The organism is Saccharopolyspora sp. NPDC045941, assembly GCF_056431445.1.
Window position 1 is genome coordinate 115,343 of record NZ_JBWKKU010000001.1, and the last position, 56,002, is coordinate 171,344.

General features: G+C 70.5%; 54 protein-coding genes, 2 tRNA genes and 1 pseudogene (2 of these 57 cut by a window edge). 28 read left to right on the forward strand and 29 right to left on the reverse strand.

All coding sequences use genetic code 11. From position 1 onward, the window contains the following. The 3 genes from AC07FN_RS00495 to AC07FN_RS00505 all read left to right on the forward strand — a co-directional run. Nucleotides 1-1,893, forward strand: the final stretch of a protein-coding gene (locus AC07FN_RS00495) for an NAD-glutamate dehydrogenase (protein ID WP_478393693.1). 3,081 nt of this gene lie to the left of the window's left edge; 1,893 of the gene's 4,974 nt are visible here — the last part of the coding sequence; its start codon lies beyond the left edge, outside the window; its stop codon occupies nucleotides 1,891-1,893. 69 nt (nucleotides 1,894-1,962) lie between these two features. Then, entirely contained in the window at nucleotides 1,963-2,394 is a 432-nt protein-coding gene (locus AC07FN_RS00500; protein WP_452612153.1) for an acyl-CoA thioesterase, read from the forward strand. After that, nucleotides 2,387-3,028, forward strand: coding sequence for a DUF8010 domain-containing protein (locus tag AC07FN_RS00505; RefSeq protein WP_478393694.1), 642 nt, complete (start codon nucleotides 2,387-2,389; stop codon nucleotides 3,026-3,028). The genes AC07FN_RS00500 and AC07FN_RS00505 overlap by 8 nt, the downstream gene beginning before the upstream one ends. Nucleotides 3,029-3,739: 711 nt before the next feature. On the opposite strand, the gene AC07FN_RS00510 is transcribed toward AC07FN_RS00505, so the two are convergent. Next, nucleotides 3,740-4,402 (reverse strand): nitroreductase, encoded by a 663-nt coding sequence (locus tag AC07FN_RS00510; RefSeq protein ID WP_478393695.1) that lies wholly within the window; start codon nucleotides 4,400-4,402, stop codon nucleotides 3,740-3,742. Nucleotides 4,403-4,522: 120 nt separating this feature from the next. Here AC07FN_RS00510 and AC07FN_RS00515 point away from each other — a divergent pair, with 120 nt between their 5' ends. From AC07FN_RS00515 to AC07FN_RS00525, 3 genes are all read left to right on the forward strand, one after another. After that, nucleotides 4,523-5,740, forward strand: coding sequence for a hypothetical protein (locus tag AC07FN_RS00515; protein ID WP_478393696.1), 1,218 nt, complete (start codon nucleotides 4,523-4,525; stop codon nucleotides 5,738-5,740). Between the two features lie 75 nt (nucleotides 5,741-5,815). Further along, on the forward strand, nucleotides 5,816-6,703 hold the full coding sequence (locus AC07FN_RS00520) for a sigma-70 family RNA polymerase sigma factor (RefSeq protein WP_478393697.1): 888 nt from the start codon (nucleotides 5,816-5,818) through the stop codon (nucleotides 6,701-6,703). A 12-nt stretch (nucleotides 6,704-6,715) separates the two neighbouring features. Then, entirely contained in the window at nucleotides 6,716-7,066 is a 351-nt protein-coding gene (locus AC07FN_RS00525) for a DoxX family protein (protein ID WP_478393698.1), read from the forward strand. Between the two features lie 52 nt (nucleotides 7,067-7,118). Here AC07FN_RS00525 and AC07FN_RS00530 read toward each other — a convergent pair whose 3' ends face one another. Then, nucleotides 7,119-7,955, reverse strand: a complete 837-nt coding sequence (locus AC07FN_RS00530) for an EamA family transporter (protein ID WP_478393699.1) — start codon at nucleotides 7,953-7,955, stop codon at nucleotides 7,119-7,121. A 117-nt stretch (nucleotides 7,956-8,072) separates the two neighbouring features. Here AC07FN_RS00530 and AC07FN_RS00535 point away from each other — a divergent pair, with 117 nt between their 5' ends. Then, the gene (locus AC07FN_RS00535; protein WP_478393700.1) at nucleotides 8,073-8,648 is read left to right on the forward strand and encodes a helix-turn-helix domain-containing protein; all 576 of its coding nucleotides are present in this window, start codon (nucleotides 8,073-8,075) and stop codon (nucleotides 8,646-8,648) included. A gap of 109 nt (nucleotides 8,649-8,757) precedes the next feature. Here AC07FN_RS00535 and AC07FN_RS00540 read toward each other — a convergent pair whose 3' ends face one another. The 8 genes and pseudogenes from AC07FN_RS00540 to AC07FN_RS00575 form a co-directional block, all read right to left on the reverse strand. After that, nucleotides 8,758-9,726, reverse strand: a complete 969-nt coding sequence (locus AC07FN_RS00540; RefSeq protein ID WP_478393701.1) for an SGNH/GDSL hydrolase family protein — start codon at nucleotides 9,724-9,726, stop codon at nucleotides 8,758-8,760. 152 nt (nucleotides 9,727-9,878) lie between these two features. Then, nucleotides 9,879-10,871 carry a hypothetical protein gene (locus AC07FN_RS00545; protein ID WP_478393702.1) on the reverse strand — a complete coding sequence of 331 codons (993 nt, stop codon included), beginning with the start codon at nucleotides 10,869-10,871 and terminating at the stop codon, nucleotides 9,879-9,881. A gap of 3 nt (nucleotides 10,872-10,874) precedes the next feature. Continuing rightward, nucleotides 10,875-11,141 (reverse strand): hypothetical protein, encoded by a 267-nt coding sequence (locus AC07FN_RS00550; protein ID WP_132486913.1) that lies wholly within the window; start codon nucleotides 11,139-11,141, stop codon nucleotides 10,875-10,877. A gap of 99 nt (nucleotides 11,142-11,240) precedes the next feature. Next, on the reverse strand, nucleotides 11,241-12,533 hold the full coding sequence (locus AC07FN_RS00555; RefSeq protein WP_478393703.1) for a heparan-alpha-glucosaminide N-acetyltransferase domain-containing protein: 1,293 nt from the start codon (nucleotides 12,531-12,533) through the stop codon (nucleotides 11,241-11,243). Between the two features lie 92 nt (nucleotides 12,534-12,625). Next, nucleotides 12,626-13,084, reverse strand: a pseudogene (locus AC07FN_RS00560) (DUF3459 domain-containing protein); the annotation flags it as partial. A gap of 619 nt (nucleotides 13,085-13,703) precedes the next feature. Beyond that, a complete protein-coding gene (locus AC07FN_RS00565) occupies nucleotides 13,704-14,087 on the reverse strand; it encodes a globin (protein WP_132486907.1) in 384 nt (127 codons plus the stop codon). A gap of 132 nt (nucleotides 14,088-14,219) precedes the next feature. Beyond that, nucleotides 14,220-15,191: a mechanosensitive ion channel family protein gene (locus tag AC07FN_RS00570; protein WP_478393704.1), complete on the reverse strand. Its 972-nt coding sequence runs from the start codon at nucleotides 15,189-15,191 to the stop codon at nucleotides 14,220-14,222. Nucleotides 15,192-15,361: 170 nt separating this feature from the next. Continuing rightward, entirely contained in the window at nucleotides 15,362-17,476 is a 2,115-nt protein-coding gene (locus AC07FN_RS00575) for a prolyl oligopeptidase family serine peptidase (RefSeq protein WP_478393705.1), read from the reverse strand. A 221-nt stretch (nucleotides 17,477-17,697) separates the two neighbouring features. On the opposite strand from AC07FN_RS00575, the gene AC07FN_RS00580 reads away from it, so the two are divergent. Continuing rightward, nucleotides 17,698-18,348 carry an HNH endonuclease gene (locus AC07FN_RS00580; RefSeq protein ID WP_478393706.1) on the forward strand — a complete coding sequence of 217 codons (651 nt, stop codon included), beginning with the start codon at nucleotides 17,698-17,700 and terminating at the stop codon, nucleotides 18,346-18,348. A 71-nt stretch (nucleotides 18,349-18,419) separates the two neighbouring features. Here the strand turns inward: AC07FN_RS00580 and AC07FN_RS00585 are convergent, their stop codons facing one another. Continuing rightward, complete coding sequence (locus tag AC07FN_RS00585; protein WP_478393707.1) at nucleotides 18,420-18,929, reverse strand: hypothetical protein; 510 nt, start codon at nucleotides 18,927-18,929, stop codon at nucleotides 18,420-18,422. Nucleotides 18,930-19,320: 391 nt separating this feature from the next. Here AC07FN_RS00585 and ctaJ point away from each other — a divergent pair, with 391 nt between their 5' ends. Further along, nucleotides 19,321-19,581, forward strand: coding sequence for an aa3-type cytochrome oxidase subunit CtaJ (ctaJ, locus tag AC07FN_RS00590; protein ID WP_478393708.1), 261 nt, complete (start codon nucleotides 19,321-19,323; stop codon nucleotides 19,579-19,581). Beyond that, the gene (locus AC07FN_RS00595; RefSeq protein ID WP_478393709.1) at nucleotides 19,568-20,071 is read left to right on the forward strand and encodes a DUF5130 family protein; all 504 of its coding nucleotides are present in this window, start codon (nucleotides 19,568-19,570) and stop codon (nucleotides 20,069-20,071) included. Before ctaJ ends, AC07FN_RS00595 begins: the two co-directional genes overlap by 14 nt. Nucleotides 20,072-20,184: 113 nt before the next feature. Here AC07FN_RS00595 and AC07FN_RS00600 read toward each other — a convergent pair whose 3' ends face one another. Together AC07FN_RS00600 and pepN are read right to left on the reverse strand one after the other, a co-directional pair. Further along, complete coding sequence (locus AC07FN_RS00600) at nucleotides 20,185-20,919, reverse strand: response regulator (RefSeq protein WP_478393710.1); 735 nt, start codon at nucleotides 20,917-20,919, stop codon at nucleotides 20,185-20,187. Between the two features lie 150 nt (nucleotides 20,920-21,069). Next, nucleotides 21,070-23,643 (reverse strand): aminopeptidase N, encoded by a 2,574-nt coding sequence (pepN, locus tag AC07FN_RS00605; protein ID WP_452612134.1) that lies wholly within the window; start codon nucleotides 23,641-23,643, stop codon nucleotides 21,070-21,072. Nucleotides 23,644-23,864: 221 nt separating this feature from the next. Here pepN and AC07FN_RS00610 point away from each other — a divergent pair, with 221 nt between their 5' ends. From AC07FN_RS00610 to AC07FN_RS00620, 3 genes are all read left to right on the forward strand, one after another. Continuing rightward, a complete protein-coding gene (locus AC07FN_RS00610; protein ID WP_358576296.1) occupies nucleotides 23,865-24,479 on the forward strand; it encodes a mycothiol-dependent nitroreductase Rv2466c family protein in 615 nt (204 codons plus the stop codon). A gap of 54 nt (nucleotides 24,480-24,533) precedes the next feature. Continuing rightward, nucleotides 24,534-25,976 (forward strand): aldehyde dehydrogenase family protein, encoded by a 1,443-nt coding sequence (locus tag AC07FN_RS00615; protein WP_478393711.1) that lies wholly within the window; start codon nucleotides 24,534-24,536, stop codon nucleotides 25,974-25,976. 73 nt (nucleotides 25,977-26,049) lie between these two features. Further along, nucleotides 26,050-26,709, forward strand: a complete 660-nt coding sequence (locus tag AC07FN_RS00620; protein WP_478393871.1) for an endonuclease V — start codon at nucleotides 26,050-26,052, stop codon at nucleotides 26,707-26,709. A gap of 86 nt (nucleotides 26,710-26,795) precedes the next feature. Here the strand turns inward: AC07FN_RS00620 and AC07FN_RS00625 are convergent, their stop codons facing one another. The 5 genes from AC07FN_RS00625 to AC07FN_RS00645 all read right to left on the reverse strand — a co-directional run bounded on the left by AC07FN_RS00625 (nucleotide 26,796) and on the right by AC07FN_RS00645 (nucleotide 33,217). Beyond that, entirely contained in the window at nucleotides 26,796-27,359 is a 564-nt protein-coding gene (locus AC07FN_RS00625) for a suppressor of fused domain protein (RefSeq protein WP_478393712.1), read from the reverse strand. Nucleotides 27,360-27,415: 56 nt separating this feature from the next. Next, nucleotides 27,416-31,447, reverse strand: coding sequence for a GH-E family nuclease (locus AC07FN_RS00630; RefSeq protein WP_478393713.1), 4,032 nt, complete (start codon nucleotides 31,445-31,447; stop codon nucleotides 27,416-27,418). After that, a complete protein-coding gene (locus AC07FN_RS00635) occupies nucleotides 31,447-31,752 on the reverse strand; it encodes an ESX-1 secretion-associated protein (RefSeq protein WP_358576612.1) in 306 nt (101 codons plus the stop codon). Before AC07FN_RS00635 ends, AC07FN_RS00630 begins: the two co-directional genes overlap by 1 nt. Nucleotides 31,753-31,776: 24 nt before the next feature. Then, the gene (locus AC07FN_RS00640) at nucleotides 31,777-32,355 is read right to left on the reverse strand and encodes a YbaB/EbfC family nucleoid-associated protein (RefSeq protein ID WP_478393714.1); all 579 of its coding nucleotides are present in this window, start codon (nucleotides 32,353-32,355) and stop codon (nucleotides 31,777-31,779) included. 178 nt (nucleotides 32,356-32,533) lie between these two features. Beyond that, nucleotides 32,534-33,217, reverse strand: a complete 684-nt coding sequence (locus AC07FN_RS00645) for a 2-phosphosulfolactate phosphatase (protein WP_478393715.1) — start codon at nucleotides 33,215-33,217, stop codon at nucleotides 32,534-32,536. Between the two features lie 57 nt (nucleotides 33,218-33,274). Between AC07FN_RS00645 and AC07FN_RS00650 the strand changes: the two genes are divergently transcribed. Genes AC07FN_RS00650 through AC07FN_RS00660 form a run of 3 tightly spaced genes read left to right on the forward strand, consistent with a single transcriptional unit; the run spans nucleotide 33,275 to nucleotide 34,907 of the window. Then, a complete protein-coding gene (locus AC07FN_RS00650) occupies nucleotides 33,275-33,745 on the forward strand; it encodes a ribose-5-phosphate isomerase (protein WP_093275003.1) in 471 nt (156 codons plus the stop codon). Between the two features lie 4 nt (nucleotides 33,746-33,749). Then, entirely contained in the window at nucleotides 33,750-34,079 is a 330-nt protein-coding gene (locus AC07FN_RS00655; RefSeq protein ID WP_478393716.1) for a hypothetical protein, read from the forward strand. A gap of 18 nt (nucleotides 34,080-34,097) precedes the next feature. Continuing rightward, the gene (locus AC07FN_RS00660) at nucleotides 34,098-34,907 is read left to right on the forward strand and encodes an Fpg/Nei family DNA glycosylase (protein ID WP_478393717.1); all 810 of its coding nucleotides are present in this window, start codon (nucleotides 34,098-34,100) and stop codon (nucleotides 34,905-34,907) included. 166 nt (nucleotides 34,908-35,073) lie between these two features. Here the strand turns inward: AC07FN_RS00660 and AC07FN_RS00665 are convergent, their stop codons facing one another. The 5 genes from AC07FN_RS00665 to AC07FN_RS00685 form a co-directional block, all read right to left on the reverse strand. Further along, entirely contained in the window at nucleotides 35,074-35,835 is a 762-nt protein-coding gene (locus AC07FN_RS00665; protein ID WP_478393718.1) for a hypothetical protein, read from the reverse strand. A gap of 68 nt (nucleotides 35,836-35,903) precedes the next feature. Then, nucleotides 35,904-37,118, reverse strand: coding sequence for a GNAT family N-acetyltransferase (locus AC07FN_RS00670; RefSeq protein ID WP_478393719.1), 1,215 nt, complete (start codon nucleotides 37,116-37,118; stop codon nucleotides 35,904-35,906). A gap of 46 nt (nucleotides 37,119-37,164) precedes the next feature. Then, nucleotides 37,165-37,791: a 2'-5' RNA ligase family protein gene (locus AC07FN_RS00675; RefSeq protein WP_478393872.1), complete on the reverse strand. Its 627-nt coding sequence runs from the start codon at nucleotides 37,789-37,791 to the stop codon at nucleotides 37,165-37,167. Nucleotides 37,792-37,846: 55 nt separating this feature from the next. Further along, the gene (locus tag AC07FN_RS00680) at nucleotides 37,847-39,316 is read right to left on the reverse strand and encodes a DHA2 family efflux MFS transporter permease subunit (protein WP_478393720.1); all 1,470 of its coding nucleotides are present in this window, start codon (nucleotides 39,314-39,316) and stop codon (nucleotides 37,847-37,849) included. A 603-nt stretch (nucleotides 39,317-39,919) separates the two neighbouring features. Continuing rightward, nucleotides 39,920-39,990, reverse strand: a tRNA-Gly gene (locus tag AC07FN_RS00685). Nucleotides 39,991-40,104: 114 nt separating this feature from the next. Here AC07FN_RS00685 and AC07FN_RS00690 point away from each other — a divergent pair. Beyond that, nucleotides 40,105-40,178 (forward strand) — tRNA-Pro (locus AC07FN_RS00690). Between the two features lie 167 nt (nucleotides 40,179-40,345). On the opposite strand, the gene AC07FN_RS00695 is transcribed toward AC07FN_RS00690, so the two are convergent. After that, a complete protein-coding gene (locus AC07FN_RS00695) occupies nucleotides 40,346-40,486 on the reverse strand; it encodes a hypothetical protein (protein WP_452612121.1) in 141 nt (46 codons plus the stop codon). Continuing rightward, the gene (locus AC07FN_RS00700; protein ID WP_478393721.1) at nucleotides 40,465-41,421 is read right to left on the reverse strand and encodes a sucrase ferredoxin; all 957 of its coding nucleotides are present in this window, start codon (nucleotides 41,419-41,421) and stop codon (nucleotides 40,465-40,467) included. The genes AC07FN_RS00695 and AC07FN_RS00700 overlap by 22 nt, the downstream gene beginning before the upstream one ends. A gap of 191 nt (nucleotides 41,422-41,612) precedes the next feature. On the opposite strand from AC07FN_RS00700, the gene tig reads away from it, so the two are divergent. The 5 genes from tig to AC07FN_RS00725 all read left to right on the forward strand — a co-directional run bounded on the left by tig (nucleotide 41,613) and on the right by AC07FN_RS00725 (nucleotide 46,830). Continuing rightward, nucleotides 41,613-42,977: a trigger factor gene (gene tig / locus AC07FN_RS00705; RefSeq protein ID WP_478393722.1), complete on the forward strand. Its 1,365-nt coding sequence runs from the start codon at nucleotides 41,613-41,615 to the stop codon at nucleotides 42,975-42,977. A 242-nt stretch (nucleotides 42,978-43,219) separates the two neighbouring features. Next, entirely contained in the window at nucleotides 43,220-43,846 is a 627-nt protein-coding gene (locus tag AC07FN_RS00710) for an ATP-dependent Clp protease proteolytic subunit (RefSeq protein ID WP_452612118.1), read from the forward strand. Nucleotides 43,847-43,886: 40 nt separating this feature from the next. Further along, nucleotides 43,887-44,519 carry an ATP-dependent Clp protease proteolytic subunit gene (locus AC07FN_RS00715; RefSeq protein WP_452612117.1) on the forward strand — a complete coding sequence of 211 codons (633 nt, stop codon included), beginning with the start codon at nucleotides 43,887-43,889 and terminating at the stop codon, nucleotides 44,517-44,519. Between the two features lie 230 nt (nucleotides 44,520-44,749). Continuing rightward, nucleotides 44,750-46,030 (forward strand): ATP-dependent Clp protease ATP-binding subunit ClpX, encoded by a 1,281-nt coding sequence (gene clpX, locus AC07FN_RS00720; RefSeq protein WP_132489213.1) that lies wholly within the window; start codon nucleotides 44,750-44,752, stop codon nucleotides 46,028-46,030. Nucleotides 46,031-46,191: 161 nt separating this feature from the next. Then, nucleotides 46,192-46,830, forward strand: a complete 639-nt coding sequence (locus tag AC07FN_RS00725) for an RBBP9/YdeN family alpha/beta hydrolase (RefSeq protein WP_478393723.1) — start codon at nucleotides 46,192-46,194, stop codon at nucleotides 46,828-46,830. Between the two features lie 7 nt (nucleotides 46,831-46,837). Here the strand turns inward: AC07FN_RS00725 and AC07FN_RS00730 are convergent, their stop codons facing one another. After that, on the reverse strand, nucleotides 46,838-47,713 hold the full coding sequence (locus AC07FN_RS00730; RefSeq protein ID WP_478393724.1) for an alpha/beta hydrolase: 876 nt from the start codon (nucleotides 47,711-47,713) through the stop codon (nucleotides 46,838-46,840). 74 nt (nucleotides 47,714-47,787) lie between these two features. Further along, the gene (fdhD, locus tag AC07FN_RS00735; RefSeq protein ID WP_478393725.1) at nucleotides 47,788-48,624 is read right to left on the reverse strand and encodes a formate dehydrogenase accessory sulfurtransferase FdhD; all 837 of its coding nucleotides are present in this window, start codon (nucleotides 48,622-48,624) and stop codon (nucleotides 47,788-47,790) included. A gap of 104 nt (nucleotides 48,625-48,728) precedes the next feature. Between fdhD and AC07FN_RS00740 the strand changes: the two genes are divergently transcribed. Beyond that, nucleotides 48,729-50,066 carry an OFA family MFS transporter gene (locus AC07FN_RS00740; RefSeq protein ID WP_478393726.1) on the forward strand — a complete coding sequence of 446 codons (1,338 nt, stop codon included), beginning with the start codon at nucleotides 48,729-48,731 and terminating at the stop codon, nucleotides 50,064-50,066. Next, a complete protein-coding gene (locus tag AC07FN_RS00745) occupies nucleotides 50,063-50,170 on the forward strand; it encodes an MFS transporter small subunit (protein WP_478393727.1) in 108 nt (35 codons plus the stop codon). Before AC07FN_RS00740 ends, AC07FN_RS00745 begins: the two co-directional genes overlap by 4 nt. 15 nt (nucleotides 50,171-50,185) lie before the next feature. Here the strand turns inward: AC07FN_RS00745 and AC07FN_RS00750 are convergent, their stop codons facing one another. After that, entirely contained in the window at nucleotides 50,186-51,112 is a 927-nt protein-coding gene (locus AC07FN_RS00750) for a LysR family transcriptional regulator (RefSeq protein WP_478393728.1), read from the reverse strand. A 71-nt stretch (nucleotides 51,113-51,183) separates the two neighbouring features. On the opposite strand from AC07FN_RS00750, the gene AC07FN_RS00755 reads away from it, so the two are divergent. From AC07FN_RS00755 to AC07FN_RS00770, 4 genes are all read left to right on the forward strand, one after another. Further along, nucleotides 51,184-52,242, forward strand: a complete 1,059-nt coding sequence (locus tag AC07FN_RS00755; RefSeq protein ID WP_452612239.1) for an SDR family oxidoreductase — start codon at nucleotides 51,184-51,186, stop codon at nucleotides 52,240-52,242. 9 nt (nucleotides 52,243-52,251) lie between these two features. Further along, nucleotides 52,252-53,037, forward strand: a complete 786-nt coding sequence (locus tag AC07FN_RS00760; RefSeq protein WP_478393729.1) for an SDR family NAD(P)-dependent oxidoreductase — start codon at nucleotides 52,252-52,254, stop codon at nucleotides 53,035-53,037. 195 nt (nucleotides 53,038-53,232) lie between these two features. Then, nucleotides 53,233-53,442: a hypothetical protein gene (locus AC07FN_RS00765; RefSeq protein WP_478393730.1), complete on the forward strand. Its 210-nt coding sequence runs from the start codon at nucleotides 53,233-53,235 to the stop codon at nucleotides 53,440-53,442. 8 nt (nucleotides 53,443-53,450) lie between these two features. Then, complete coding sequence (locus tag AC07FN_RS00770; protein WP_478393731.1) at nucleotides 53,451-54,056, forward strand: YwqG family protein; 606 nt, start codon at nucleotides 53,451-53,453, stop codon at nucleotides 54,054-54,056. 45 nt (nucleotides 54,057-54,101) lie between these two features. Here the strand turns inward: AC07FN_RS00770 and AC07FN_RS00775 are convergent, their stop codons facing one another. Beyond that, nucleotides 54,102-56,002, reverse strand: the 3' portion of a protein-coding gene (locus tag AC07FN_RS00775) for an FdhF/YdeP family oxidoreductase (protein WP_478393873.1). It continues 397 nt past the right edge of the window; the window shows 1,901 of its 2,298 coding nt (coding positions 398-2,298); its start codon lies beyond the right edge, outside the window — the gene reads right to left on this strand; its stop codon occupies nucleotides 54,102-54,104.

The following is a 56,002-nucleotide window of genomic DNA, read 5'->3' on the forward strand; positions in this document are numbered from 1 at the left end:
GACGTGTTCGGCAACGGCATGCTGCTCTCCGAGCACATCAGGCTGGTGGCCGCGTTCAACCACATGCACGTGTTCATCGACCCCGATCCGGACCCGGCGGTGTCCTTCGCCGAGCGCCGCAGGCTGTTCGAGCTGCCGCGGTCGACCTGGGACGACTACGACCGCAGCAAGATCAGCGCCGGTGGCGGTGTGTGGTCGCGGTCGCTGAAGTCGATCCCGCTGAACCCGCAGATCCGGGAGGCGCTGGGCATCGACGAGTCGGTGCGCAAGCTGGCGCCGGCCGAGCTGATCAAGCGGATCCTGCTGGCGCCGACGGACCTGCTGTGGAACGGCGGCATCGGCACCTACGTCAAGGCCGCGACCGAGACGCACGCCGACGTCGGCGACAAGGCCAACGACGCGGTCCGCGTCAACGGCGCCGACCTGCGGGTGAAGGTCGTCGGCGAGGGCGGCAACCTCGGTCTGACGTCGCTGGGCCGCATCGAGTTCGCCCGCGCGGGCGGCAAGGTCAACACCGACGCGCTGGACAACTCCGCCGGGGTGGACTGCTCCGACCACGAGGTCAACATCAAGATCCTGCTCGACCACCTGGCGGCCGACGGGCGGTTGACCGGTGAGCAGCGCAACGAGCTGCTCGCGGACATGACCGACGAGGTCGGCGAGCTGGTGCTGGCCGACAACCACGCGCAGAACGCGGTGCTGGGCATCTCGCGGGCGCACGCCGCCCCGATGGTGTCGGTGCACGCCCGCCAGGTCCTGGCGCTGGAGAAGAACGCCGGCCTGGACCGCGCGCTGGAGGCGCTGCCGACGTCGAAGGAGTTCCGCGACCGGGAGAAGGCCGGCGAGGGCCTGAGCTCGCCGGAGCTGGCGACGCTGATGGCGCACGTCAAGCTGGCGTTGAAGCGCGACGTGCTGGCCAGCGGCCTGCCGGACACCGAGGCGTTCAGCAACCGGCTTCCGGAGTACTTCCCGAAGCCGCTGCGGGAGCGCTACGCCGACGCGATCGCGGCTCACCCGCTGCGCCGGGAGATCATCACGACGCTGCTGGTGAACGAGATGGTCGACGGCGGCGGCATCTCCTTCGCGTACCGGCTGTCCGAGGAGATCAGCGCTTCGACGACCGACGCGGTGCGGGCGTTCGCGGTGGTCGACGAGGTCTTCGGGCTGCAGGAGCTGTGGGCGCAGATCGATGCGCTGGGCGGCTCCGTGCCGAGTTCGGTGGCCGACGAGCTGGTGCTGGAAAGCCGCCGCCTGCTGGACCGGGCGGCGCGCTGGATGCTGACCAACCGGCCGCAGCCGCTGGCGATCGGCGCCGAGATCGCCCGCTTCCAGCCGGTGGTCGCGGAGCTGTCCGCTTCGGTGCGCGGCCTGCTGCGCGGCCGGGCGGCCGAGGGCGCCACCGAGATGATCGACCGCTGGACGGCGGCCGGCGTCCCGGAGGACGTGGCGGAACGCGTCGGTGTGCTGCTGGATTCGTTCGCGCTGCTGGACGTCCGGGAGATCGCCGAGCTCGCGGAGCGCGACGCCGGGGTCGCGGCCGAGCGCAGCCCGCGGGAGAGCGCCGACCTGTACTACTCGCTGGCCGAGCACCTCGACGTCGAGCGGATGCTGCTGGCGGTCAACGAGTTGGAGCGCGGGAACCGGTGGCACTCGCTGGCCCGGTTGGCGTTGCGGGATGATTTCTACGCGTTGCTGCGTGCGATCACCATCGACGTCCTGCGGACCAGCGATCCGGAGGACGACCCGGAGGAGAAGATCGCTCGTTGGGAATCCACCAACGAGTCGCGACTGGCGCGGGCCAACTCGTCGCTGGAGCAGATCAAGAACTCCGGTCGGCTGGATCTGGCCACGTTGTCGGTGGCGGCCCGCCAGCTGCGCAGCATGGTGCGGTGACGGCATGATCGGGTGGCTTGCGGTCGCACCGGCCGCAAGCCACCCGAACGGCAGAAAGGAAGCTCGCCGGTGGGCGCGTTCGTAGCCGAGGTGGCCCTGCGCTGGTCCGACATGGACGCGTTCGGTCACGTCAACCACGCCAGGACGATCACGCTGCTGGAGGAGGCGCGGGCCGAGCTGCTGTTCACCGAGGCGGAGCGGCAGGGCCTGCTCGGCATGGCGGAGGGCATGGTGGTGGCCCGGATCGTGATCGACTACCACAGCCCGCTGGTCTACGCGTCGAAGTCGCTGCAGGTGCAGATGTCGGTGCGCGAGCTCAAGGCCGCGTCGTTCATCGTCGACTACACCGCCTACGCGCAGGAAGCGGTCGCCACCGCGGAGACGCTGATGGTGCCCTACGACCTGCGGGCGGGGCGGCCCCGGCGGATGACCAAGGAGGAGCGCGACTTCCTGGCGGAGTGGCAGCTCGATGCGCAGAAGCCGGAGTTGGGTCGTGTCTGAGCTGCGGATGCCCGATGCGGTGGAGCGCGAGGACCTCGGCGCGTTCGTCGCCCGCGCGGTGCGGTTGGACGGCCAGGCGCTGGTGCGCCTGCGCAACCGGCCGGGCACGGGCCGCGTCGACGTCTGGGCGGCGACGCCGTTCGACGCCCTGTCCACCAGGTCGGTCGAGGGCGAGGTGGAGCCGGCGGACCTGACGGTGTCGGGCAACGAACTGCTGGCGACGCTGACGGTGGCGGGCGCCCCGGTGATGGATCCGGGCCCGCCGCGGGATCTGCTGTGGCGCTCGGAGCTGCCGCCGGCGGTGGGCTGGCAGCGGGTGGACGACCTGCCGGCGAAGCTGGTCGGCGAGGTCGCGGAGCGCGGCATCGACGTGGCCAAGGACAACGTCGGCCCGAAGGGGACACCGCCGGCTTCCCTGCTGGACCAGGAGGTCTTCACGGTCAGCGGCGCGGGTTATCAGGTGAAGGTCCCGCTGCGCTGCCTGTTCGTGCTGTCGGGCATGGGTTTCCTGGTGCCGAAGCCGGCGGAGTCCGAGATCGTCCGGGTCAGCGCGACGGACGCCTGGCTCCGCCTGGACTCCCGCTACGGCGCGGTGGTCCGCCGCCGCCACGCCCTCCTCCCACTGCTGGTCTGACGGGCCCGCAGTTTCAATTGAGGTTTTTCCATCCTCGTTTTGCGTGGCGGTGCGGGTGGCGGAACCTCAGAGGCTTCCTGGTCTGTGGGTGCCCCTCCTGATGTATGTCCAATACACGGCGGAGGGGCCGTCCTCGCCGAGGGAACCGCGGCGGTGCGAGTGTCGTAAGTGGGTTATGCGCCTGCGGCGCATGCGACACCTCATCGACGTGCACCTTTGTGACCCGCGGCCGGCTTCGTCAACGTGGCGTGGGACGGTGGTGTCCACGCCTTCGTCCTGGACACCGTGGTCCGGGGAGAACTGCGCCATCCGGGATCGGGGCCGGACTCGTTGCGGCGGCCGTCCGGGGCGCCCGGGCGGCGCAGTGCGAATGGCTGCACGTCGACTTCGACGACGACCTCCGGGCGTTCTACTTCGACGCCTGCGGATTCGAGCCGACGAACGCGGGTCTCATCGCGCTCCAGGTGTGAAGCCCCTGGCAGGACGCACAAGATCGTCCTGAAACTGGAGATCTCAGCACGGTTCGTTCGCCTTCCGGCGTCCGTTCGACGAGTCGGACATCCGTTCTCCTGAACCGGTTCACGGCCCACCACAGCCATTCCACAGCATGGCGAAGCGGAAGGGAGCAGAGCACGGGCGCGGGCGGCGAAACACCGGCAAAGCAGGTTCATGCCAGTTCTCGGTGCGGTGCGGCGGAATCCGCGTCCGTCATCAGTCGAGGAAGGTGACGGTCTCGGCGAGCGGGGCGCGGTCGATGCGGGCGTGTTTCGCCGAGATGTCCTCGAATCCGATCGACATGCCGCAGAACAGCACGAGTTCGTCCGGCGGCGAAACGACTTCCGCGACGGTTCGGCGGTAGACCGACCACGCCATCTGCGGGCAGCTGTGCAGTCCTTCGGCGCGGAGCAGCAGCATGACGGTCTGCAGGTACATGCCCATGTCGGCCCACTGCGCCGAGCCCATGCCGCGGTCGATGTAGCAGAACAGCGCGGCCGGAGCCCCGAAGCAATTCCAGTTCGCGGCAACGGCTTCCCGTCGCGCCTGCTCGTCCCGCCGCGAGATCCCGAGTGCGGCGTAGCGCTGCTCACCGGCGGCGATCCGGCGCTCGTGGTAGGCGGATTTCAGATCGGGCGGATACATCTCGAACTCGCGCTCGTCGCCGGGATCTCCCGCGGCCAGGCGCTCGGCGGTTCGCTTCTTCACCTCGGCCAGCGCTGCTCCCGTCAGCACGAAAGCCTTCCACGGCTGGAGATTCCCTCCGGACGGCGCGCGGGCAGCAGCGGCGAGGACGCGCGCGAGCAGCTCTTTCGGCACCGGCTCGTCGGTGAAGCCCCGCACCGCCCGTCGACTCCGGACCGCTTCGTACACGTCCACAGACTGCCTCCCGAATCGCTCGAAGTGCTCCACCACGTCGACACCTGGCGAAGGGAGAACGTGACCGGTGAACCGGGACCTAGACTCGATGCCGATCAGACGTGGCGAAGTGGGGCGGACATGGGCGCGACCGAGGAGATCGAGCGGATCGCGCTGGATCCGGCTCTGTCGGTGCCGGAGAAGGACGAGCGCATCATCGCCTTCCTGGCGCAGTCGGAAGATCGCGGGGTGCCGGCGGCGGTCGAGTGCCTCATGACGACCTCCGATCGCCGCGTCTCCGAGTTCGTCGCCGCCTACCTGGAGCTGATCCACGGGGCGCGCGAGGAGAAGGCGCGCGTGGCGGAGAGGTTGCGCGGTGCCGGTGAAGTCGCGGCGTCGGCGGCGAGGCTCGTGCCCTGGATGCCGGATGCCCTGATCGACGCGTTCATCCAGGACCACCTGGCGTCGCCGGACCCGAATTCCCCGGTGTCCAGCGTCGTCTTCACCATCGCGATGCACCGCCCGGAACGCCTCCGGCCCTACGCCGACCGCGTCGAAAGCGCTGCGATGAAGCGGAGTCTGCTGTCCGGCGCGCCCGACGAGTTCGCCGACACGCTGCTGGAGAGGTGGCGAGCGGAGCAGGATCTGAACGACCTCTGGACGCTCGCGCTGATCCGCACCCCGCACGCCGCCGATCTCATCGAGTCCGTGGTGGACGAGGTCGCGGATCCGGACGACTGGGACTGGCTGATGCCGCTGGCCGGCCGCCTGCCGGACACCCGGAAGCCCGCGGGTTTCCCGCCCGCTTTCCTGGGTTTCGTGGCGGATGCCGGCGAGAGCCCCCACGTCATGGGCGGAGGCCCCGGCGGGGATGTTCCGCTCTGCGCGGACTGCCGGATGCCCGCAGAACGGATCCTGACCCTTTCCGCCGAGGCGATGCCGAACGCGCTGAGCCGGGACCCGTCGTTCTACTGGTTCACCTGCGACTGCGCCGAAGTGGATCGCATCACCGTGCGCTTCACCCCGGCGGGCCCGGAGGTCTACTTCAACCCGCTGGGGCCGAGCAGCGGCGAATCCCGCTTGATCCCGGGGGAGCGGTCGCTGGTCCTGGAGCCGCACCCCAACCAGCACGGCGTGAGCCTCCCGGCGTTGCCGAGGACGAAGCACCAGGTGGGCGGGCTGCCGCGCTGGCCGTCGCCGGAGACGCACCCGATCTGCCCGGTGTGCGGCAACTTCATGCCGTTCCTGGTGTCCATCGAAGGTGGCCCGACGCCGTTCGGCCGGATGGGTTTCGAAGAGCTGCTCTTCGGCTTCTGGTGCGACTCCTGCGCCGTCTCCAGCACCCAGACCCAGGGCTGAGCTCCGCTCCACGACGCCCCGCGTGGGTGAGTCACCTTTTGCGTCGCTCGCCCGTCAGAAGGGTAGGAGCTGTGCGTGGCGGGAGGCGAAGAACGCATGTTCGGGTTCGAAACGGCGTCGGGCGGGGACGAGGTGTTCCACCGCGAGCGACCGCACCTGCTCGCGGTGGCGTTCCGCCTCCTCGGGTCGGATGCCGATGCCCAGGACGTCGTGCAGGAGGCGTGGATCAGGCACCTGCGGGCCGATGTCGATGGCATCGAGAACCTGCCTGCCTGGCTGACCACCGTGGTGACCCGGCTGTGCCTGGACCTCCTGCGCCGATCGCGCGAGGCTCCGCAGGAGCCGGCCGACATGCCGGAACCGGCGGACCCCGTCGGTGGCCCGGAGGAGGTCGCGCTCCTCGCCGGAGACCTGAGCGAGGCCATCGCGATCTTGCTCGACCAGCTGATGCCGCCGCAACGGGTCGCGCTGATCCTGCACGACGTGTTCGGCACGCCGTTCGACGAGGTGGCGCACGTGCTGGGCACGACGCCCGGGTCGGCCAAGAAGCTGGCCAGCCGCGCGCGGGCGCGGGTGCGGCCGGCCGGTGCGGCGGATGCCGATCCCGGCGCCGCGCGGCACGTCGTGGCCGCCTTCCTGAAAGCGGCGCAGCAGGGCGACATCGACGGCCTCGTCGAGGTCCTGCACCCCGAGGTGACGAGAACGGCCGATCCGCAGGCGCTTCCGCCGGGCGCGGAGCTGCGGGTGCCGGGCGCGCGAACCGTCGTCGACGAGACGCGGGCGTTGCGGGCCAACGCCCGGCAAGCGCGCGTGGTGTCGATCAACGGGCGGCCCGGAATCGCGGTCATGGCCGATCACGGCCCGCGCATCGCGTTGCTCTTCCGCATCGCGGCCGGGCGAATCGTCCACTACGACGTCGTCGGGGATCCCGCCCGCCTCGCCCGGCTGCACATCACCGACTAGCGAGGAGAAACCATGTTCATCACCTACGTCGTCGTCACGGTCGTCACCATCGCGGCGAACGCCGGGATCGCCGTCGCGGACCTGGCGAAGGCGGACTTCGTCCTCGCCAACTCGGCCAAGGTGGACGTCCCGCGGTCGTGGCTGCCGGTGCTGGGAACGCTCAAGGCGGCCGGCGCGGTGGGACTCCTGCTGGGCCTGCTCGGATTCCAGGCCATCGGCGTCGCGGCCGCGATCGGGCTCGTCGCGTTCTACGTGGGCGCGATCGTCGCCCACGCGCGGGCCCGGCAGGTCAGCACCATCGCGGCCCCGGGAGTCTTCCTCGCCATGGCCGTCGCATCGCTGGTCCTCGCGGTCGCCGGGTGAATCGGTCGCGGAGGTGATCGGCGGGGTCATCTCGTCGACAGGGTGGGTTTGGTCAGGTCAGGGCGAGGAGGCTGACGGCGACGGCTGCGGTGCCCAGGCCGACGAGCTGGCCGCGGTGGATCCGCTCGGCGACCACGCCGCGGGCGAGCAGGATCGTGCTGGCGGGGTAGAGGGCGACGATCACCGCGACGACGGCGAGATCGCCGCTCCGGGCGGCCAGCAGGAACAGCAGGTTCGCCACCGAGTCCAGCGCGCCCGCGGCCGCCGATATCGCGTATGCGGGCCGCTCCGGCCCCAGCCTGCGGCGCATCAGCGCCGCTGCGGCCAGGACGACCGCCGACGAGACCGCCCGCCCCACGAGCAGCGGAGCCACCCCGCTGTCGGATGGTGCCTGGTGCAAGAAGACCAGCTGGAGCGCAATGGCGGTGCCCGCGCCGAAAGCCAGCAGCAGCGCAGTGCGCGAAGGGCGTGACGACCTCTCGCCGTGCCCGGCGCTGACCAGCACGACCGCCACCAGCGCGAGCGGCAGGCCGACCATTCCGGCGGCGGCCAGGTGCTCGCCCTGCAGCAGCCCCACGCCGACGGGCAGCGCGGCCGACACCAGCGCGGTCACGGGCGACAGCACGTTCATCGGGCCGATCGCCAGGGTGCGGTAGAGCAGGGCGAACGCGGCGGCCGAGGCGACCCCCGAGGCCGCTCCCCAGGCGAAGGTCGCGGTGCCGAACGAGGCGCCGAGCAGCGGCCACAGCAGCAGTTCGACCGCGAGGCTGGCCGGGGCCGCGATCATCACGGTGCGCAGCACATGAGCCTTGCGGGCGCCGAGGCCGCCGAGGAAATCGGCGCACCCGTAAGCGAGCGAGCTGCCGACGGCCAGCAGCAGAGCGAACACGACGAATCCCCTACCATTTCATTGGAACGACTACACGGTACAACAGATTGACCACGTCGTTCAATCAACCGACCGCGAAGTTCATTGGAATGGTCCAGCCCTGAGGATGGTGCTCAGATGACCGAGACGGCCGCAGCCCTGCGGACGGTCGCGCACAACGTCCGGGCGGCCCGCGTCCGCGCGGGTCTTTCCCTGGAGGAACTCGGCAGGCGCGCCCAGGTCAGCAAGGGCGCCCTGGTGGGGCTGGAGAAGGCCCAGGGCAACCCCAACCTGGCCACCCTGGTCCGGCTGGCCGACACCCTCGGCATCTCGGTGTCCGCCCTGATGCAGGGGCCGCCCGAGGGCCGCGTCCGCGTCGTGTCCTCCGACGACGTGGCGCCGCTGTGGGCCGGGGAGCGGGGCGGCGAGGCCCGGCTCGTCCTGACGACCTCAGGCCCGGCCCCCGTCGAGCTCTGGCGCTGGCGGCTGGAGCCGGGCGAGGAGTATCCCAGCCACCCGCACCAGGCCGGAGTCGTGGAAACCATCAGCGTCACCGCAGGCCGGATGACCCTGGTGGTGGACGGCGAGGAGCACGCCGTCGAAGCCGGGCAGACCGCGACGTTCGACGGCGACGCCCCGCACGCCTACCGCGGCGCGGGCACCGAAGCGTGCAGCCTGATCATGACGGTCCACCTGCCGCCGGATCCCCGCTGAAGAACTGCCCGAGGACCTCCGGGGCGGCGTCGTGCGGGTGGCCGTCGAGCGGGTGGAGGCGGCCTGCGGGGAGCGCGTCGGCGACCGCCGTTCCAGGGCTCACGACACCTCAGCGTTCGACCGTCGCCAGGTGCTCTGCGACCTCGGCCCGGGCCGCTTTCTCCTGGGGTACGGCCTGTTCCGCTTGGTCCTTGGTCTCTTCGGCGGCTCGGGTCGCGGCTCGTTCGGCTTCCGCGACATCGGGCTCTTGTCCATTGAGGACATTCGCGATGATGCTGGCTTCCGCGGCCATCGCCGATGCGAACGGGTGGTACGGCGCCGCGTCCGGTCGCAGCTGCCGGCCGTTGATCCAGGCCGCCCCGCCGGTGGCGCAGGCGTCGTGGCCCAGCGACGGCCCGTAGGTGTCGACGAACGTTGCGCCGGTTCGCTCGGCAGCGCCCTCGATGGCGGCGTTGAGCGCCTGCTCGATCTCGTCGGCGTAGCGGTAGTCGCCGTCGGCCAGCGGGAGGACGTCCGGGCAGTAGCCCGTCTCCGGCACGATGCGCGGATAGCCGATGACCAGGATCTTCGCGCCCGGCGAGCGCTCCTGGACGCCCTCGACGACGTCCGCGACCCGGTGTCCGGTGATCTCGATGCGGCGGAGCAGGTCGTCACCGTCGTCATCGGCGAAGTGGTCGCGGCACGGCGATCCCGTCGGGTCCGCGGCGCGCAGGGCCGTGCAGGTGGCGATGGTGTCGCCGAAGACGCCCAGGTCGTTGCCGCCGATGCCCAGCGTGACGAGGTCCGTGTCCTCGTCGAGGGCGTCGAACTGCGGCCCGGCGTACCAGTCCTGGGCCCGGAGCATGTCCGTGGTGTCGGCGCCGCCGCAGCTGACGTCGGTGAACTCGGCCGGCCCGATCTCGCGGGCCAGCAGCGCCGGGTAGTTGTTCGTCGAGCGCCCGCACAGCAGCGGGTCGAGGCGCATCCACGGGACCAGCGGGGCGGAGGTGAAGGAGTCGCCGAGGGCCACGTAGTGCCGGTACCCGGGCTCGGCGGTCGCCGGTGCGGCGCCGAGCGACAGGCCCGTCAATGCCGACAACGCGATCGCACCAGCTCTGCGTGCAAGCCCGGACCGACCCATCTGAGCGCCTCCACCATTCGCCTACCAATGAGTAGGGAGTGAAGACGATCACAGTGCCCGGCGGCAAGGTTCCGGCCGGAACTTCCCAATACCTGAGAATGATTCACGATTTAGTCGCCGCTGGGCGGCTCCGAAGGCGTGCCGGGACCGGTGGTGCCCGTCGGCTCGCCGGTGCTGGTGGGCGTCGCCGTGGTGGTGGGCTCGGTCGTGGTCGGACGGGTTCCGGTCGTCGTCGGCTCCGTCGTCGGTTCCTGCGTCGTGGTCGTCGGCGGATCGGTGGTCGTCGGGTTCGTCGTGGTGGTCGGCACCGTGGTGGTCTCGGTGATCGGCGCAGGGGCGACGGGTCCCGGGGCCACGGGCTTCGCCGGAGGCGCACCGGTGTCCTCGGTCGTTCCCGGAGCCTGCACCGGCACCTTGGTCACCGTCTCGTCCGATCCGCTCGTGCCCTGAGTGCCCGGGCTGACGCCCGACGTGCCGATCCCCGGCGTCCCCGGTGTCCCCGGGGTGCCCGGCGTGCCCGGCGTGCCCGACGCGAGCGGCGCGCCCGGCGGCCGCTGACCACCCGAGGACGGGGGCGGAGCGGGCGGCGGGGGAGTGCCCGGGACCTGGCCGGCCAGCGGCAGTTCCGGGGTCGCCGCGTCGGGCGAGTACCGGGGTGCTTCCGGCGTGGTGCTCTCGGCGAACGGCGGAAGCCGGTCCAGCAGGCCCGGCGGGATCAGGCCGAGGAACGGGTCCGGGAACGGCGCCGTCAGCGTGTAGCTGGCCGCCGCCACGGCGGCCCCGAACGCCGCCGTCGCCAGCGAGAGGCGGAACTGCCTCCGCAACGGCAGGGGGCGGAGCGCCTCGCCCGGGACGGGGGAGGCCAGCGGTTCGTCCACCAGCCACCGCCGCACCGCGGCGCCGTCCCGCGCGAACCCGGCCCACACCCGGCCGAGCCACGTCGTCGCATTGCCCAGGTGGTCCTGCAGCGCCGCCACCGGGAGCGGGCTGGTCGACAGCGGTCCGGCCATCTCGGCCGGAAAGGGGTCGGCCGCCTCGCGCACCAGGCCGGCCAGGTGGTCGAGGCGTTCCCGGAGGATCGCCGGATCGGTCGGCTTGGACATGGCTCAGTCCTCGGCTTCCCCGAACCGGATGCTCGACAGCGCCACACCGTCGTAGCGCCACCACCGCTCGGTCGAGAGGTCCAGGATCCAGGCGTCGTGCTCGCGCACGATCAGCCCGATGCCCAGCGCGCGGCGGCGGAAGGTCGAGTCGTCGATGCTGCCCGCCTCCAGCTCGTCGAGCAGGGAGCGGTAGTTCGCCATGGCCTTGCCGAGCGCGGGTGGGATTCCGACCGCGTCGGATGCGTTGTCGGTCCGGTGCCGGAAATTCATTCGAGATCACCTCCGGATGAGCGACGCCATCCGTCCACGCAACGATGCGCGCCGCGCGGCTGTTAAGAGGCGAAAGTCCCTCCGGTGCCGAAACCGGGCTCAGCGCCGCCGGAACAGGTGATCGGTGATGTGCCGGACGCTCTCGCTGACCGCCGCCTCCAGCGGCCCGCGGCGGAAGAACCGCCGCCAGATCAGCGGGAAGGCGATCGAGAAGATCAGGAACACCTCGGGCATGTAGGTGTTCACGAACGCCACCACGCCGTCCGGGTGGTGGCCGTCGCGCGGGAACGCCGGCATGTTCGGGACGTCCGTGGGCAGCGCCGGGCCCATGCTGGCCAGCTGCGCCAGGGTGTCCGGCACGCCGCTGAGCGGCCAGCCGCCGACGACGATCTGCCAGGCCAGCACCAGCGCGTGGATCGCGTACAGCGTCAACGCCATCGAACCGGCCGCGGCCAGCGGCTTCAGCAGCCGCCCAGTCCGATCGGCCAGCTCCAGGCACACCGCGACGAACACCAGCGCGATGCCGCCGGAGTCGAGCAGCTCGAAGGTCGTGCCGCTGTGCGCGGCGGCGGCCACCAGCCACTCCGGGTGCTCGATCGGGACGGTGCCCTCGATCTGCCCCTGCGGCACCCCGCCGACGGTCTCCACCAGCCAGCTCGACACCTGGTAGCCGACCGTCGTCACCGCCAGCCCGGTCGCGGCCAGCCAGCACCGCACCTTGGTCGACTGCAGGTCCAGCCGCCCGACGGCCATCCCCGCCAGCACCAGCGGCAGGTACGACGCGGCCGGGTAGAAGCCGAGCAGCAGCAGGTCGAACAGCCCGGCGTCGGCGATCAGGTGTGCCGGGTCGACCAGGTCGACCGCGTCGACGATCGCGCGCATCGGCGTGTCCCCGGAGATCCAGGTCCGCAGCACGAACGACAGCTGCGGGCCGACCGCGGCCGCGACCACCGCGGCGATGAGCAGCCCGCGCGCCCGCAATCGGATGAACGGCACCGCGAGCAGGAAGTACAGCCCGTAGAACGGGATGATCACGGTGAGCAGGAAGCCCGTCGCCGCGGTCGCCTTGGCCAGCGCGAGGCCGACCACCAGCAACAGCAACGCGCGCACCGCGATCCGGATGCGGGCCTGCCGCAGCGCCTCTCCGGTCGGCGGCTCGCTGCGCCCGGTCATCATCGCCAGCGACACCCCGGCCAGCAGGGTGAACAGCGCGGTCGACCGGCCGCTGGAGAACTGCGCGATCCACACCTCCACGTCGCCGTGCGCGAACGGCACGCCGAAGTGGATGCAGAACATCCCGAACACCGCGAAGAACCTGGCGATGTCGATGCCGACCAGCCGACGGGTGCGTTCCGTCCGAGGAGAGCTCAGCGCTGGCGCGACGGCAGTCATAGCATCCAGTGGGTGTCAGCGGGATGGTTTTACCAAAATTTACCGCCACCCGTTCCGGCCCACTCGCGCCCGGTCGCCTTTGGAGGCCGGACTCACACCAGCCAGGCCGCGGTGCCCGGCGGCAACTCCCCGGGGCCCACCGGTCGCGACGACAGCAGCACCTCGCCCGGCGGCAGCGGCACCGGCTCCGGCGAGGTGTTCAACGCGCAGATCAGGGTGGTGCCGGTGCGCCGGAACGCGAAGCATCCCGCCGGCGCGCCGAACCACTCGACCTCGTCGCCGGCGAACGCCGGATGCGTGCCCCGGGTCTCCAGCGCGTGCCGGTACAGCGACAGCGTGGACGCCTCGTCCTCCAGCTGCGCCTCCACGGTGAAGGACACCCAATCCGCCGGGACCGACGACCAGTCGGCGTCGGCGGCGGAGAAGCCGAACGGCGGCTGCTCGCCTTCCCACGGCATCCGGACGCGCTGCGTCCCGGGAAGGCCGAGCTCCTCGCCGTGCCGCAGGCAGACCGCGCCGGGCAGCGCCAACTGCACCAACGCCATCGCGCGCACCGGCGTCAGCGCCGCGTCGTCCCGGCTCTGCCGGGTGTCGCGGCTGGCCATCGCCCACGCCGGGCGCGGCCCGGGGGCGGCGAGCACGTCCGTGATCGCCTTGCGGACCTGGTCGGCGTCGAAACCGGCGATGGCCAGGTCGAGGTTGAACGACAGGTGCCAGTCGCCAGGGCCGCTGCCGATCACCACGCGATCCTGGTGACCGGCCAGCGCGGCGCCGATGGCATCGCCCGGATCGGGGCGCGGGGCCAGGTGGAAACCATCGGCCCCGTGCTCCAGCCACGGCAACAACACCGCTGCCGGGTCGCCGCGCGCGGGATCCACGTCGAGCGAGAGCATCACCCGCATCCCGGAGTCGTGCGCCTCGCCGAGCAGCTCGGCGAAGGGACCCGCCGCCGGATCCAGCCCGGCCGCGCCGGCCAGCACGATCGCGTCGACCTCGAGCAGTTCCAGGTAGCCGAGCCGGCCCGCCAGCCCGGCGAGGTCGCCGATCCCGTCACCATCGCCGTCGGCGAACGAACCGACGTCGACCTGGTAGCACACCGCATCCCACCACCACGGCCGCTCGCCGTGGCCCGCCAGCGCGTCTGCCCGCCGCATCACCAGGTCCTTCTGCTCAGAACCACGAATTGATCATGCTGTTGGCGGCCATTTCCATGTACTGCCACAGCTGGTCGCGGTGCTCCGGCCGGAGATCGACCTCGTCGACCGCGATCCGCATGCAGCGCAGCCACGCGTCGCGCTCCGCCGGGCCGATCTTGAACGGCGCGTGGCGCATCCGCAGCCGCGGATGACCGCGCCGGTCGGAGTAGGTGTGCGGGCCGCCCCAGTACTGGATCAGGAACAGCCGCAGCCGCTCCTCGGCGGGCCCGAGGTCCTCCTCCGGGTAGAGGGGCCGCAGCAGCTCGTCCTTGGCCACCTCCTCGTAGAAGCGCGCCACGATCCGGTGGAAGGTCGCCTCGCCGCCGACCTGCTGGTAGAAGGTCTCCACGGAAGTCACGGCTCCATCCTCTCAGGGGCGGCTTCGATTTTGGGCGGCCCTGTGGCCGAACGCCTCACACCGGGGCCGTGTGCCCGATGGACCGCTGTCGCGGTCCGAAGTGCGCACGACCCCGGTGACCGGCGGTCGAGATCAGATCACCGGCGAGGGCGGCAGCGGGCGGCCGTACGGGTACGGCGGCTCGATGTCCTGTTCGTCGTAAGCGCGCTTGATCTCCGCGCGCAGCCGCCGCTGCACCGACCACTGCCGGCCCGGCCGGACCTTGGTCGTCAGCCGCAGCGTGATGGTGTCCGAGGTGATCTGGTCCACGCCGAGCATCTCGGGCGGGTTCAGCACGTCCTTGGACAGCGGCTCCCGCGACGTCGCCTCGGTGGCCACCTTCGCGGCGACCTCGATGGCCTTCTGCACATCGCTGGTGTGCGAGATGGGGAAGTCCACCACGGCCACGGCGAAGCCCTGGCTGGAGTTGCCGACCCGCAGGATCTCGCCGTTGCGGACGTACCAGACGGTGCCGTTGATGTCGCGCAGCGTGGTGACGCGCAGGCCCACCGCCTCGACGGTGCCGCTGGCCTCGCCGAGGTCCACCACGTCACCGACGCCGTACTGGTCCTCGACCAGCATGAACATGCCGGACAGGAAGTCCCGGACGAGGTTCTGCGCGCCGAAGGCGACGGCGACACCGAGCACACCGGCGGACGCCAGCACCGGCGCGATCTGGATGTTCAGCACCTGCAGCACGTAGATCGCGGCCAGGCCGTAGATCACCAGCGAGGCGATCGACTTGAGCACCGAGCCGATCGTCCGCGCCCGCTGGAGGCGGCGCTCCGACAGCAGCTCGGCGGTCAGCGTGTCCGCGCGGCGCTCCCGCAGCGGGGTCAGCAGCTTCGGGGGCTGGCCGTTGCCCTGCGTGAGGCGGTTGATGGTGCGGTGCACCAGCCATCGCACGATGAACGCGACGATCAGGATGAGCAGGATGTTCAGGGGTTTGGCGATGAGCAGCTCGGCGTAGGAAGCCAGCCACTGGTTGCCGGTCCACTGGGAGATCGTTTCGCACCAGAACGAGTCCTGGGCACAGGTCGGTTGGGTCATAAGCGGCAGATCCATGGGTCGGGGGTCTCCATGCTGTCGTTCAGGGCCCGCGGTGGTTACCCGGCACGGGGGTGCCGGTGCTTTGGGGCGACATCACCGGGTGGGCAACCGACAGACTCGAGCATCGTGCGCACCCCGCTGCGCACGAGACCCGAACAGCTGACCGCCGGGACCGAGTTCGGGGCTCAGTCAAGGGCGAGTCCGGTGGCCTCCGCGAGGAAGGCGAGCTGGTCGGTCGCAAGCCCCACGGTACGGGACACCGAGCGCGCGGCATGGCCGACCTCGGTCTCCCTGCGCAGCAGGATCGGCCGCTTCGCCGGGGCCGAGCTGGTGGCCTGCTGCAGCGCCGCGCACATCTTGCGGGCGTGGTTCGGATCGACCCGGGAGTCCGACTCGAAGACGGTGAACAGCACAGACGGGTAGTCGGTCTGGTCGGCCACGTTGTGGTACGGCGAGTAGGACAGCAGCCAGCCCAGCTCCTCCGGGTCGTCGGCGGTGCCGTACTCGTCGTTCCAGGTCCGGCCCAGCAGGAACTGCTCGTAGCGGACCATGTCCAGCAGCGGCGCCGAGCACACCACCGCCCGGTAGAGGTCCGGGCGCTGCGTCAGCGCCGCCCCGACCAGCAGGCCGCCGTTGGAACCGCCGGAGATCGCCAGCTGCTCGGACGTCGTCCAGCCCTCGTCGATCAGGTGCTGCGCCGCCGCGTGCAAGTCGTCGAAGGTGTGCTGCTTCTGCTCGCGCATGCCCGCGACGTGCCATTCCTCGCCCTCTTCGCCGCCACCGCGCAGCGAGGGCAGGGCCCAGACGCCGCCGGCGGCGACCCACGCCAGCGCGGACGGCGTGTAGCCGGGCTCGCGGGACAGCGAGAAGCCGCCGTAGCCGGTCATGAACACCGGCCGCGGGCGGTCCGGTTCGGCGTTCGCGCTCAGCAGGAACATCCGCACCGGGGTGCCGTCCAGCGAGCGGTAGGTGACCTGCTGGGTGTGCACCGCGGGCAGCTCGACGGTGCCCGGCGCCTGCTGGTCCAGCTCGGTGGTCCCGGTGCGGCGCGAGTAGGCGTGCACGCAGGGCGGGGTGGCGAAGTCGGTCCAGCCGATCCACAGCCGGTCCCGGTCGCGGTCGGTGGATTCGTCCACAGTGGTCAGCGAGGTGACCTGGCCGGTGCTCGGCAGCGGGACCTCGGCGGTCCGCCGCCCGGTCGCCGGGTCGTGCAGCGTCACCTCGGACACGGCGTGCCGGGTGCGGAGCACGACCAGCTGCGGGTCACCGTCGCCGGTGTCGAACCAGCGCACCGCCTCCAGCACCGAGTCGGGCTCCTCGGCGATCAGCTCCGTCCAGTTGGCCGGCTCCGGCCGGGCCGGGTCGGCCACGCACAGCCGCCAGCGCGGCGCGTCCAGCGTGGTCATCACGTACAGCCGGCCGTCGCGCTCCACCCAGGCGCCGACGCGGTAGCCGTCAGAGGTGTCCACGACCTGCCGGAGCTCGGGGACGTCGCCGGCCGCGAGATCGGCGATCCACACCGAATCCCGCCGCGCGGTGCCCGGGCTGCCCTCGATGACCAGCCAGCGGCCGTCCCGCGACACCCGGGTGCCGTAGTAGAAGGTGTGGTCCAGGCCCTCGCCGTGCACCAGCAGGTCCTGGTCGGGGCCGGAACCGACCCGGTGCCGCCAGACCCGGCGGTGGAACTGCTCCTCGCCGTCGGGCACCAGTTCCGGCGCCAGCCGCCGGATGTAGAAGAACTCCTCGCCGCCGGGCAGCCACGAGATCGTCGAGTAGCGGCACCGGTCGATCGGGCCCTCGAGGAGTTCGCCGGTGGCGACGTCCAGCACGTGCAGCAGCGACTCCTCGTCGCCGCCGACGGAGATCTGGTAGGCCAGCCGGTCGCCCTCCAGGCTCGGGGTCCAGCTGTCCAAGGTGGTCAGCCCGGACGGGTCCAGCTCGGTGACGTCCAGCAGCACCCGCTCGGTGCCGTCGGCCTCGCGCACGTACAGCACCGGGAACTCCTGCTCGGGCTCCCGGCGGGTGAAGAACGCCCGGCCCGCGCGCCATGCCGGCGCCGAGACGGAACCGGACGACAGCAGCGACCGCATCCGCTCCGCGATCGCCTCCCGGCCGGGCAACGCGTCCAACCAGGTCCGCGCGAGCGTGTCCTGTGCCGCCGACCACGCCTCGGTGCGCGGCTCGGCCGGGTCTTCCAGCCACCGGTACGGGTCGGCCACCTGGTGGCCGTGCAGGTCTTCGACGATGTCGTCGCGGTCGGCGCCGGGGTAGGTCAGCTGCGCTGCTTGCACGTCGGTCACGGCAGCGACGATACGTGCATCCGCCGACCGTTCGTTGATCTCGGAGTGATCATTTTCCCGGAAACGCCGATCGAATCACCCGGAACGATCAGCGTTGTTCTACGGGCGCATGATCGGGAATGATGGCGGTAATCGATCACTCGACGCCGAGTGTCGAATCACACGTGCGTTCGGGCGGGGTTCTATGTTCGACTATGCCCGACACCGGTGGAGGTGGTCGCGTGCCCGACCGACAACCGACCCGACAACCGGCGCTGAAGGCCACGAGCCTCGCGCCGCGGGCTCCGCTGTGCCCGCCGAGCCGCGCCGGCACGTCGCCGCCGCAGGCCGACCGGCCTCCCGGTCACGCGTCGTCCTGGCGAAAACGCCGGGTGCTGCTGCTCAACACCACCTTCGAACCGCTGACCGCGCTCCCGCTGCGCCGGGCGATCGTGCTGCTGGTCTGCGGCAAGGCCGAGGTCGTGCACGGTGACTCCGCAGGCATGGTGCTGCACTCCGCCACCGCCAGCGTCGAGGTCCCGTCCGTGATCAGGCTGAGCAACTTCGTGCGAGTGCCGTACCGCGGCCGGGTGCCGTTGACCCGTGCCGCGCTGATGCTGCGGGACAACTACCGGTGCGTGTACTGCGGTGCTCGCGCCGAAACGATAGATCATGTCGTCCCGCGCAGTCGCGGCGGGCCGCACACTTGGGAGAACTGCGTCGCCTGCTGCACCAAGTGCAACCACCGCAAGGCGGACAAGACGCTGAGCGAGCTGGGCTGGCGCCTGCCGGTGGCGCCGCACGCGCCGCGCGGGCGGCATTGGCGGCTGCTGGCGGGTCTGTCCGAAACGGACCCGCTGTGGTTGCCGTACCTCGGTGAGTCCGCGGCCTGACGCGCCGGTCGGGCCGGCCGTCGAGCTGCGGTGCCGCGAGATGGCGGGCGGTTCCGCTGCGGCGAGCCTGATCAGCTGATCCGCACGCCCTGCCGCCCGCTGATCCGCATCCCGTTGGAAATCCGCACGCCCTGCTGCCGCCCGCTGATCCGCACACCGCTCTGGCTGCTGATGCGCACGCCTTGCTGTCGCCCGCTGATGCGGACTCCGCTCTGCCCGCTGATGCGCACCCCGCGGCTGATCCGCACCCCGTTGGAAATCCGCACGCCCTGCTGCCGCCCGCTGATCCGCACACCGCTCTGGTTGCTGATGCGGACTCCGCTCTGGTTGCTGATGCGAACGCCCTGAACGCATGCACTGATCCGGACGCCGTGCTGCGCGCTGATCCGAACGCCCTGTCGACCACTGATCCGCGCCCCGCGGCTGATCCGCACCCCGTTGGAAATCCGCACGCCCTGCTGTCCACTGATGCGCACGCCGCGGTCTCGGCCGCTGATCCGGACGCCGTGTTCGAGCAGTGGCTGGTCAATCGTCGGAAGGGTGATGGCGCTGCTCTGAGTGGCGGTTTCGATGATCGACATAGTGTGCCTCCCGCATTCAAATGACGCTTTGAACGCATGTGATCAAATATGCAAGACCCATACAGGTGAAAAACTAGGAGCAGGAACCCTCGGGAACAAGCCGCCAAGTCGCCGTGGATTGCAACCGTCTGGTTGGACCCCATTCGGGGGCACTAGTTACTCTGAACGAGTTACCTTAAGTGATGTATAACACTCTTGACTAGTAACCGTACGTAGTTCCTGGTGTCGCCCGATTCGCTCTCCACCAGCGGGAACCGCGCTCGGGGCGCTCACGGCGGCCTTCGGATCACTCGAACGTGTCCGGGCCGGGGGTCGACGACGGTTACCGACGCCGATCACGCGCGCCACAGGGCGGGCGCACGGAGCGGCGGTCATCGGATACCGTACTCGCGTGACTGTGGCGGAGACTGTTCTCTACCTGGCGGTGATCCCAGCGGCCCTCTACGGCCTGATCGTGCTCATCGCGATGTGGCCCAGGCTCACCCGTCCGCGTTACCGCGCGGGGCAGGAGTGGGATTTCGCGCCGGTGTACTGGGTGGCCAACCCGGTGGGCGTGAACACCGCTGTGCCGGTGGCAGACGTGGATTCGGAGGCCGCGCCGGCAGACGCGCGGCCGAGCACCGCTCGGGGAGGCGCACGTGGCAACTGGTGAGATCGCGGAGCGATCCGCCGTGGACGCTGGTGAGCTCGGCGTCGGCGAAGCGATGATGGCCACCGGTCGGCTGTCCATCGCGCGCCACGTCGAACCGGACCGCCCGCGGCTGCCGTTCGGCCCGGGCCAGCTCGCGCGGCTCGACGAGGCGCTGGCGTTGTCCAGTCGCAGCACCGGGCTGGAGTTCGCGATCTACCTCGGCGACCTCGGCGAGGACACCCGCAAGCAGGCGGAGGAACTGCACGCGAACCTCGGCTCGCAGGCCGGGGACGGCGTGCTGATCGCGGTGTCGCCCGGCCAGCAGAAGTTCGAGATCGTCACCGGCGAGGAAGCGCACCGGCGGATCCCGGACCGCAGCTGCCAGCTCGCGGCGATGAGCATGGTGGCGTCCTTCAAGGAGGGCGAGCTGATCGACGGCCTCATCGGAGCCCTCCGCATGCTGGCCGACACGGCAGGCACCAGCTACCAACAGTCCCGAGCCCGCCACTAGGGCCCGCTCCCGGGTTCGACGTCGCGTTCACGGATCTTCAGGTACGGGGCCGTGAGTCTTCTGGTCGCTGCAGCGGCCCCAGGGGATTCACGGCCCCGTCGTCCGTTGAAGGCTCAGAGCAGGTCGAAGCTCTGGAGGTTCTGGAACATCTCGTAGGCCGACGACGTCGTGCCGACCGCTCCCAGCCGTCGCGCTTGGTCGCCGTACTGCTGCTGGGCGCGCTGGGTGCTGTACACGATCACCGGGGTGTCCACGCCCAGGTCGCGCAGTTCGCGCAGCAGCGCGAGGCCCGCATCGGGGCGCCACCGGCCGTTCTCCTTGCGGCCCATGTCCTCCACGATCAACCGGTACTGGCGTTGTGAGAGCTCCGCCAGCGCCGCGTCGTTGTTCGTCGTCATCGTCACCCGCACGCCGTTGTCCCTCAGCTGCTCCGCCAGGATCGCGTGCGCCTCCGGCTTCTCCGAGACCCACAGCACCGCGAGCGGTTCCGAACCGGCCGGCGGCACCTCGTCCTCGATGTGGCCGTCGCCGTTGCCGGAGATCTCGGGCGCCTCGGGCAGGGCCGGAACCGGGAGCGGCTGCGGGGTTTCCGCCGGGATGCCGACCCGGTCGCGGTCCGCCAGCTCCTTGCTGAGCATGCTCAGCTGCCGCTGCAGGTCCTGGATCATCTCGGTCTGCTGATCGTTGAGCTCGTGCATGGTGAGCTTCTGGCCGCCGATCTCGAACTCCAGCTCCCGCTTCTCGGCGGTGCGCAGCACCCGCCCGATGGCGCGCCGGAACACCACGATCGCCAGCAGCGCGATCAACGGCCACAGCAGCTGGGCGATGGCGGTGATCAGCTCGGGCATCGACGCCCCCTCACGTCGGGCAGAACAACGAAATCTTACTCGCCGTGTCCATTTCGACACGATTCGTGTTCACTCGACACGGAAGCTCGCCCAACGCGAAAGGGGCACCGGCGACCAGTTCAAGTCGCCGGTGCCCCTCGACCGATCGGCTCAGGAGCGGTCGAACTCCCGGGCCGCCAGTGCGCGCACGATGCCCGCGCGGCCCTCCGAGACCAGGCGGTGCAGTGCCGACGGGTGCTCGCCGGCCAGCCAGGCGTCCGAGGCCGCGACCGTGTCGTCGGTGACCGCCCACGACGGGAACAGCCCGATCACCGTCGGCTGGGCCCGCTCGCTGGAGCGGCGCTGCCAGACCTCGTCGATCTCGTCGAAGTAGCGCCGCACGTACGGCGCCAGCAGCTCGCGCTGGGCCGGGTGCTGGAAGCCCGCGATGATCGAGTCGCTGACCGCGTTCGGCAGCTGGTCGTCGTGGACGGCCCGCTGCCAGGCCTTCTCCTTGGACTCGGCGGTCGGGATCAGCGCCCGCGCCCGTTCCGCGCGCCGCCGGCCCGTCGCGGTCTGGTCCTTCTCCAGCTCCGCGTCGATCTCGGCCTCACCGGCCGCGCCGTGCGCGACCAGCGCCTGCAGCAGCTGCCAGCGCAGGTCGGTGTCGACGGCCAGCCCGGCCAGCGGCGCCGAGCCGTCCAGCCAGCCGCGCAGCTCGGCGACCTGCTCGGCGGAGAGCACCGAGCCGGCCAGCGAGTTGACGAACGCCAGCTGGTGGTCCGAGCCGGGCTCGGCGGCGCGGGCGAGCTCGAAGAGCCGGCCGGAGAACCGCCGCCAGCCCTCGCCCTGCCACGACGGGTCCACATAGGACGCGAGCGCGGTCTGGGTCTGCAGCAGCACCCGCTGCACCACGCCGATCTCGCTCTCGGCGCCGATGCCGCCGTCCACGGACGCGCCCAGCACCAGCGTCACGAAGTCGCGCGCCTTCAGTTCCGCCTCGCGGGTCATCTCCCAGGCGGTGGACCAGCACAGCGCCCGCGGCAGCGACTCGTCGATGTCGCCGATCCGGTCGATCAGCGAGGCCAGCGACTCCGGGTCGAAGCGCAGCGAGCAGTAGGTCAGGTCGTCGTCGTTGACCAGCACGAGCTTGCCCCGGTGCACGCCGACCAGGTCGGGGACCTCGGTGCGCTCGCCGGTGACGTCGAGCTCGACGCGGTGCTTGCGCACCAGCTTGCCGCCCTCGTCGTCGTAGATGCCGATCGCCAGCCGGTGCGTGCGCAGCTCGCCCGCGCCGGGCCGGGCGCCGTTCTGCACGACCTCGAACGAGGTGAACCGGCCCTCGTCGTCGGTGGTGAACCGCGGCCGCAGCATGTTCAGGCCGGTGGTCTCCAGCCACTGCGCGCTCCACCACGACAGGTCGCGGCCGGAGGCCTCCTCCAGCGCCCGCAGCAGGTCGTTGAGGGTCGCGTTGCCCCAGGCGTGCCGGTTGAAGTAGACCCGCAGCCCGGCCAGGAAGTTGTCCAGGCCCACGTAGGCGACCAGCTGCTTGAGGACCGAGGCGCCCTTGGCGTAGGTGATGCCGTCGAAGTTGACCTCCACGGCCTGCAGGTCCTGGATGTCGGCGGCCACCGGGTGGGTCGACGGCAGCTGGTCCTGGCGGTACGCCCAGGACTTCTCCACGCTGGCGAACGTGGTCCAGGCGTGGTCGTACTGGGTCGCGCCGACCTGCGCGAGGACGCTGGCCCAGGTCGCGAACGACTCGTTGAGCCACAGGTCGTCCCACCAGCGCATGGTGACCAGGTCGCCGAACCACATGTGCGCCATCTCGTGCAGCACCGTCTCGCAGCGCCGCTCGTAGAGGTAGCCGGTGACCTTCGACCGGAAGACGTAGTCCTCCAGGAACGTCACGCAGCCGGCGTTCTCCATCGCGCCCGCGTTGAACTCCGGCACGAAGCACTGGTCGTACTTGCCGAACGGGTAGGGCACCCCGAACGCCTTGTGGAAGAAGCCGAAGCCCTGCTTGGTCTCGGTGAACAGCCGCTCCGCGTCGAGGTGCTCGGCCAGCGAGGCGCGGCAGTAGATGCCCAGCGGGATCTCGTCCTGGCCGTCGCCGCCGGGGAAGACGTCGCGCCACTCGGCGTACGGCCCGGCCACCAGCGCCACCAGGTAGGTCGACATCGGCTTGGTGGTGGCGAATTCGTGCCGCTTGCCGTTCGCCGAGCCGGTGACCTCGGCGGTGGCGTTGGAGATGACCTTCCACGACTCCGGCGCGTCCACCGTGATCTGGTAGGTGGCCTTCAGGTCGGGCTGGTCGAAGCAGGTGAACATCCGCTTCGCGTCGGCGGTTTCGAACTGGCTGTAGAGGTACACGCCGCCGTCGACCGGGTCGATGAAGCGGTGCAGGCCCTCGCCCGTGTTGGTGTAGGCGCAGTCGGCGCGCACCACGAGCTCGTTGTCGGCGGCCAGGTTCGGCAGCCGGATGCCGGTGGACTCGTCGTAGTCGGAGACGTCGAGCTCGACTCCGTTGAGGACGGCGCTGCGGACCCGGTCGGCCACCAGGTCGATCCAGCTGTCGGCGCCCGCCTGGTTGCTGCGGAACCGCACCGTTGTGGTGGAACCGAACGTCTCCACGTCCGGCCCACCCGCGCCGGCAGTGAGATCCAGTTCGATCACGTACGACTGGACCTCCAGCAGGGCCGCGCGCTGCTCGGCCTGTTCGCGGGTGAGGTTCGGCGGGGCCACGGATCACCTCGTTGCTCGTCGGGGACTAGTCAGACCAGGCACGCCTGGCGTACCTGGCGCAGGCATCAAATCACGTCCGCGTGCGGGCGTGCCGCCGGGCGGGTCAGGCTCCCCCGTCGGCGTGTCGGTCCGAGCGGGAAGACAAACGGCTCTACCGGGGTTGGTACCCATGACGGGGCGCGCTGGAACGCGCCCGCTACTTCTCGAACGTTGGAGGCTTGATGACCGCCGCTGCCCGACCCAGGGTCGACTTCTACTTCGACCCGGTGTGCCCGTTCGCCTGGGTGTCCTCGCGCTGGATCCTGGAGGTCGCCGAGGTCCGCGACATCGACCTGAACTTCCGCGTGATGAGCCTGTCGGTGCTCAACGAGGGTCGCGACCTGCCGGAGGAGTACCGGGAGCTGCTGGACACGGCGTGGGGCCCGGTGCGGGTGGCCATCGCCGCGGCCAAGCACCACGGCGACGAGGTGCTGTCGCCGCTCTACACCGCGATGGGCACCCGGCTGCACGACCAGGGCAACAAGGATTTCGACCAGGTGATCGCCGAATCGCTGGCGGAGGTCGGCCTGCCCGCGTCGCTGGCTGAGGCGGCCGGCAGCACCGAGTACGACGAGGAACTGCGCGCCAGCCACCACGCGGGCATGGACCCGGTGGGCGACGAGGTCGGCACCCCGACCATCCACGTCGACGGCGTGGCGTTCTTCGGCCCGGTGATCACGCGCATCCCGCGCGGCGAGGAGGCGGCGAAGCTGTTCGACGGGGCGCTCGCGCTGGCCAGCTACCCGTACTTCTTCGAGCTCAAGCGGACCCGCACCGAGTCGCCCAGGTTCGACTGATCACCAGCCTTTCGCGGTTTCCCGGGGTTTGCTTGTTGTGACAGGCTCGCTGTGATGTCTGCTGCGTTGGACCAGGGAGGCTTCATGGCGCACACCGGCCACATCATCGGCGGTGTTCACGTCGAGGGCGGCGAGGCGCGGATCGAGGTGCTCAACCCGGCCACCGAGGAGGTGATCGGCTCGGTACCGGCTGGCACGTCGTCCGATGTGGACGCTGCGGTGGCCGCGGCCCGGGCCGCCTTCGACGGCTGGTCGGGCACGCCGCTCGCGGAGCGCATCGCGGTGGCCCGGCGGATCTCCGCGGGGATCGCCGAGCGCCGCGATGAGATCGCCGCGACGGTGACCGCCGAGATGGGCTCGCCGATCAAGTTCGCCACCCAGGTGCACGCGAGCGTCCCGGTGGCGACCTCGGCCGGGATCGCCGACGTGCTGGAGAACGGCTTCGCCTGGACCGAGGAGGTCGGCAACTCGCTGATCGTGCGGGAGCCGATCGGCGTGGTCGCCGCGATCACGCCGTGGAACTACCCGCTGCACCAGATCGTCGCCAAGGTGGTGCCCGCGCTAGCGGTCGGCTGCACCGTGGTGCTCAAGCCCAGCGAGGTGGCGCCGCTGACGGCCGCGATCTTCGCCGAGATCGTCGCGGACGCGGGCGTGCCGGCGGGCGTGTTCAACCTGGTGCACGGCACCGGGCCGGTGGTCGGCGAGGCGCTGGCGGCGCACCCGGGCGTCGACATGGTGTCCTTCACCGGCTCCACCCGGGCCGGCCGGCGTGTGTCGGAGGTGGCCGCGCAGACGGTGAAGCGGGTGGCGCTGGAACTCGGCGGCAAGTCGGCGAACGTGGTGCTCGACGACGCCGACCTGGCCAAGGCCGTGAAGCTCGGCGTCGCCGGCTGCTTCCCGAACGGCGGCCAGAGCTGCAACGCGCTGAGCCGCATGCTGGTGCCGGAGTCGCGGCTGGCCGAGGCGGTGGAGCTGGCCGTCGCGGCGGCCGCGAAGTACGCCGTCGGCGACCCCACCGACGAGTCCACCCGGATCGGACCGATGGTTTCGGAGGCGCAGCGGGACCGCGTCGTGGACTACATCCGCAAGGGCATCGAGGAAGGCGCGAAGCTCGTCGCCGGCGGGCCGGAGCGTCCGGAGGGCCTGGAGAAGGGCTTCTTCGTGCGGCCGACGGTGTTCGCCGGGGTGACGCCGGAGATGACCATCGCGCAGGAGGAGATCTTCGGCCCGGTGCTGTCGATCCTGCCGTACCGGGACGAGGACGAGGCCGTGCGGATCGCCAACGGCACCGACTACGGCCTGGCGGGCGCGGTGTTCGGTTCGGACGAGCGAGCCCTGGCGGTGGCCCGGCGGCTGCGGACGGGTCAGGTCGACGTCAACGGCGGCCGCTTCAACCCCAACGCCCCGTTCGGCGGCTACAAGCAGTCGGGCAACGGCCGCGAGTTCGGCCGCCACGGCATCGAGGAGTTCCTCGAAACCAAGTCCATCCAGCGCTGACGGCACTCGTGAGTGCTTCGGGGCGCTGTAGCACCCGAAGCACTCACGGACCTGCCCTAGCATCGGGTGCGTGATCCGAGTTCGTGAGCCGCACCCCTGGCCCTCGACGGAAGCCGAGGCCATTGCGATCCAGGAGAAGCTGCGTCCGCTCGTGCGCTTCGACGGCGAGCCCGCGGAGGTGCGCACGGCGGCGGGCCTGGACGTCGCCTACCGCGACGACTCGGGGCGCCTGGTCGCGGCGGTAACGGTCGTCGATGTGGCGACGCTGTCCGTTGTGGACAGTGTCGTCGTGCGCGGTGAGACCGATTTTCCTTATGTTCCAGGACTGTTCGCGTTTCGCGAAGCGCCGTCGTTGCTCCGGGCCTTGTCCGAGCTGTCGGTTGTGCCGGACGTCCTGGTGTGCGACGGGCAGGGCCTCGCCCACCCGCGCCGCTTCGGGCTGGCCTGCCACCTGGGCGTGCTGACCGACCTCCCGAGCATCGGGGTCGGCAAGACGGCGATGGGCCGCTACGAGCCGCCGGGCGAGGCGCGCGGGGCGTGGTCGCCGCTGAAGATGGACGACGAAGTCGTCGGCCGGGCGTTGCGGACGCAGCGGGGCGTCAAGCCGGTGTTCGTCTCCGTCGGCCACCGCTACACCCTCGACGGGGCCTGCGACCTGGTGCTCCGCCTGTCACCGGAGTACCGCCTGCCGGAAACGACCCGAACGGCCGACCACCTGGGCAGGACGGCGTAGTCCGGCCCTGAGGGCTCCCTCGGTCGCTGCGAGTGGCCGAGGGTTGCCGGGCCGGATGGGCGACCTCGTTGATCGCGCGGCCGTGGCTAGACGGCCGATTGGCGATGCACGTCCAGGATGTTCGTCCTGTTCAGGTGGAAGACCTCGAAGAGCATGTCGGCGCCTTCTCGCCCCACGAAATTGATCTCGGGTTTGGTGACCGGAACCAAGGTGATGATCTGCAGCTGGGGCGTGGTGCTGTCCGGGTAGAGGTTGAACGCTTCGTCGAACATCGGGCTGGTGTGCGCGATCACGCCGACGATCTCGGTGCCCTCGATGATCGGCTGGTCGTTCTCGAAAACCGATCCGTACTCCATGCCCCGCTCGTTCTTGATGATCAACGAGGCGATCGAGTCGGTGAGGTAGTGCGCGATGTGCTGCTGGTCGGAACGCAGCGAGCAGACCAGCTCCTCGGGGAGCATCGAGGTGACCTTCTGGAACCGCAGGCCGTTGGTGACCACGGTGGTGACCGGCGGCTCCTCGTTCTGGTAGAAGGTCAGGTCGTAGCCGCGGTTGCCGCGGTCCGACTGCGCCGACTCGATCCGTTGAACCTGCCCGAGGCGCTGCTCGAGGTGGTCGAGCAGCTCGGGGGGCTGCTGGGCGTTCGTCACAGGTGCTCCTCTTCCTGGAAGTATGCGGCTTTCCCGGCGAGCGTTTCAGGACCGTATCAGCGGCGGGGGTCCCCGAGCTTCGGTCCTCCCTTGACGATCGTTTGCGGATCGACGGGAGTGGCGGAGATCGGTCGCAGCTGCTGGTCGCCGAAATGCCTCTCGAACAGTTGCGGGTACTTGCCGAAGCCCGGTGCCGTCGATTCGTGGCTGTGCTTCTGGTTCTCCGACTTGAGTTCGAGGCGGTAGTGGTCGGGGTGGTCGTACATCGACTTGTACTGGTCGCGAGTCACGTCGTGGTGGATCGCGAACTCCCGCTGCCGCCAGTACTCGTACTCCGGCTGGTGGCCCATGTCCGCCACGCTTCGGACCTTGCCGTCCACCTCTTCCTGCTTCGGGACGGTGAACTTGTCGTGCGGTGGCGACGGAGGCTCCTCCCCGCGCGTGTACCAGTCCGGCGGGGTCGTTTCCTTGAGCTGCGGCGGCGTCCCGGTGCGTTCGTAGAACTGCGGCTTTCCGGCGCCGTCCTCGGCCACCGGGATGGGCTTGGCGGACGCTGCGCACTTGTACGAACCATCGGGGTTCATCTCGGTGTTCTGGTAGACGCTCTGCTTGGTCGCATCCGAGATGGCCGGGCGGTCACCCTCGTAGACCCAGCGCATGTACGTGTGGTCGTCCCTGAGGTGATCAGGCGTGTCGGGCGTCGGTTCGAGCGTGCCTTCGCGCTGGACCCAGTCGTTGGAGTTCTCGTCCCATCGCAACGGCGGTCCGCTTTGGCCATCGCGCAGACGTGCTTCGTGCCCACCGCCGTAGAGGTAGTACTTGTTGTCGTGGGGAGGTTTGTCCAGGGCCGCCTTGCGCTTGTCGATCTCCTCTTCGCTGAGCGTCTCCTGGTCCCCGCGCGCTTCGGCGTCGTCGGGGCGGTCGCCGATGTCTTCGCCGTCGCGGGACGGGTGGAAGGCGTCGTCGCTGGCCGGGGAGTTCGTGCCGTCCGGGTGGTGGGTGTCCCAGCCGCCGTCCGGCGGCCAGGTGGGCCCGCCGTCCGGGGCTCGGCTGCCGGCGAAGACGTTGCCGTTGGTGTCCGTCCAGGCCAGGCCGCGCGGGGCCGTGACGTCCACGCCGAGCTTCTTCGCCAGGTCGCCGGCGAAGTCGCTGGAGTTGCAGCTGACCAGGCGGACCGGGCTCTGGCCGTCCCAGCCCGAGCGGCGCAGCACGTCGGCGAACTCGTCCGGCGAGTAGCTGCGCCCGCCGATGTCGATCCGGCCGTCCGGGCCCATGTGCGCGTCGACGGTGAAGTGCTTGCCGTCGTCCGGAACCCGGTGCGCCAGGTCCTGCATGTTCGGGTCGGTGTGGCCGGAAGTCCCCGCATCGGTGCGGTTGTTGTCGAGGGTGTCGGCGCCGTCGTTGATCTTCTGGTCGTACTCGGGCGTGCCCGGCTCCGGCTTGTCGGCGTCCGGCTCGTGCGGCTTGTCCGCGTCGTCCTTCGGCTTGTCCGGCCCGTCCGGTTCCTGTGGGGAGTCGGTGCCGTCCTTCGGCTTGTCCGTCGTGTCGGGCTCGCGTTGGGAGTCCGCGCCGTCCTTCGGCTTGTCCGCGTCCGGACCCTTCGACTCCGGCTGGTTGGACGTGTCCGGCGACTTGGTGCCGTCCGGGGACTTCGTCGGGTCCGGGCTCTTGGATGAGTCCGGTGCCTTCGTTGTGTCCGGTGCCTTTGTGGTGTCCGGGGTCTTCGTGGTGTCCGGCTTCGAGCCGGGCCCGCCTGCGTCGGGGCGTTGGCTCGGACCGCCGTTCGGGCCGGTGGGGCGCTGGTTCGGCGCGTCGGTGCGCGGCGCGCCGGGGCCTCCCGGCCCGCGGCCGTCGGGGCCCGTCGGTCGGGGAGAGCCGGTCGGTCCGCCGTTCGGGCGGGGCGGTGCGTCCGGTCCCGCCGATCCGCGGGGCGCCGCAGTGGGGCGCGGCGCAGCGTCCGGAGTGGACGGTGGGCGTCCGGCCGCGCCGGGGCTGCCCGGTGTGCCGGTCCAGCCGCCTCCGGAACCCGGACGGCTTCCGCCGCCGCTCGGGCTGGCGCCACCGCCGCCGGCCCCACCGCCGTGCGCGCCACCGCCCATCGCGCCGCCCGCCGGGGCTCCGGCGCTCGGCTGATCGGTGCGGGGAGCGTTGGGCGATGGTGCGGTCTGCGGAGCTGCCGGAGCGTCCACACTGGACGAGCTCGTGCCGGACGGGTTGCTCGGCCGGTCGAAGGACGACGGCGAGTGGCTGCCGCCACCACCGGAGCCACCGCTGTGCGTCCCGCCGCCACCAGGCATGCCGCCGCCGGACGATCCGCCGCCGTGCGGGCCGGAGCCGCCGCTCGGCGAGCCACCCGCGTCGGGACTGGAGCCTCCGCCGTGCGGGCTGGAGCCGCCGCTGGGGCTGCCGGAGAGGTCGCCGGAGAAAGCGGTGTTGCGGCTGTCCGGCGCGTGCCCACCGCTGGGCGATCCGGTGGACCCGCCCCCGGAGTGGCTGCTGGAGCCCGGGCCATCTGGCGAGGAGCTGCTGCTGGAGTGGCTGATGGGGCCGGAGGTGTCGGGCGAGGAGCTGCTGGAGTGGCTGCTTGAGCCCGGGCCGTCCGGTGAGGAGCTGCTGCTGGAGTGGCTGCTCGAACCGGGGCCGTCCGGCGAGGAACTGCTGCTCGAACCGCCTGAGTGCGGCGAGGATCCGTCGGGCGAGGAGGTCGGCCTGCTGCTGTCCGGCGACGAGCTCGACGAGTGCGAACCGCCCGAGTCCGTGCTGCTGGAGCTCGACGAGCCGCTGGACGACGAATCGGAGTGCGAGCCGCCGGAATCGCCGCCGCTCGACCGGCCGTCGCCGCCGGAGCCCGAGCCGTCCGAGCTGGATCCCGAACCGCTGGGGTCGGAGTTGGAGCTTCCGCTGGAGCCGGAGGAGTTCGATCCGTCGCCACCGGAGCCCGAGCCGCTGCCGGAACCGGAGTCGCTACCGGAACCGGAGTCGCTACCGGAGCCCGAGTCGCTGCCGGAACCGGAGTCGCCACCCGACCCGGAGCCCGACCCGTTTCCGGATCCGTTGCCACCGGACCCGTTACCGCCAGACCCGGAGCCCGAGCCGTTCCCGGAACCGTTGCCGCCGGAGCCGGAGCCGCCGTCGCTGCCCGAACCCGAGCCGCCGTCGCTGCCGGACCCGCCGTCGCCGCTGATGTTCGGGCCGCCGCCCGTCCTGGCGTTGTGCTTGCCGACGACGTTGGTGCCGAAGGCGTCGTCGAACTTCTTCCAGGAGCCCTCGGCGAAGTTGTCGGCGAGCTTGCCGGGGGCGTCGACGACCTTCTTGATGCCCTTGCCGAGCTTCTTCAGGATCTTGCCCAGGACCTCGACCATCTTGGCGATCTTCGGCGCCACGTTCTTGATCGTCTTGACCAGCTTCTGGACGACTTCGCTGATCTTCGAGACGGTCTTGGAGATGAACGCGGTCGCCTGGGCGACGATCACCGGGGTGCCGAGCCCGAAGGTGCACAGCGCTTCCAGCGCGTAGGTGATCAGCCGCGAGACGCAGTCGGCGACCAAGTCGCGGACGAATTCGCGGACGAACGAGACGACCTCGCCCATCACCGTCACGACGGTGCTCAGGATGCCGGCGAGCTCGCTGGCATCGTTGAGCGCGCTGGCCTTCTCCTCGGCGTGCTTGCGGTAGGCGTCACCGGCGGCGCCGGTCCACTGCGAGGTGTCGCCCTGGACGGCGCTGTTGTACTCCTCCGCGGCCTGCTTGACGGCTTCGGAGACCTTCTGCCAGGTCGCGCCGTAGGCCTTGACGCCGTCCGGGTCGCCGGCGAACCAGTCCAGCGCCTCCTTGAGCGGCTGCACGTGTTCGATCAGGAACGAGACGCCGTAGGACGCCAGCGTGCCGATGGGGTCCATGACCATGCTGGCCACTTCCATCGCGGCACCGCCGTAGGCGAGCCCCGCCTCCACCCAGCTGGATTCGTCGTTGAGGCTGGTGACGTCGTGGTACGACTCGAGGATGCCGACGCCCTTGAAGCTGTCGGGCGTCTCGTTCGGGTCCTTCGGGAGGGTGTCCTCGGTTACGACGAGCGGATTGTCGGCCATCACTGCATCCCGCTGAACATCGAGCTGTTGTCGTCGTCGGTGGACTGGTAGTCCTCGGCGGCGCCGCGCACGTTCTCGGCGGTGTCCTGCATCGCCTCCACGGCCTTCTGCAGGGTCTCGACGCCGTACTGCTCGACGGGCTGCAGCATCAGCGCGAAGGGCTGGCACAGGATCCCGTAGGCGTCGTTGTTCATCGTCACCTGCTGCGACGCGTCGACGGCGACGTTCAGCTGATCGACGACACCATCCACTTTGGACGCGTGCGATCGCAGGTTCTCGATGACGACGTTCATCTCGTCGGCCATCGTCGGCTCCCCTCAGTGCGGAACTCAGCGCAGGAACGAACCACCGCTGAAGTCGTCATCGTCGAAGTCGTCCGGGCGGCGGCGCGATGGCCGCGGCTGCTGTTGCGGAGGCGGCGGCGTGGCGGGACGTTGCGGAGGTTGTTGCCGCTGCTGCGGTTCCGCGTAGTCGTCTTCCAGCCCGAACTGCATCTCCGGCACGCCGGAGTCGCGCCCCTGCGGTCCGTTCTCGTCCGCGGGCGGTTCCGGGAAGTTCTTGCGGGCCTCGCCGAGCACGTGCTGTGCGGCGGAGTCCTCCAGCCCGACCGTGTCGGCGACCGCGCGCTGCATGAGTTCGGGGATCTTCGCCTGCGCGGTCTGCACGGCGCGCATGATCTCGGCGGCGAGCTTCGCCATCGGGCGGTTGCTGGCGTTCTCGGAGAGCTGCAGGCTCTGCAGGATGCCGTTCGAGCCGATGGTCACCTGGATCGCTCCGTCGCGGGAGGTCTCCGTCACCGCGATCTGCTCGATCTCCTGCTGCATCCGGCCGAACTTCTCGGCCTTCTCCGCGGCGCGTTCCTGCCACTGCTGGACCATGCGCTCGGCGGCGCCGATGTCTTCAACCACGCGTCCTCCCCGGCAGAACCCCCCTGTTCCGGAAAGAATGACGTGTTGGGAAACTGTTCGGATCCACCAGGCGGCACAAATGGGCCGAACAGATCAGCTCATTAATTCGAATGGTCTAACGATCATGCGCGAAAGCAGCTCAGCTGGCCCGGTCGTCCTGTGTGGACGCGAAGCCGCCTCATCCGGCCGTCAGGATCCCGTTCCGCAGCACGGGTGCCCGCCCGCTGCAGTTGACCTCGGCGGCCAGCGCGACGTCGTGCGCGAAGCCCCACTCCGCGAGCTCGCGGCCGGACTCGCAGTCGGTGAGCATGGCGCCGATCTCGCCCGACACGGCCTGGAACGCTGCCGCGGCCAGTTCGGCTTCGGGAGAGCGCCGTCCGGGCAACGCGGAGATGATCGCGCCCGCGCCGAGCAGATCCTCGATCGCCGGGCGAAGCTGGTCGTCCCGGTGCTCCCCGGCAGCGACGATTCCGATCGGGCCGCCCACCTGCGCCGCCGCGTGGGCCACGGCCTCCGCGTTGCGCAGGCAGCCCGCGAAAACGGTGGCCCCGGTTGCGACGGCCTCGGCGCACAGCGTCGCGCCGTTCGGCGACGGAAGCCCCAGCAGCACGTTCGGTGTCAGGGTACGAAGCGACGACGGGCTCAGCGACCACTCGTCGAGGCTGCGGGGACGCGCGAGCACGACGTCCTCGGGTGCCGACCCGTCCTGCCAGCGCAGCGGCATGACCCGGGCGCCGGTGCCCGTCGCCACGTCGACCGCTGTCGAGAAGGACAGGACGTCGACCACTACGAGCACCGGGTGGTCCGCCATGGCGCGCAGACCGGGCAGCGCCCAGTCGATGTGCACATCGATGCTGGTCACGGCCGGTAGCGTAACCGGGGTGTGCGGGGGCGGTGGGCCGTTTGGCAGACTGCCCGCGTGCGCGTCTACATCGGCTCCGACCATGCCGGCTACGAACTCAAGAACCACCTCGTCAAGTGGCTGACCGACAAGGGTCACGACGTGACCGACATCGGCCCGGCGGAATACGACGCCCAGGACGACTACCCGCCGTTCTGCGTCGAGACCGCCCGCCGCGTCGTCGCCGACGAGGGCAGCCTCGGGCTGGTCCTCGGCGGATCCGGCAACGGCGAGCAGATCGCCGCGAACAAGGTCCCCGGCGCCCGCGCCGCGCTGGCCTGGAGCGTCGAGACCGCGAAGCTCGCCCGGCAGCACAACAACGCGCTGCTGGCCGGCATCGGTGCGCGGATGCACACCGTCGACGAGGCCGAGCAGATCGTCGAGGCGTTCCTGACCACCGACTTCGAGGGTGGCCGGCACCAGCGCCGGATCGACCTGCTCACCGACTACGAGAAGACCGGCGAGCCCCCGGCCCTGCCCGGCAACTGATCCCATGGCACCGGCACGTCCGACCGCGGCGCTGCTGACACCTCTGGTGGCGGCGGCGGGAACCGCGGTCGGCGTGCTGGTGCTCTTCTTCGGGCAGCGCGCGCTCGCGCCCGCCCTCGCCGGCGGCCCCGGCGCGACCTGCACCGAACCCGACTGCCTGCTCGGGGTGGGCCTGTGGCTGATCGTGGGCGGCGTCCTCGCGGTGTGCGCCTCGCTGCTGGCCGGGGCGGTGTTCCGGCATCCCGACCGACCGGTCCGGCGCGGCCTGTTCGTCGCGCTGTGGTGCGTGGCGGCCTACCTCGTGGAGTCGGTCGTGCTGTGGATCCTCGCCTGACGCGGACGGACTGTTGACATGCCTGAAGGCCACACGCTGCACCGGCTCGCCGGGCTGCACGGCGACCTGTTCGCCGGCACGGAGGTCCAGGTGCGCAGCCCGCAGGGGCGGTTCGCCACCAGCGCCTCGCTGCTGACCGGCTCGGTGTTCGAGCGGGCCGAGGCGCACGGCAAGCACCTTTTCCACTTGTACGGCCCGGATCGGGTCGTCCACGTGCACCTCGGGTTGTACGGCACGTTCACCGAGTCCGAGCTCCCGCTGACCGAGCCCCGTGGCCAGGTGCGGATGCGCATCGTCGGCCGCACGCATTGGACGGACCTGCGCGGGCCCACCGCGTGCGAGCTGCTGACCGGCGAGGAGGTCGCCGCGCTGCGCGGTCGGCTGGGGCCGGACCCGCTGCGCCGCGACGCCGATCCCGAGCGGGCGTGGCAGCGGATCTCGCGTTCCCGCACCAGCATCGCCGCGCTGCTGATGGATCAGAAGGTGCTGGCCGGCGTCGGCAACGTCTACCGGGCGGAAGTGCTGTTCCGGCACGGGATTCCGCCGTACACGCCGGGCCGCTCGCTAGGGCGCGAGCAGTGGGAGGCGATCTGGGCCGACCTCGTCGAGCTGATGGCCGACGGGGTGCGGGTGGGACGCATCGACACGGTGCGCCCGGAGCACCTGCCGGAGGTCACCGGCCGGGCGCCGAGGCAGGACCGGCACGGCGGCGAGGTCTACGTCTACCGGCGAGCGGGGATGCCCTGCCTGATCTGCGGAACGCCGGTGGCGATGGCGGACCTGTCGGCCCGCAAGCTCTACTGGTGCCCCACCTGCCAAGAAACCTGACACCACCCCTCCCAGGGGGGCGCGCAATTTCCATTGAAATCGAACCTTCGATTTCAATGGAAATTGCGGTTCTCCGGCGTGCCGGGCCACGACACGCCGGGAGGCTGTGGATAACTCCCGCTGTTTCAATTGAAACTGCGGGTTGTCGTCGGTGGCATCCGAACCGTCAGATGTCGAAACCGCCCATGTCGAAGCCGCCGGCGTCGAAGCCGCCTGCGTCGCCCGGGTCTCCGCCGTCGATGCCCTGGTCGCCGATGCCCTGGTCGCCGTCGGCTCCCAGGCCGTCCTGGTAGCCCTCCGCGTACGCGGCTTCCGCCGGGACTCCCGCCATGCCGCCGAACAGGGCGCTCATCAGCACGAACGAGCCCACGCCCCAGGCGCCCGCGACCAGCGCCGGCTTCCACCACGGCTCGCTGTACCAGCCCTGCGGCACCGGTCGCCCGGCGACCGTGCCGCCCGGGTAGTAGTGCGGTGTCTGCTCGGTCGGGTTCGGCGACGCCACCTGGTGGCGGCCCTCCACCTCGACGTCGCGGTACTCGGTGACCTTGCCCGCGCCGTGCTGGCCGGACAGGTCGGGCAGCTCCGGGCCCGGATCCATGTCCATCGCGACCCGCGCCGCCCGCACGTAGTACAGGCCTTCCAGCGCGGACTCCGTGGTCAAGCGCGCCTGCGCGGCGGTGTTCGCCTGGTCGAGCTGGGAGATCGCCGCCCCGTGCCGTTCGGCCGCGTCGGCGAGGGCCTGTTTGGCCGCCTCGTTGGTGCCGACCAGGTTGAGCACCTGCCCGCCCAGCCGCTCCACCCAGCGCCGTGCCTCGGCTTTGGCGTCCTCCAGCTGATTCTGCTGGTGCGCCACGGCCTTCTGGCGGGACCACCAGACCGCGGCGACGATCACCACGAGGGCGATCACGATGATGATGGTTGCGGTCACCCGGGCCTCCCGTTCCGGCGGACGCGTCGATTTCGACAGTACGCCGCCGGAACGAGGATGCGGTCGGCTCAGAAGCCCTCCGGGCAGTGCGGGGCGACCTCGGTGGCGAACGCGCGGGAGGCTTCGAGCAACGCACCGGGGTCGAGCTCGGCGATCCGCCCGGAGCGCGCCAAGCCGGCCAGCGTGTTCCCGCCCAGGTACGCCGCGGCCAGGTCGGTGACGTCCAGCCCGAGCTGGCCGGGGTCGTCGGTGCGGGCGAGCTTGCCGACGCCGTCGGAGCCGGCGGTCAACCGCCACCGGCCCGCGTTCCACGGGCAGAACCGGTCGGTGATGTCGAGCACGACGTCCACCGGGGCCGAGTACCGGCGCGCGGGCAGCGCGCGGTCGACGTCGACGAGTCGCACCCACAGCCCGTCGAGGATCTGCCGGCTCGCCGAGCGCGGGTCGGCGAGCATGCCCACCACCGGCTCGTCGAGCGCGGCCTTCGGCCAGTTCACCTCGCCGACTAGGTCGATGTCGAGCAGGTACCGCCACAGCGCGGCGTAGGCCTGCGGGGTCGCCGCGACGAGGTCCAGCACCTGCAGTTGGTAGGCGGGGCCGCGCAAGGTCCACTCGGGCTTGGGCCGGTAGATGACGTAGCCGTCGGGGTGCAGCGCGAACCGGGCCCGGCCCAGGTCGCCGCGCTCGGCGCGGTCGTCGATCATCCGGACTTCCCAGGAGCCGTCGCCCCGGGACAGCCAGCCGGTCCGGGCGGCGGCCACCTCCGGGTAGCGCCGGTTGGCGAATTCCAGCGCGGTTTCCCGGTCGACCTCCCGGACCCTCCGCTCGTCGACGTCCACAGTGGACAGGAATGCGGCGCCGCGGGGCAGGCTCAGGCGGGTTTCGCAGCTGGCCAGGCCGTAGCCGAAGCGACCGTAGATGGCGCCTTCCGAGGCGTACAGCGCGGCGAGCCCGGAACCGTTGTCGTGCAGCTCGTCGAGCTGGGCGCGCATCAGGGAGGTCAGCACGCCGCGCCGCCGGTGGCCCGGCTTGACCCCGACCGCGCTGATGGCCGCGACCGGGTACTGCGCCGGGCCGGGCACGGTGATGTCCAGCGCGAACCGCCCGGCGACGCCGATCAGCTCGTCGCCGTCGAAGGTCCCGTGGGCCAGCGACGTGTCGAAGACCTCGCGGTAGCGCTCCATCGCGGGGTCCCGGCTGTCGTCGAGGAAGGCCGCGGTGAACACCGCGAAGAAGCTCTCGTAGTCGCCGGCCGAAAGTTTTCTCGTGGTGAGGTCCGCCATGTGGCGTTCCTACCGTCGACGAGCCTTTCGTGCGACCCGTTTTCGGTCAGGCGCCGAGCGGGACCTCGGCGATGGTCTCCCACTCGGAGCACGAGTGGTCCCGGTTGAGCTTGACCAGCGACAGCGAGGGCACCTTCGCCGTGGTCGGCTCCACCGCGGTCGCGCTGAGCGTGGCGATGGCGAAGATGGCCGGGCCGTCCGTGGTGGAGTGGGCGAGGCTCACGTGCTTGTCGACGTCCTCGGGCTCCGCGGGCAGCGGCGTCTCGCCGATGGCGTCGGCGGTCGCTTCCCGCACCGCGGCGCGGAGTTCGAGCACCGTCGACTGCGGTTCGGCCGGCAGCGCCAGCGACTCCGGCAGCACCACGGCGTGGTGGAACGCCAGGGTCAGGGGCAGCACCGACGCCAGCCGCGGCCGGGCGGCGGCCAGCAGCGCCTCGATGCGGTCTTCGCCGATCTCGTCGGTGAAACCGATCTCCTGCACCAGGATGTGCATCCATTCCAGCGGGACGAGGTCGAAGCCCGGCAGGTCGCGCAGGGCGTACTGGTAGTCGTTCACCAGCTTGCGCAGCCCGGGTTGGTCGGCCAGCGGCAGCAGCCACGCGTAGCCGGTGCGCCCGGCGCGCCAGCCCGGGCGCCAGCGGGCGTGATTGCGGACCTGATCGGCGTGTGGCATGTCGGTCACCCCTCACATACTGCCCGGGCCGGTCCGGGCGTGGGGCGAGCTTGAGCTATCTCACGGTTTCCGAGGGCTCGCGTTCACCCTGCCGTGCCTTCGCGGCCGGAGCGTCCAAGCTGGCCGCCGCGTCGGAGTCTCGCACGCCCAGCCCCAGCAGCAACCCCAGCCCGGCGAAGACCACCGAGACCAGGAACGCGCCGTGGTAAGCGCCAAGGTGCGCCGCGGCGACCTGACCGGCCGCGGCGGGATCCACTGTGGACATGCCGCGTTCGGTCAGCACCACCAGCACGGTCGCGACGATCGCGGTGCCCAGCGCGGTGGCGACCTGCCTGCTGACGTTGAACATCGAGCTGGCCTGGCCCATCGAGGGGCCGGAGATCCGGGCGAAGGTCGCGGTCTGCACCGGGGTCATCAGCAGCCCCATCGCCACGCCCTGCACCGCGAGCAACGCGACGAGGAACCACAGCGAGGTGTCGACGCCCTGCAGCTGCAACCCGATCCCGATCAGGACCTGCACGGCGAACCCGGCCAGGATCAGCCGCTTCGGCCCGACGCGACCGTAGATCCGGCTGATCACCTGGGTGGTCAGCAGCATGCTGATGGCCTGCGGCATCAGCACGAGCCCGGCGTGCATGGGCGACACCCCGCGCAGGTTCTGCAGGTACAGCGGGATGAGGAAGAGCACCCCGAACATCGCGCCGGTCTGGCACAGCAGCAGCAGGTTGCCGGTGCGGAACAGCCGGTCGGTGAGCAGCCGGAGGTCGAGCATCGGGGCGCGCACGGTCAGCTCCCGCCAGACCAGCCCGCCGATGAGCAGCACCGCGGCGATGAGGCTCAGCCAGACCTGCGGCTCGCCCCAGCCGAGCTGCGCGCCCTGGTCGAGGCCGTAGAGCAGCGTGGCGAGCCCGGCGCCGGCGAGCACGAACCCGGGCAGGTCGAACCGGCCGGGATCGCGACGCGCCTCCTCCTTCAGGAAGAGAACGGTGAACAGCAGCGCCAGCGCCCCGACGGGAACGTTGATGAAGAAGATCCAGCGCCAGTTGGCGTATTCGACGAGGAGGCCGCCGAGCACGGGCCCGAGCATGGGGGCGACGGTGATCGGGATGGAGAGCACGGCGCCGGCCTTGGCTCGCTCGTTGGGCGGGAATGCGCGGAACAGCATCGCCTGGCCGACGGGCACCAGCATGCCGCCGCCGACGCCCTGGAGCACCCGGGCGGCGATGAGGTGCCACATCTCGGTGGACATGCCGCAGAGCACGGAAGCGAAGGTGAAGATCACGACGGCGGCCTGGAATGTCCGCTTGCTGCCGAACCGGTCGGCGATCCAGCCGGAGGAGGGGATGAAGACGGCGAGGCTGATCATGTAGCCGGTGAGAACCCACTGCAGGGCGGCGGCATCGACGTCGAACTCCCGCCCCAGGGTGGCCAGGGCGACGTTGAGGATGGTGACGTCCAGGATCTGCATGATCAGCGCCAGCACGAAGGTGATGCCGACCAACCACTTGTATTCGAGCCGCCGCACAAAACCCCCAAGATCGAAAGAAGAAGACGACCACCGGCAGACGAGCCGACCGCCCGACCGCAAAGCGGTCGGGGCCGGACCAAGCCCCAAGCCTCCCGGAACCCCCTGACAAAACCCAAAGCCTTTTTATTCCCCAAAAGCCCCAAAATCACGCCCAACAACCCAAACAACCACAAACCCCCAACCGAAGCCGCGGCCAAGCAGCCAGGAAGGGAGCAGCGAGCGAGCCAGAGAACTCCCGGAACCACGCCACAGGCCGACCCGCAGAGGCGGCGAAGGCAGAGCACGCGACAGGAAGAGCCATCGATTTCGCGCGAAATCACCGCCCGCCGGCCCATCAACGCCAGCCGCGAAGCGGCAAGACACCAACGTCAGCCGCGAAGCGGCACCACCGACTGCCAAGGAAGGGACGGAGGTGATGTCCTGCTTCGGCCACGAAGCGGCAAGGCTGGTCGAAAACCAGGCCGGGAACGCTCCAAATCGCAAGGAGCAAAGAAGAGACAACCCCGCACCGTGGGGGGTGTGGGGGGCTCGGCCCCCACGACAAAGGCGAAGAGTAAAGGTCGGGTGGCGAAGCCACCAGACACACCAAACCCAACTCTGAGCGGGCGACGGGAATCGAACCCGCGTAGCCAGTTTGGAAGACTGGGGCTCTACCATTGAGCTACGCCCGCATGCCGGTTTCGCCTGCCCCTCGCGGGTTGGGCGACCTTGTGTGCCACAGCTTAGCGGGTCGCGATAGGCTCTTCGCAACGCACCCGGTTCTTCCGGGTGTGCCGCACGTCGGACGGGGTGTGGCGCAGTTTGGTAGCGCACTCGCTTTGGGTGCGAGGGGTCGTGGGTTCAAATCCCGCCACCCCGACGTCGCGGCCGGCCGCTCGCCTGCAGGTGGGTGGCCGGTTTTCTTTTGCCCGTCGGCGGTTGCGCGTGGTGACGTCCGTCGCAGCGGGTGGCTGTGGTTCGTAACGCTCTGTCGCGGGCGGCCGATTCCTCCGTCGTGCGCGATTGGAGTGTGGCCGGGTTCCGCGTTCAGCCGCCTGCCTTGGCGGTGTGCGTGGTGCTGGGCGCCGTCGTGGCGTTCCTGGTCGTGGTGTCGTTGTGCGTGCCGGGGCCGTCGGGTACGCCCGAGTTGGCGCCGCCGGACGGGATCATGACTGCGGTGACGCCCACGCGGTTGGGTTCTGCGGCGGGTGCGTTGGCCGACCGTTGATGGTTTCGGCGGTGCAGGTGGTGGGGCGGACCGCTTTCTTCCCGCAGCTGTTGGGGCGCGGTGGGTCGAGTTCGTGTTCGCGGACCGCGACATCCCAGCTGCGGCCGTCCTGGTGGCCGATCGTCACCTGGCCGTTCTCCTCGGCGGTGACGCGCAGGGCGTCTGCGAGGTATTCGCCGATGTGCTCCCGGACGGCGAGTTCGGCGGTTTGGCCGGCGCGGGTCCACGACGACCGGCCGCGGCAGTGGTCGAGCACGACCTTGCCGGCCGCGGCGGCGGACAGCACCGCTTCGGCGGCGGGCGCGGTCAGCCGCCCGTAGGTGTAGCCGCTGGGCAGCAGGACCGCGGCGGGCGCGAAGCGGTGTCCGCCGGTGTGCGTGGATTCCCAGATCGAGCCGTCGTGCCGGCCGGCGAGTTCGGTGATGAGTTCGCGGCCGAGCAGTGCGCAGCACCGGTCGCGGCGGCCGTTGGTGCACACCAGCAGCAGCGGGTCGGCGACGGGTCGGCCCCAGCCGTCGTGGTGGCCGGCGGCGATCCGCCCGAAGTCGAGTTCGAGCAGGTCGACGGGGTTGTCGACGGTCGTGGTCCGCAGCCAGCCGGTGCCGGGGGCGGTGTGCGCGAGGAACACCCGGCGCGGCTGGCCGCCGGCGGTGTCCGCGTGCCGGCCGGGCTGCCGGATGAGCTGGATCCGCACGCCGTGCTCGTCGGTCCGCGCGGACAGCGCCCGTCCCAGCTCGGGGTCCAGGTGGCTCTGGACCAGCGCGTTGTGGCCCCAGGGGCCGCGCTGTTCCAGGCACAGCCAGCTGCCTGCCACCGCGGCGGTGCCGGGCAGCGGCTCGGCGAACGTCTCGGACAGGGCGGCGCAGGTGGCCGCGTCGGCTGCGGTGTGGTGCACGTTTCCACTCAAGCACGGATGGCCGCCCGATGGTTAGGTGAGGCTGTCCAATGCGGGTTGTGGCAACCCCGGGCCGTGTGCCCCGGCGGGAAGCAATAGACTCGGAGGTCAGCCCGGCATCGTTGGACGTGGTGGTATGCCGCGCCCGTTGGCAGCGCCGGGAATCAAGCACGTTCGCACTAGGAGACCACGTGAAGAGCACCGTCGAGCACCTGAGCCCGACGCGCGTCCGGATCAACGTCGAGGTGCCGTTCGACGAGCTCAAGCCGAACTTCGACCGCGCGTACAAGGCACTGGCCCAGCAGGTCCGCATCCCCGGCTTCCGGCCGGGCAAGGTCCCGGCGCGGGTGCTGGAGAGCCGCATCGGTCGGGGCCCCGTGCTCGACGAGGTCGTCAACGAAGCGGTCCCGGCCAAGTACCTGGAGGCGGTCAACAGCAGCGAGGTGCGCACCCTCGGTCGCCCGGACATCGAGGTGACCAAGATCGAGGACGGCGCGGAGATCGCGTTCACCGCCGAGGTCGACGTCCGCCCGGAGATCACCGTGCCCGCGTTCGGCGAGCTGTCGGTGAGCGTCGACGACGTCGAGGTCACCGAGGAAGAGGTGACCGAGCAGCTCGACTCGCTGCGCGCCCGCTTCGGCACCCTGGCCGGGGTCGAGCGCCCCGCGCAGGAAGGCGACTTCGTCAGCATCGACCTGTCCGCCACCGTCGACGGTGAGGACGTCGAGGACGCCAAGACCAGCGGCCTGTCCTACGAGATCGGCTCGGGCCAGCTCATCGAGGGCATCGACGACGCGCTGATCGGCGCGAGCGAGGGCGACACCAAGGCGTTCACCACGAAGCTGGTGGCCGGCGAGTACGCGGGCAAGGACGCCGAGGTTTCGGTCGTGCTGAACTCCGTCAAGGAGCGCCAGCTGCCCGAGGCCGACGACGAGTTCGCCCAGATGGCCAGCGAGTTCGACACCGTCGAGGAGCTCGTCGCCGACCTGCGGGAGCGCCTGGGCCGCGTCAAGAAGATGCAGCAGGGCATGCAGGCCCGGGACAAGGTCCTGGACGCGCTGCTGGAGACCATCGAGGTGCCGCTGCCGGAGAAGGTCGTCGAGTCGGAGATCGAGGTGCGCCGGCACGACGCGGTGCACCCGTTCGACCACGACGAGGCGCGCTTCGAGGAATGGCTCGGGCAGCAGGAGAAGACCCGCGAGGAGTTCGACGCGGAGACCCGCACCGAGGCGGAGAAGGCGGTCAAGACCCAGCTGGTGCTGGACACCATCGCCGACGCCGAGGACGTCTCGGTCTCCGACGACGAGCTCACCCAGCGGATCATCTACCAAGCGCAGCGCTTCGGGATGAGCCCGGACCAGTTCGTGCAGCAGGCGCAGCAGTCGGGCCAGCTCGGCTCGCTGTACGCCGACGTGCGCCGCAGCAAGGCGCTGTTCTCGGTCGTGCGCCAGGCCACCGTCACCGACGAGGCCGGCAACGAGCTGGACCTGGACGAGCTGTTCGGCCCGCAGGAGTCCGAGTCGGACGAGGTGGCCGAGACCGCGAAGGCGGAGTGACCGACCTCTCGGGCGGACAATTTAAAAGCATGCTCTAAGCGAACGTGGGTGGTACTGGGAAGCTGGTGCCGCCCACGTTCGTTAGGGTCGGTTGTAGCGGATCGCCCGAGAGGGAAGCAGGACAACGCCTGGGGCCGCGCCCGACGTGTCGGCCGCGCCGGTCCACTGTGGAAGTGGGCGGAGTGGCCGATGTGGCCCCGGTGGACAACGGCCCATTGTGGGAGAAGGCAGGGAGACGTGACGTGACGCAGCACCTGACTGTTCCGACGTCCGACGCGCGGTCGCCGTCCATGCGGACGGGGACGAACGGGCTTTCGCTCAACGACTCGGTTTACGAGCGGCTGCTGCGGGAGCGCATCATCGTCCTCGGCTCCCAGGTCGAGGATTCGATCTCGAACCAGATCTGCTCGCAGCTGCTGCTGCTGGCCGCGGAGGACCCGGAACGGGACATTTCGCTCTACATCAACTCGCCGGGCGGCTCGGTGACGGCGGGCATGGCGATCTACGACACCATGCAGCTGATCAAGCCGGACGTGGCCACGGTGGCGATGGGCATGGCCGCTTCGATGGGGCAGTTCTTGCTGTCCGCGGGCACGAAGGGCAAGCGCTTCGCGCTGCCGCACGCGCGGATCATGATGCACCAGCCGTCGGCCGGCCTCGGCGGTACGGCTTCGGACATCGAGATCCAGGCCAAGATGTTCTCCCGGCACAAGAAGGAAATGGCCGAGCTGATCGCCGAGCAGACCGGTCAGACGGTGGAGAAGATCATGCAAGACGCGGACCGCGACCGCTGGTTCACCGCGGAGGAGGCCCGCGAGTACGGGCTAGTGGACCACGTGGCGAGCGCCGCTAATCTGCCCAGCAGCTGATCATCCCCGCCCGAGACCTAGCAACGAGGAGTCACCCGTCGTGAACCCTTACCAGTCTTTGCAGTCCCGCTACGTGCTGCCCTCGTTCGTCGAGCGCACCGCGTACGGCGTCAAGGAGTCGAACCCGTACAACAAGCTGTTCGAGGAGCGCATCATCTTCCTCGGCGTCCAGGTCGACGACGCGTCGGCCAACGACGTGATGGCGCAGCTGCTGTTCCTGGAGTCCGACGACCCGGACCGCGAGATCCAGATCTACATCAACTCGCCCGGTGGTTCGTTCACCGCGCTGATGGCGATCTACGACACGATCCAGTACGTCCGCCCGGACGTGCGCACCATCTGCCTCGGCCAGGCCGCCTCGGCCGCGGCGGTGCTGCTGGCGGCCGGCACCAAGGGCAAGCGCCAGGCGCTGCCGAACTCGCGCGTGCTGATCCACCAGCCCTCGGTGGAGGGCATCCAGGGCCAGGTTTCCGACCTGGAGATCCAGGCCGCGGAGGTGCTGCGGATGCGGGACCTGCTGGAGACCACGCTGGCCCGGCACACCAACCGGTCCGTGGACCAGATCCGCGAGGACATCGACCGGGACAAGATCCTGACCGCGGACCAGGCCGCCGAGTACGGCCTGATCGACGAGGTCGTGCCCTACCGCAAGCTCTCGACGCAGAAGGCGTAAGGAGATTGCACGGCTCCGCTCGCGAGGGCGGGGCGGACGGCCGGGCGTGGTGGTTGCGCCACGCCCGGCCGTCATGCACGACACGCCGGACGAGGTGCTGGTCACACCACGCTCGGCAATGGCGGACACTGTGAGTCTCCCCGAACCCGGGGAACGCCAGGTACCGTCGAAGGCACATACGGTCAGGCGCGCTACCGGACGGCGCGCCGGAGGGGACGGGGTCAGCGGTCATGGCACGTATCGGTGACGGCGGCGACCTGCTGAAGTGCTCCTTCTGCGGGAAGAGCCAGAAGCAGGTGAAGAAACTCATCGCCGGCCCCGGCGTGTACATCTGCGATGAGTGCATCGATCTCTGCAACGAGATCATCGAGGAGGAACTGGCCGAGGCGGGCGAGGTCAAGCTCGACGAGCTGCCGAAGCCGGCCGAGATCCACGAGTTCCTCGACCAGTACGTCATCGGGCAGGACCCGGCGAAGCGGAACCTGTCGGTCGCGGTCTACAACCACTACAAGCGCATCCAGGCCGGTGAGCGCCGGGAGAGCCGTGGTGAAGAGGCCGTCGAGCTGGCCAAGTCCAACATCCTGATGCTCGGCCCCACCGGCTGCGGCAAGACCTACCTGGCGCAGACGCTGGCCAAGATGCTCAACGTCCCGTTCGCGATCGCCGACGCGACGGCGCTGACCGAGGCCGGTTACGTGGGCGAGGACGTCGAGAACATCCTGCTCAAGCTGATCCAGGCGGCCGACTACGACGTGAAGCGCGCCGAGACCGGGATCATCTACATCGACGAGGTCGACAAGATCGCCCGCAAGAGCGAGAACCCGTCGATCACCCGCGACGTGTCCGGCGAGGGCGTGCAGCAGGCGTTGCTGAAGATCCTGGAGGGCACCACCGCGAGCGTGCCGCCGCAGGGCGGCCGCAAGCACCCGCACCAGGAGTTCATCCAGATCGACACCACGAACGTGCTGTTCATCGTGGCCGGCGCGTTCGCCGGGCTGGAGAAGATCGTCGAGGAGCGGGTCGGCAAGCACAGCGTCGGCTTCGGCGCGGAGCTCCGCTCGAAGGCCAAGATCGACACCACCGACCACTTCGCCGACGTGATGCCCGAGGACCTCATCAAGTTCGGGCTGATCCCGGAGTTCATCGGCCGGCTGCCCACGGTGGCCAGCGTGACGAACCTGGACAAGCCGTCGCTGGTGCAGATCCTGACCGAGCCGCGCAACGCGCTGGTGAAGCAGTACAAGCGGTTGTTCGAGATGGACAACGTGGAGCTGGAGTTCACCAAGACCGCGTTGGAGGCCATCGCCGACCAGGCGATCCTGCGGGGCACGGGCGCGCGCGGGCTGCGCGCGATCCTGGAGGAGGTCCTGCTGCCGGTGATGTACGACATCCCGAGCCGTTCGGACGTCGCCAAGGTCGTCATCACGGAGCAGACGGTCCGCGAGAACGTCAACCCGACGATCGTCGCGCGCCAGGCCACCCGCCGCGAGCGCCGCGAGAAGTCCGCCTGAGCCCTGGTCGGTTCGTGTCGAGCAGCTCTGCCGGGCGCCGGAGGTCGCCCGCTTCCCGGATCGTTCTGCACTGATCCGCCACCCGTGGTCACTCGCTGCGGATCCGGCGCGGTTAGATGATCATTGGTTGCGACCAGACGAACGATTCCGGGGACGGTGCCATGAGCGAGATGCATGTCCTGCTGATTCACGGGATGACCGGTTCCGGCCCCTGGCACTGGCAGCAGTGGCTCGCCGGGCAGCTCCGCGACCAGGGTGTCCGGGTGGACCTGCCGAGCCTGCCCGATCCCGACCGGCCGGTGCTCGACCGGTGGCTGCCGGTGCTGCGGGAGCGGCTGGAGGCCGTGCCGCGGGAGGCCGAGCTCGTCGTGGCGGCGCATTCCTGCGGGGTGGCGCTGTGGCTGCACCACGCGGCGACGATCGCCGGGCGGGACCGGCGCGCGGACCGGGTCCTGCTGGTGTCTCCGCCCGCCCTGGACTGGCAGCACCCGGACGCCCAGGACATCACGCCCTATCCCACGGACGCCGCGGCGCTGCGCCGCGCCGCCGGGATCACCCGGCTCGTGGTGGGCACCGGCGACCCGTACCTGTCGATGTACCGGGCGCACGCGCTGGCCGCGGACCTGCAGGTCGAGTTGGACGTGATCCTCGACGGCGAGCACCTCAACACGGACGCGGGCTACGGCCCCTGGCCGTCGGTGCTGCGCTGGGCCCTGTACGGCTCCGTGCCGCTGAACGACCGCTTCGACGCCGACACCTACACCGCGGGCCGGTCCCAGGACCGCCTGCGGCTGGTGTGACCGGCCCTCACTTCTTGCGCGACCGGGCGAGCTGGCCGCCCACGAAGTCGACGACCTCCGGCAGGGCCTTCCGGTAGTAGCGGCTGTTGTGCCCGCCCGGGGTGGTCGAGGCGTACTCGGGCTGGGCCGCGCGGATGAAGCGGCGGGTGCCCTCGATGAACCGGTCCTCGGTGCCGCACCACACGCCCAGCGGCACGTCGCCGAGCTCGTCGATGTGCCGGAGCGGGTCCATCGCGGCCCACTCGGCCTCGTTGGCGAAGGCGCGTCGCTTGCTCATCTCCCGCCAGCTGGTGATCAGGGCGGGGGAGACGACGGCGGCGGCCGACAGCGGATTGCCCTGTTCGAGCCGGCGGCGGGCGTAGAGCAGCGCCCCGAACCCGCCCATCGAGATGCCGGCCGCCGCGAAGGGCTGGCCGCTCGGGCCGCCGAGGCGGCGTTCGGCCAGCCAGCGCGGCACCTCGTCGAGCAGCATCGACATCGGGTCGTCGCCCGGCCACCGGTGCCAGTAGCTGTTCCCGCCGCCGTCCACGGCCAGGAACGCGAACGGCGGGATGCGGCGCGCGGCCACGGCGTCGGACAGCCAGGTCGGCAGCCCGCCCGCGGACTTGCGCGCGTCGCCGAACCGGCCGTGCAGCATCAGGCAGACCGGAAGCCCTTCGCGCGCAACGCCTTTCGGGAACATCGTGACCAGGTGGACGGGGCAGTTGCGGGCCTGCGAGTGCACCTGCTCGATGAGCACGTTCGACTCGTCCACGTACTGCACCGCGGGGCGCGTGTCGAGGTCGGCGGTCAGCCCGATGCTCAGCGCGGCCAGCCCGGCGACGCCGGAGGCGAGGACGCTGCGCCTGCCGAGCATGTGGCTGCGCGGTTCACCGTCGCCCATGCGCCCTCCCGTTTTCGCCGTCCGGCTTTCATCGTGCCAACGGGGTGCGTCGGCACCAACCGAGTGGGAAGGAATCAGGCGATGTCCTTCGTCACGATGCGTTCGGTTCCGGTGTAGACGTTCATGGTGCGGCCGCGGAGGAACCCGATCAGCGTCATGCCCTGCTCGGCCGCGAGGTCCACGGCCAGCGACGACGGCGCCGACACCGCGGCGAGCGCGGGCACCCCGGCCATCGCGGCCTTCTGCACGAGTTCGAACGATGCCCGGCCGGACACCATCAGCACGCAGCCGGTCAGCGGCACCCGGTCCTCCAGCACGGCCCAGCCGAGGACCTTGTCGACGGCGTTGTGCCTGCCGACGTCTTCGCGCGCCACGAGCAGCCCGCCGTCGGAGTCGAACAGTCCTGCCGCGTGGAGCCCGCCGGTGGTGTCGAAGACGCGTTGCGCGGCCCGCAACCGGTCCGGGAGGGCGGCGAGGGTGTCGGTGTCCAGCGTCAGCGGGTCGTCTGCGGGGGAGTGCCGGGTGCTGAGCCGGACGGAGTCCAGCGCGGCCTTGCCGCACACCCCGCACGACGACGTGGTGTAGAAGTTGCGCGTCACGGAGGCGTCCGGCGGCTGCACGCCGGGGGCGAGCAGGATGTCCAGCACGTTGTAGGTGTTGCGGCCGTCGGGGCCGGGGCTGTCGCAGTAGCGGGCCGTCGACAACTGGGCCTTGTCGTGGATAACGCCTTCCGTCAGCAGGAACCCGTGCGCGAGTTCGACGTCGTGGCCGGGCGTGCGCATGGTGACCGAGAGCGGCGCGCCGTTGACCCGGATCTCCAGCGGCTCCTCGGCGGCCAGCGTGTCCGGCCGGCTCCGGCTGCCGTCGGCGGCGATCTTCAGCACCGGTCGTCGCACGGTGACGCGTCCCATCGGGCCCTCCCTACCGGCCGCATCGGCGAAATCGTCCTCGTCCGAGGGCCTTGTACACCGTATGCTCAGCCGCGCTGTGATCAACGCCGCATCGGGGAGGTCCCATGGTCGCAGACCTGCTCGCCCCCAACAGAATCGTCGCACCTCGCGACTGGAACAGGTGGCTGGTCCCGCCTGCTGCGCTCGCGGTGCACCTGTCGATCGGGCAGGTCTACGCGTGGAGCGTCTTCAAACCGCCGCTGGAGGACGCCCTCGGCCTGTCCGGGACGCTCAGCGCGCTGCCGTTCCAGCTGGCCATCGTGATGCTCGGCCTGTCCGCCGCGCTGGGCGGGACGCTGGTGGAGCGCCGCGGCCCGCGGTGGGCGATGGCCGTGTCCGCGACCTGCTTCTCGGCCGGGTTCCTGCTCTCCTCGCTCGGGGTGTCGACAGGCCAGTACTGGCTGGTGGTGTTCGGGTACGGGTTCGTCGGCGGGATCGGGCTCGGCATCGGCTACATCTCGCCGGTGTCGACGCTCATCAAGTGGTTCCCGGACCGGCCGGGCATGGCGACCGGCATCGCCATCATGGGTTTCGGCGGCGGCGCGCTGATCGCCTCGCCGTGGTCCGCGCAGATGCTGGAGTCCTTCGGCAGCGGCAGTTCCGGGATCGCGCTGACGTTCCTGGTGCACGGGTTGGCCTACGCGGTGTTCATGTCGCTGGGCGTGCTGCTCGTCCGGGTGCCGCAGCCGGACTGGCGGCCCGCCGGGATGCCGGAGCGGATCGCCGGCCCGATGATCACCACGGCGAACGTGACGGCCCGCAACGCGATGCGCACGCCGCAGTTCTGGCTGCTGTGGGTGGTCCTGTGCTGCAACGTCACCGCTGGGATCGGCATCCTGGAGAAGGCGTCGCCGATGATCGTCGGCTTCTTCGCGGACAGCTCGACGCCGGTCGCGACGGGCGCGGCGGCCGGTTTCGTCGCGCTGCTGTCGCTGACCAACATGGCCGGGCGGTTCGTCTGGTCGTCCACATCGGACATCGTCGGGCGCAAGAACGTCTACCGGCTCTACCTGGGCGGCGGGGTGCTGCTGTACCTGGGCATCATGCTGTTCGGCGCGACCGGGGTGCCGGTGTTCGTGCTGTGCGCGATGCTGATCCTGTCGTTCTACGGCGGCGGTTTCGCGACCGTGCCGGCCTATCTGAAGGACCTGTTCGGCGGTCTCCAGGTGGGCGCGATCCACGGCCGGCTGCTCACCGCGTGGTCGGTGGCCGGGGTGCTGGGGCCGCTGATCGTCAACGCGATCGCCGACGTCCGCAAGGCGGCCGGCGCCACCGGGCCGGACCTGTACACGACGTCGCTGTACATCATGATCGGCCTGCTGGTCGTCGGGTTCGTGGCCAACGAGCTGGTGCGGCCGGTCCATCCCAGGTTCCACGAACCGGCCACCGGAGGTGCGCGATGAACCGCCGAGCACTGCTCGTCCTCGCGTGGGCGTGGGTCGGCCTGCCGTTCGCCTACGGCGTCTGCGAACTGGTCCAGAAGGTCACCCAGCTCTTCAACGGCTAGCGCGGTTTCGCGTGGTCAGGAGCCGGTTTTCACGGGTGCGAGGCGGCGGCGGACGTGGTCGGGGAGGACCGCGGCCTTGCGGGCGAGGGTGTCGACGAACGCCGACGTGAGCGGGTCCGGGCCGCTGCGCGTGTAGGCGGTCAGGGTCCGGTGCACGGGCGGGTCGGGGCGCAGCAGCGCGCCGTCGAAGCGGGGCGGGATGATGTTCGCCGGAACCAGTGCGGGTCCCAGCCCGGCGGCGGCGAGCATGGGGGCCGCCGCGGTCTGCTCGGTGCGGATCGCGGCGCGCGTCTGGAAGCCGGCGCCGGCGCAGGCCTGTTCGAGCACGTCGGAGAGCCCGTTCTCCGGGCTGTAGTGCACCCATCCCCGGTCGGCGAGCGCCCCGAGCTCGATGCGCGTCGCGCCCTCGTCGACGGCCGGATCGTCCGCCGGCAGCACGACGACGAACTCCTCCATACCCAAGGTGTGCACCGGACCGTCCCAATCGGACGGTGGTGGCCCCACCGCGAGATCGGCCTGCCCGGCCGTCATCGCAGCGCGGAGCTCGTCGGTGTGCCGGTGCTCGAAGAGTCTGATGTGGACACCCGCGTGCTCGCGGCGCCAGGCGCGCAGCACCGGCGGCAGCACGCCGAGGCTGATCGAGTACACCGTCGCGAGCTGCAGCTCGCCGCTCTCCAGCCCGCATGCCTGCCGGGCGGCCAGCCGGGCGCGTTCGGCGTCGGCGAGCGCCGCGCGGGCGTGCGGCAGCATCGCGCGGCCCATCGGCGTCAGCCGCACCGCGCGCGGCAGGCGCTCCAGCAGCGGGCCGCCGACCTCCCGCTCCAGCGCGCGCACCTGGTGCGACAGCGCGGGCTGGGTGACGTGCAGGAGCTCCGCGGCGCGGGTGAACGACCCCTCCGCCACCACCGTGACCAGGTACTCGAACTGCCGCAGCGTTGGCATGAACAGAACTTATCACCGGCAGAAAGAACAAGTCTTGGACTTATGGCTCGATGGCTACGAGTGTTGTCGGCATGGAGCACAACACCAAGGTCGCCCTGGTCGTGGGGGCCAACGGGGTCATCGGCCGCAACCTCGTCGAGCACCTGGCCACGCTGCCCGACTGGGAGGTGATCGGGCTGTCCCGGCGCGGCGGCGAGAACACCGAGCGGGTCCGGTACGTGGCCGTCGACCTGCTCGACCCGGAGGACACCGGGGCGAAGCTGCGCGAGCTCACCGGCGTCACGCACGTCTTCTACGCGGCCTACCAGGACCGCCCGACCTGGGCCGAACTCGTCCCGCCGAACATGGCGATGCTGACCAACGTCGTCGACGCGGTCGAAGCCGTCGCGCCCGGCCTCCGGCACATCAGCCTCATGCAGGGCTACAAGGTCTACGGCGCGCACCTCGGGCCGTTCAAGACGCCGGCCCGCGAGACCGACGCCCGCCCGATGCCGCCCGAGTTCATGGCCTCCCAGCAGCAGTTCCTGGAGCAGCGCCAGCGCGGCAAGGCCTGGACCTGGACGGCCCTGCGCCCGTCGGTGGTGGCCGGATTCGCGCTCGGCAACCCGATGAACCTGGCGATGGTGATCGCGATCTACGCGGCGATCTCGAAGGAACTCGGCCTGCCGCTGCGGTTCCCCGGCAAGCCCGGCGCCTACGACTCGCTGCTGGAGATGACCGACGCCGGCCTGCTGGCGAAGGCGACGGTCTGGGCCGCCACCTCGGAGCGGGCCGAGAACCAGGCGTTCAACATCAACAACGGCGATCTGTTCCGCTGGCGGGAGCTGTGGCCGAAGATCGCCGCGCACTTCGGCCTGGAGGTCGCCGACCCGCTGCCGATGTCGCTGAGCGACGTGATGGCCGACAAGGCCGGGCTGTGGCAGCAGATGGTCGCCGACCACGGCCTGGAACCGCACGCGTACCAGGAGGTTTCGTCCTGGGCGTTCGGCGACTTCGTCTTCTCCTGGGACTACGACATGTTCGCCGACGGCTCGAAGGCCCGCCGGTTCGGGTTCCACGAGTTCGTCGACACCGAGGCGATGTTCCTGGAGATCTTCGACGACCTGCGCGCGCGCCGCGTCATTCCCTGAGGAGTCCTGATGGATCTGCAACTGGCCGACAAGGTCTTCGTGGTGACCGGTGCCTCCGCGGGCATCGGCGAGGCGACCGTCCGCCTGCTGGCGGCGGAGGGCGCGAAAGTGGTCGGGGTGGCGCGCGAACCGCACGGCATCTGCGCGCTCGGCAGCGGGATCAGCGCGGTGGCGGCGGACATCACCGACCTGGACGCCGCCGAGCGGGTCGTGGCGACCGCGCTGGAGCGGCACGGTCGCCTGGACGGGCTGGTGAACAACGTCGGCGGGCTGCAGTCGCGCACCGGCTTCCTGGACGTCGCCGACGAGGAGTGGAAGCGGACCTTCGAGCTGAACTTCCACTCGGCGACCCGCATGACCCGGTCGGCGCTGCCCGCGATGCTGGCGCAGGGCGCGGGCAGCGTGGTGCACGTGACCAGCGAGGCGGCGCGCCTGACGGACGTGCCGCTGATCGACTACGCGGCCTCGAAGACCGCGATGCTGTCGGTGTCCAAGGCGCTGGCGATCGAGTTCGGCCCGCGCGGCGTGCGCTCCAACGTCGTCGCGCCGGGCCCGACCCGGACCTGGCTGTGGGACGCGCCGGGCGGCTTCGCGGCGCAGCTGGCGGACCGGTTCGGCCTGCCGGTGGAGGAGGCGGTGGAGCACTTCGTCCGGGACGTCCGCGGCCTGCCGACGGGCCGCCTGGGAACCCCGGACGACGTGGCCCGGGTGATCGCCTACCTCCTGTCCCCGCTGGCGGCCCAGGTGACCGGCGCGGAGTGGGCGGTCGACGGCGGAGCCCTCCGCCAGCTGTGACACGGCATCCGTTCGCCGCATTTTCCATTGAGGTTTTTCCAACCTCGTTTTGCGTGGCGGTGCGGGTGGCGGAACCTCAGAGGCTCCCTGGACTGTGGGTGCCCCTCCTGATGTATGTCCAATACACGGCGGAGGGGCCGTCCTCGCCAGGAAGCCTCTGAGAACCCGCGGCGGTGCGAGTGTCGTAGGTGGGTTATGCGCCTGCGGCGCATGCGACACCTCATCGACGTGTGGCTTTGCGGCCCGCGGCTGCGGGCCGACCAGGACCAGGATGAAAAACGCTCATTGAAATCGGACCTTCGATTTCAATGGAAATTGCGGTTCGGCCTGCGCGGTGGTTTCGGGGTGATCGGTCCCGCGCCGGCGGTCGGTGGCGCTACCGTCGGCGAGCACCCCGCACAGTGAGGAACGCGATGGCCACCAGCACCCCGCCCGAACGGCAGAACCTGCGTTTCGTGGAGGCGTCGGAACCGATCACCGAACCGATCACGAAGTTCGGCGGCCAGCCGGTGTGGCTGGCCGACCCGACCTGGCCGCTGTCCGCCGACACCGGCCGCCCGATGCGGTTCATCGGCCAGATCCGCCTGCCGGGCGAGGAAGTCCGGCTCGGCTACCTGTTCATGACCGAGGACGGTTCCGACGAGTTCGTCGACGGCACCTACGACCCGACCGCCGGCGAGAACGCCTTCTTCGCCCAGCCCGGCGAGCCGGCGGAGTTCTACCAGGTGGCCAGCATCCGCCGAGGCCCGACGTTCGGCCCGGACCACCACGCGGAACTGGCCCCGCACGACCCGGACGCGGTGGACGACGAGGACGACGACCTGCGCAGCCGGCTGTGGGGCGAACCGGTCTGGCTGCAGGGCGAGGAGTGGCCGGACGAACCCGGCACCTGGCGGTTCGTGGCGCAGCTGGACAGCGCGGACGAACCGTTCGACATGAACCTCGGCGACGCGGGTGTCGCCTACGCCTTCATCGACGAGAAGACCGGCCAGGGCCGCTTCCTCTGGCAGTGCGGCTAGTCCTCGTGGGTGGCTCTCCTGCCGGGAGGGCCACCCACGACCGCATCAGGCCCGTTCGAGGCGGATGACGACCGCCTTGGACACCGGCGTGTTGGACTTCTCCGCCACCGAGTTCAGCGGCACCAGCGGGTTGGCTTCCGGGTAGTAGGCCGCCGCGCAGCCCCGGGCGGTCGGGTAGGCGACGATCCGGAAGCGCTCCGCTCGGCGCTCCTCGACCGAGCCGTCCGGCGCCGCCCACTCCGAGATCACGTTCACCAGATCTCCCGCCGCGAAGCCGAGTTCCGCGATGTCCTCGCCGTTGACCAGCACCACGCGGCGGCCGTCCTCGATGCCGCGGTAGCGGTCCGAGAGCCCGTAGATCGTGGTGTTGTACTGGTCGTGGCTGCGCATCGTCTGCAGCAGCAGCCGCCCCGCGGGCACCCGGATCGGCTCCGGGACGTTCACCGTGAAGTTCGCCTTGCCCGTCGCAGTCGGGAACGTGCGGCTGTCGCGCGGCGGGTGCGGCAGCACGAAGCCGTCCGGTTCGCGGACCCGCCGGTTGTAGTCCTCGCAGCCGGGCACCACCTGCGCGATGTGGTCCCGGATCACGTCGTAATCGCGCTCGAAGGACTCCCAGCTCACCGGGTGGTCCGGGCCGAGCAGTTCGCGCGCCAGCCGGCAGATGATCGCGACCTCGGAGAGCAGGTGCTCGGATGCCGGCGCGAGCCGCCCGCGCGAGGCGTGCACCACCGACATCGAGTCCTCGACGGTCACGAACTGCTCACCGGTGCCCTGCGCGTCGCGTTCGGTGCGGCCGAGCGCGGGCAGGATCAGCGCGGTGCGGCCCGGGACGACGTGCGAGCGGTTGAGCTTCGTGGACACCTGCACCGTCAGCTCGCAGCCGCGCAGCGCCCGGATGGTCGCGTCGGTGTCCGGCGTCGCGGAGACGAAGTTCCCGCCCATCCCCACGAACGCCTTGACCCGGCCGGCTTGCATGGCGCGGATGGTGTCCACGGTGTCCAGGCCGTGCTCCCGCGGCACCGGTACCCCGAACTCGCGCTCCAGGGCGGCCAGGAACTGCTCCGGCATCTTCTCCCAGATGCCCATCGTCCGGTCGCCTTGCACGTTGGAGTGGCCGCGCACCGGGCACACCCCGGCGCCGGGCTTGCCGATCATCCCGCGCAGCAGCAGCAGGTTGACGATCTCGCGGATGGTGGCGACGCCCTGCTTCTGCTGGGTCAGGCCCATCGCCCAGCACGCCACCGTGCGCTGCGAGGAGATCAGCATCTCGGCGATCCGCTCGATCTGCTCGCGGTCCAGGCCGGTCGCCTCGGCGGTGGCCTCCCAGTCGACCTCCCGGGCCTGGGCGGCGAACTCGTCGAAGCCGTGCGCGTGCGCGTCGATGAACTCCTGGTCCACCGCGCCCGCCTTGAGCACCAGCGCGTTGAGGGCCTTGAACAGCGCCAGGTCGCCGCCGATGCGGATCTGCGCGAACTCGTCGGCCAGCTGGGTGCCGTCGCCGACCACGCCGCGCACGTTCTGCGGGTTCTTGAACCGCATCAGCCCGGTCTCCGGCAGCGGGTTCACGGCGATGATCCGCCCGCCGCGCTGCTTGACCTTCTCCAGCGACGACAGCATCCGCGGGTGGTTGGTGCCCGGGTTCTGGCCCACCACCAGCACCAGGTCCGCGTGTTCCACATCGGACAGCGACACCGAGCCCTTGCCGATGCCGATGGTCTCGGTCAGCGCCGACCCGGACGACTCGTGGCACATGTTCGAGCAGTCCGGCAGGTTGTTCGTGCCGAAGCTGCGCACCAGCAGCTGGTAGAGGAACGCCGCCTCGTTGCTGGTGCGGCCCGAGGTGTAGAAGGCCGCTTCGTCGGGCGATGCCAGCTCGCGCAGGCCCGCCCCGATCACCTCGAACGCCTCGGCCCAGCCGATCGGCCGGTAGTGGCTGTCGCCGTCGC

Excerpts from the sequence above, each read along its gene's own strand:
- AC07FN_RS00545 (WP_478393702.1), bottom strand. The coding sequence starts at position 10,871 with ATGTCCAAGCCGACCGATCCGGCGATCCTCCGGGAACGCCTCGACCAC.
- AC07FN_RS00660 (WP_478393717.1), top strand. The coding sequence starts at position 34,098 with ATGCCTGAAGGCCACACGCTGCACCGGCTCGCCGGGCTGCACGGCGAC.
- AC07FN_RS00755 (WP_452612239.1), top strand. The coding sequence starts at position 51,184 with ATGGAGCACAACACCAAGGTCGCCCTGGTCGTGGGGGCCAACGGGGTC.
- AC07FN_RS00570 (WP_478393704.1), bottom strand. The coding sequence starts at position 15,191 with ATGGATCTGCCGCTTATGACCCAACCGACCTGTGCCCAGGACTCGTTC.
- AC07FN_RS00600 (WP_478393710.1), bottom strand. The coding sequence starts at position 20,919 with ATGCCCGAGCTGATCACCGCCATCGCCCAGCTGCTGTGGCCGTTGATC.
- AC07FN_RS00525 (WP_478393698.1), top strand. The coding sequence starts at position 6,716 with ATGTTCATCACCTACGTCGTCGTCACGGTCGTCACCATCGCGGCGAAC.
- AC07FN_RS00740 (WP_478393726.1), top strand. The coding sequence starts at position 48,729 with ATGGTCGCAGACCTGCTCGCCCCCAACAGAATCGTCGCACCTCGCGAC.
- AC07FN_RS00725 (WP_478393723.1), top strand. The coding sequence starts at position 46,192 with ATGAGCGAGATGCATGTCCTGCTGATTCACGGGATGACCGGTTCCGGC.
- AC07FN_RS00630 (WP_478393713.1), bottom strand. The coding sequence starts at position 31,447 with ATGGCCGACAATCCGCTCGTCGTAACCGAGGACACCCTCCCGAAGGAC.
- AC07FN_RS00655 (WP_478393716.1), top strand. The coding sequence starts at position 33,750 with ATGGCACCGGCACGTCCGACCGCGGCGCTGCTGACACCTCTGGTGGCG.
- AC07FN_RS00550 (WP_132486913.1), bottom strand. The coding sequence starts at position 11,141 with ATGAATTTCCGGCACCGGACCGACAACGCATCCGACGCGGTCGGAATC.
- AC07FN_RS00765 (WP_478393730.1), top strand. The coding sequence starts at position 53,233 with ATGCGCCTGCGGCGCATGCGACACCTCATCGACGTGTGGCTTTGCGGC.
- AC07FN_RS00670 (WP_478393719.1), bottom strand. The coding sequence starts at position 37,118 with ATGGCGGACCTCACCACGAGAAAACTTTCGGCCGGCGACTACGAGAGC.
- AC07FN_RS00750 (WP_478393728.1), bottom strand. The coding sequence starts at position 51,112 with ATGCCAACGCTGCGGCAGTTCGAGTACCTGGTCACGGTGGTGGCGGAG.
- AC07FN_RS00585 (WP_478393707.1), bottom strand. The coding sequence starts at position 18,929 with ATGTCGATCATCGAAACCGCCACTCAGAGCAGCGCCATCACCCTTCCG.
- AC07FN_RS00745 (WP_478393727.1), top strand. The coding sequence starts at position 50,063 with ATGAACCGCCGAGCACTGCTCGTCCTCGCGTGGGCGTGGGTCGGCCTG.
- AC07FN_RS00635 (WP_358576612.1), bottom strand. The coding sequence starts at position 31,752 with ATGGCCGACGAGATGAACGTCGTCATCGAGAACCTGCGATCGCACGCG.
- AC07FN_RS00730 (WP_478393724.1), bottom strand. The coding sequence starts at position 47,713 with ATGGGCGACGGTGAACCGCGCAGCCACATGCTCGGCAGGCGCAGCGTC.
- clpX (WP_132489213.1), top strand. The coding sequence starts at position 44,750 with ATGGCACGTATCGGTGACGGCGGCGACCTGCTGAAGTGCTCCTTCTGC.
- AC07FN_RS00760 (WP_478393729.1), top strand. The coding sequence starts at position 52,252 with ATGGATCTGCAACTGGCCGACAAGGTCTTCGTGGTGACCGGTGCCTCC.
- AC07FN_RS00770 (WP_478393731.1), top strand. The coding sequence starts at position 53,451 with ATGGCCACCAGCACCCCGCCCGAACGGCAGAACCTGCGTTTCGTGGAG.
- AC07FN_RS00515 (WP_478393696.1), top strand. The coding sequence starts at position 4,523 with ATGGGCGCGACCGAGGAGATCGAGCGGATCGCGCTGGATCCGGCTCTG.
- AC07FN_RS00555 (WP_478393703.1), bottom strand. The coding sequence starts at position 12,533 with ATGACTGCCGTCGCGCCAGCGCTGAGCTCTCCTCGGACGGAACGCACC.
- fdhD (WP_478393725.1), bottom strand. The coding sequence starts at position 48,624 with ATGGGACGCGTCACCGTGCGACGACCGGTGCTGAAGATCGCCGCCGAC.
- AC07FN_RS00615 (WP_478393711.1), top strand. The coding sequence starts at position 24,534 with ATGTCTGCTGCGTTGGACCAGGGAGGCTTCATGGCGCACACCGGCCAC.
- AC07FN_RS00675 (WP_478393872.1), bottom strand. The coding sequence starts at position 37,791 with ATGCCACACGCCGATCAGGTCCGCAATCACGCCCGCTGGCGCCCGGGC.
- AC07FN_RS00535 (WP_478393700.1), top strand. The coding sequence starts at position 8,073 with ATGACCGAGACGGCCGCAGCCCTGCGGACGGTCGCGCACAACGTCCGG.
- AC07FN_RS00610 (WP_358576296.1), top strand. The coding sequence starts at position 23,865 with ATGACCGCCGCTGCCCGACCCAGGGTCGACTTCTACTTCGACCCGGTG.